The following is a 54,997-nucleotide window of genomic DNA, read 5'->3' as shown; positions in this document are numbered from 1 at the left end:
GACCGTTCTCGCGAAAGCTGGTCTTCAGCGTCGCGAGCTTTTCGCGACTCGTGTCGCGGCGGATCGTCTCGTCGCCACGCAGCCAGTCCAGCCCGCTCTGGGCTCCGCGTTCCTGTACGCTGGCCAGAGGTATCGGCACGATCTCCCGGTCGAAATAGCCGGCGTCCGCGGCCGATGCCGCTCGCCGATGGCTTTCGATCGCGAAGTCGTCGCAATCGTCGCGCGTGACGTCGTAAAGGTCGGCAACGCGTTCGGCAGCTTCGCCCTGGGAAACGAGATTATAAGCATCGGTGACCCTCCAGCCGAACGCTTCGCCATGCAGATCGCGGTTGCTGCCCATCGGGACGCGGGTCATCGATTCCGCTCCTCCGGCGACGACGACATCGGTCGCCCCCATCGCGATTGATCCTGCCGCGACATGCACCGCCGCTTCGGCGGACCCGCATTTCCGGTCGATCGTCATGCCCGGGATGCTGCTCGGCCACCCCGCGCCCAAAAGCGCGGTTCGCGCGATATTGGCGGACTGCTCGCCGATCTGGGTGACGCATCCGAAGACGACGTCGTCCACATTATCAGGCCGAATGCCGGCGCGTTTGACGAGTTCGTCGATCAGCAGGGCGCCCATATGATCCGCCCGGACATTCTTCAGGCTGCCGCGAAACCGACCGATCGGTGAACGCGCGGCTTCGACGATGACGATGTTGCTCACAACACGCCTGCCTTCAGCCCGGAACCAAGTATTTTATTGGCGCCTTCATATTCATAGACCCCTGCGCCCGTCTTACGACCATGTCGACCCGCGGCGACCATCTTGATAATTAGGGGGCAGGGGCGGAACTTCTCGCCCAGCGTCTGGTGCAGGTAGCGCAGCACCGACAGGCGCGTATCCCAGCCGGTGACGTCGCCGAGTTCGAGCGGACCGAGCGGATGGTTGAAGCCCATCCGGTGAGCGGTATCGATGTCCTCGGCGGTCGCCGTGCCCTCCATCAGCATGTACATCGCCTCGTTGCCGAGCAGAGCCGACATGCGGCTCGTCGTGAGCCCCGGCGCCTCGTTGACGACGATCGACGTCTTGCCGATCGCGTCGCAATAGGCGCGCGTCGCCTCCAGCGTCTTGGCGCTCGTCTGGAGCCCGCGAACCAGTTCGACGAGTTTCATCTTGTGGACGGGATTGAAGAAATGCATGCCGACGACCCGGGTCGGGTCGGCCGTGCCACGCGCGATCTCGGTCACGCTGAGCGCGGACGTGTTGGTCGCCAGGATGCCGCCGGGTGCGAGGACGGGTTCGGCCTCCCGGATCACTGCCAGCTTGACAGCCAGCTGCTCGGATACCGTCTCGACGAATAGCGCGGCACCGTCGGCTGCTTCCGCCACCGTCGTCGCGATGGTCAGGTTGGCCTTCGCCGCCGCTCCCGCCTCTGCCGTCAGCTTGCCGAGTGTCACGCCGCCGTCGACAATCGAGTCGATGGCGGCGCGCGCACGGTCCAGCGCGTCGCCGTCGATATCGGCCAATATCGTCGGGAAGCCCGCGGTGGCGAAAGCATGCGCAATACCAGTGCCCATGAGACCAGCACCGGCAACGGCGACCGTGTGGTTGCGATTCAACGTCATATTCCTGTCCTTCCTGTGGATATCGATCCACCTGAAGGACAAGTCGCCGCTTGCCCTTTGATTGTCAATTCTCTTTCTAGAATGACAGTCTTATAGAAGAATGATTAACCGAGGCGTCAGAGGAATATCGCGAGATTGGGCATCCCGAGCACGGCTTGGTCGAGGATCGACTCACGCGAGACGAGTTCGAACCGGTCGCCCAAATCGCGGACGATGTCGTGACGTTCGCCGCTCATCACCGCCAGCTTCGATTGTTCGAACCGGCTGCGCGTTAGCAGGAAATACCCGCGCACCTTGTATTCGTTTGCGGTCGGGGTGGTTTCGACGCGGATGTTCGTGACGAGCCGGCGCGTGCGCGAGGGTGGATCCTCGGCGAACGCGCTGTTGCCGTTCAGGCGCTTAACGCGCGCCTTGATCGTGTTGTAGCTCTCGTCGAAATGCATGACCGACCGGTCGATCGACTTGTCATGGTCGGCCAGTAGCCGGGTCAGACGTTGCGGCGCGGTATAGCGCAGGTCGGTCGCCAGCCAGTCGGTCCAGTCGGCGAAGCGCAACTCGTCGAGCATCTCCGCTTCCTGATAATAGGTTTCGAGCAGGCGATTATAGAGCGGCGAACCAATGGGAACGCGGCGCGTGGCGGGTACCTCGACGGGTTCCGGATCAACGACGGCGGACAATGGTGTCATGATGCTACCTTCAGAATGATGGATGGACCGTCGAATATCTCAAGCGGGCGTGCTCATCAGCTCGCGCCAGTACATCCACCAGTTCCACTGGGTGTCGTCCTTGGTGAAACCGTCATAGGCATAGGCTGGACCCCGCCAGTTGGCGGGCGGCGGCAGCTTGTTGATGGCTTGGTATTTCATCGTCATCTTACGGCCCTGAGCGCCGCGCGCGCTGATCGTCATGTGCGGCCAGGTGTCCGAATCGTCCTGTTCGACCAGGCCCGACGTACCCAGCATAAATACCGTGTTCTTCAGCATGATGGCCTTGTCTTCTTCCGACGTGCCTTTTTCAGCAAACACCCAGTTGACGAATTCCAGCTGGTCGGGCCCGCGGGGGATGTACGTGTGGAGCGCCATCGACCCGAGAATCCGGCCGTCGGGCTGCGGCGCATAGATGCACGCCAGGAGGACATTCGGGAACATTCCGCCGACCTGCGGTGGGTTGGTCATCAGCTGTTCCAGCTGCTCGGGCGTTAGCTGCTTTTGCACCTCGGCGAACATCTCGGGAGTGCAGCCCGGCGCGGGCAATATGTTCCAGCGCTCCTCTACCGATAGGGTGCCTAAATCGAAATCGCGCGCGCGTTCGAACTTCTTCGACAGCGACTGACACCGCAACGCGTGGCCGTGGTTCGATCCCACTTCGACGCCGTACATGGTGCTGCTGAGTTCGCTCCCGCCGTTGCCGAACATCTCCTCGAGCCAGCGGTGCAGCGTCAGGGTGTGATAGCCGTCGGCCGCGGACTGCTCGCCCGCCGCCTTCCAGTTCGCGTCGACGATGAAGCGCTGTGGCGGACCGATCACTTCCCAGCCGCCTGCCGTGCGCTGGAAGATCATGTCGTAATACCATTTCATGTCGCCGAGGAATTCGTCGAACGAAGGTCCGTCGATGTTCCACGTCGCGAAGATCAGCCCGGCATACAGATGTACCCGGGCCTTCTTTAGGCCGAGCTCGCTTTTGGGCAAAATTTCGCCGTGCATCTTCTCGTCAGCGATCGGCGCACCGATGAAGTCGCCGTTCGGTTTGAACGCCCATCCATGATAAATACATTTGTGTACCTGGGTATTGCCACGATCTGCTAGGCAGACGCGCATGCCGCGATGCGGGCAGACGTTGAGCGAAACGTGGACCTCGCCTTCCCGATCGCGCGTCACGATCACCGAGTCGCTGCCCATGTCGCGCATCATGTAGTCGCCGGAATTCGGAATCTCGCTCGCATGGCCCAGCAGCAGCCAGGTCTTGCCGGAGATTCGCTCCATTTCGAGCTCGTAGATTTCCTTGTCCGACAAAGCCCGGAGCTCGACTTCGCGGGTGTCGGGCCGGACGATATCCTCGATTCGAGTACCGTCGGAAAGCGTAGCGCTAGTGCGTGTCAGCATAATTGCATCCTCCGAAAGAACCGCTCGCTCGGCGGCTGGTAATTTCAATACAGATATGCCATCTCTGTTCAGAAGATGCAACAATGTGTCGAACGAGGCGTCGAGCGCCGCGGAGGATCATCTTCGTGCGCGCCGTCGGGCAAGGAGCGGATGAACCGATGAATTCTGGCGATGGGGCGAGCGTGGGAATGCGGGCAGTGGCGGATCGCGGCGCGTGCTGCGGCTATGGCGTCTGCGCCGAAATCTGTCCTGAGGTCTTCAAGCTCGACGAGGCGGGCATCGTCTATCTCGACGATGATATCGTCGCGGCCGATCTGGTCGACCGGGCCCGTGAAGCCGCCGAGGCTTGTCCGCAACTTGCATTGACCCTCGAGCCGATTGCGAGCTGACTACCTGTCGCGAGGGCGAAAACGTCCCCGACCAATATGAGGATGCCGCGTGACCGATAGCCAAGATCCTAACGCTTCGTTTCCCGAGCGCTCGGTGTCCGCCCTTGCCAAGGTCGCGATCGCGGGCGCGAGCATACCGATGGCGATGCTGACGCTGCCGCTGGTCGTCAACGTACCCGAGTTCTTCGGCAACGCACTAGGCCTCAATCTCGCGCTGGTCGGCGCGATCTTCATGACGGTGCGCGTGTTCGACATCGTGATCGATCCGGCGCTCGGCTTCCTGATGGACGCCACCGAAACGCGGTGGGGCAAGTTCCGGCCGTGGCTGGTCACGGGGCTCGTGCCGTTCATCATCGGTACGGTCCTGCTGTTCATGCCGCGCGCAGGGGCCGGTTCGGCCGATCTGGTCGTCGGACTGGCGCTTGCCTATCTCGGCTGGTCGATCCTGTCGCTGGCCCAGCTGTCGCTCGCGGCAGGTTTGGTTCGGGGGTATGCCGAGCGCGCGCGTATCTATGCGTGGATTCAAGCGGCGTTCCTAGGCGGTATTTGTCTTGTCATGCTGCTGCCGCTGCTGATGGGTGCACGGGCGAACGACGCCGCAACGGCGTTGCGCGGCATGGGCTGGCTGATCATCGGAGTCGCGGTACCCGCAACCTTGTTTGCGGCGTTCGCGGTGCCCGAACGCGCCGTGACGCGAGAGCGCCATGCGATCGGCCTTCGCGGCTATATCGCGCTCGTCGCTCGCCCCGCGGTCGCGCGCCTCGTGATCGCGGATCTGCTGTTCGGCATCGGGTTCGGCGTCGCGTCCTCGCTCCTTGTCTTCTTCTTCACCGCGGCCAAGGGCTTCGACCGCAGCGTTCTGGGTGTGTTGCTGATCGCCCAGATGGCGGCGGGTGTGCTGGCGGTACCGCTGATGGGTGCGCTCGCCGCGCGGATCGGCAAGCACGTCACGCTCGGCCTGTGCGGGCTTGGCACGCTGCTCATCTGCCCGGTGATGTTCCTGGTGCCGGCGCGCGCGCTGGTCCCGGCGGCGATTGTGATGGCGATCTGGGGCATATTTTATGGCGGCGTCACGTTCCTGCCGCGGGCGATGATGGCGGATGCGGGCGACGAGCTGCGGCTCTCGTCGGGTGCCGATCGCACCGGGGTGCTCTACGCCTTGCTCATCAGCAGCTGGAAGCTGGGCGGCGCGGTGTCTGTCGGGATCGGCTTTATCGCGCTCGACCTGATTGGCTACGATCCGAAGATCGGTGCGGCCAACGCGCCCGCGGCGCTGTCGGCGCTGCAATGGCTCTTCGCGGGAACGCCCGCGCTCACAGGACTGCTGGGCGCGTTGCTTTGTTGGCGATATCCGCTGACTGCAGCGCGCTGCGCCGACATCCGGGTTCAGCTCGACAAGCATGACCGCGCGGCCGCGGCGCGACCGCAGGATCCCGGCCGGCTGGGCATCGCCCAGCGCGGCAGGGAGGCATTCGAATGACGACCACCACGGGAAGGCTTGCGGGCAAGGTCGCCCTGATCACCGGCACGGGCGGCGGTCAGGGCCGCATCGCCGCGCTGCGGTTCGCCGCGGAAGGCGCGATCGTCATCGGTTGCGACGTCACGGCCGACGGCCAGGACGAAACGATCGCACTGGTGCAGCAGGCCGGCGGCGCGATGCACGGCACGCGCGGCGCGGTCGATCTGGCCACGTCGGCGACAGCCACGGCGTGGGTCCGCGACGCGGTCGCCGAACACGGCCGTATCGACATCCTTTATAACAACGCCTCGGCCGCGCGCTTCGCGCCGATCGCCGCGATGACCGACGACGACTGGCATTTCACGCTGCGCAACGAGCTTGATCTGGTGTTCTTCGTTTCGCGCGCCGCCTGGCCGCACCTGTCGCGGCCCGGCGGGGTGGTGATCAACGTCGGCTCGACCGCGGGCTGGGCGGGCTCGCCCGGCGCCGGGACGCTGGCGCACAACGCCACCAAGGGCGCGGTGATCGCGATGACCCGGCAGCTCGCCGTCGAAGGTGCGCCGGACGGCATTCGCGCGGTAAGCCTCAGCCCCGGTTTCGTACGCACGCCGGGGACGGCGGCGTTCCTCGAAAATCCGGACATCCGGGCGAAGCTGACCGCGCGGATCCCGCTCGGCCGGCCGGGGGAGCCCGAAGAGATCGTCGCGACCGCCTTGTTCCTCGCCTCCGACGAGGCGTCGTTTCTGACCGGTACGGACATTCTCGTCGATGGTGGAAGTCGTGCGGTTTAAATCTGCAAGCGCTATGGCGCTCGCCAACAGGAGATTACGACATGGATATCGTCGGTATCAGCTATCTTGGTTTCGAAAGCGCCACGATCGCGCAGTGGCGCGATTACGGGCCGGACGTGCTGGCGTTTTCGACGGCCGCATCACCCGAGGACGATACTGAATCGCTGTATTTCAAACTGGACGACCGACGGCACCGTCTTGCCTTCCATCCCGGCCCGATTGATCGGCTCGCCTATATCGGCTGGGAAGCGCGAGGGCGCATGGAGTACCTGGCGGCGATCGCCAAGTTCGAGGCCGAAGGCATCGCGGTCGAGCGCGGCGATGCGGCTCTGGCGGCGCGGCGCGGCGTGCGCGAACTCATCCGGTTCAAGGATCCGGTCGGGTTCCAGCACGAACTCTTCTACGGGCAGAAATACACGCCCGGCTCCTTCCTTCCCCCGCGACCCCACGCCGGATTCAACACGGCGGAGCGCGGCATCTGCCATCTGGTCGTGATCACCCCGGAATATACCGATGAGCTCGAGCATTTTCTCACCAAGATCATGGGGTTCTCGTGGTACGGCTCGGGCGCGGGCAAGGGCCGCACCGGCTTCTTCCGTGCCAAGCTCAACGACAAGACCAGCCACGACATCGCCTATGGCCACGGCCCCGGCATGCGCGGGATCCAGCATATCGGGCTATACGTGAACACCGTGAACGACGTCGGCAAGACCTATGACATCGTCAAGGAGCGCCAGATCCCGATGATGTTCACGCTGGGCCAGCATACCCAGGATCCGCATCTGTCCTTCTATCATTATTCCCCGTCGGGCTTCGCGGTCGAGACGATCTACGAGGTCGAACCCTGGCATCCCGAGATGTTCGAGCTCAATCCGGAGAAGCTGAGCAGCTGGGGGCATCAGCTGGTCGGCCCGGTGCTCGGGCCCAGCGTGAAAAAGCTCGCCGAGCTCGGCGAGGTCGGCTGAGGTGCATATCGCGCGGGTCGCCGGGCTGGCGGAGGATCTGGTCTGGGCGGTGATCGACCCGGACCAGCAGACTGCCCGGCGCATTCGGACGCCGTTCGAGGCCTGGGCGCCGCTCGTCGCGACCGATGGCGAGGATGTCCTGCGGGCGGACGTGGCGGTGCCGCTGTCGACGGTCCGTCTGCGGGCGCCGCGTCATCCCGGCAGCCGCGTCTTCGGCGTCGGGATGAATTATCTGGAGCACCTCACCCGGCTCGGACGCACGGAAGCGCCGCCGCATACGATCGGGTATATCAAGCCAGATTCGGCGATCGTCGATCCGGGCGGCACGATCGTCTACCCGGCCGTGACCGCGATGCTGGATTTCGAGATTGAGCTCGTCGCGGTGGTGGCGCGGCCGCTCGATGACGAGGTCCAGGCAAGCGCCTGCCTGCTGGGCTATACGATCGGCAACGATATCAGCGCGCGCGATGCGGGCAGGCAGCTAGGCTCGCTCGACTTGTTCACGCAGAAGGCGCTCGACGACACCGCGCCGCTGGGGCCCTGGATCACGACGCTGGATGCGATGGGCGGCCCGGGGCAGCCCGAGGTAGATCTGGAGATGCGGATCAACGGCGAACTGCGTCAGCGCGACAACAGCCGGAACATGATCTTCGCGATGGATGAAGTGCTGAACTTCGTCGACGCGCGCATCCGGCTGCGCCCGGGTGACATGATCTTCACGGGATCCACCTGCGGGGTCGGCCTGGAGGATGGCCGGTTCCTGCAAGCGGGCGACCGGCTGGAAGCGCGCATCGCCGGCATCGGCGTGCTGGAGAACGTTGTCGGTCCGCAGCGTCGGCTTGGCGCGAACCGCGCGGTCGGTCGGCTGGGGTTTCCGGTTGCGACGACGGCGTGAACACCCTCGTCGCAACCGGCCTTGGTCACGACGCGATGCTATCGATATCCACTGCTTCCTGCGACCGATCGTAACGCTCCTGCATGGCCTGGTTGAACTCGCGTTTTAACTTGGGATAATAGGTGATCTGGCCGCCAAGGCCGCCGGAGACGTTGATCTCGACACCGCTGATGAACGACGCCAGGTCGCTGGCTAGGAATAGCGCCACCCCGGCCACGTCCTCGGGCGTGCCGAATCGGCCGAGTGGCACCACCTTCAGGACCATTTCGTCGAATTCATCGCGCGAAACGCCCGGCGGCATCTCGCGGTAATGCCGGTCCCACTGGCCGGTGTTGATCCAGCCCATGTTCAGCGAATTGACCAGGATATTGTCGGGCGCGAGCGCCTGGCCGAGCAGCTTCGACAGCGCGATGCACGACGCGCGATTAATCACTGACGGGATGCCGTCGGGCGTGGGGATCGATCCGGCGACGGCGTTGATGTCGATGATCCGGCCCCAGCGCTGCTTGCGCATGTGCGGCACGACCGCCTGGGCCATCCGGAAATGCCCCATCTGCAGGATGTTCGCATGCGCCAGCAGCATCTCGGCGGTCAAGTTCTCCAGCGTGCCGCTCTGCCCCTGGCCCGCGTTGTTCACCAGCACGTCGACGCCTCCCCAACGCTCGGTCACCTCCGCCACGAAATCCGCGACCGACGCATCGTCGGCGACGTCGAGCCGACGGACAATCAGGTCGCCGGCGAAGGGGCGCAATTCGTCTGCGGTCGCCTGGATCGCGCTGTCCGTCCGAGCGCCGATCGCGAGCCGGCACCCTTCCTTGGCAAAGGCGGTGGCGATGCCCCGCCCGATGCCGCGCGACGCGCCGGTGACGATGACGCGTTTCGCGCTCAAGTCGATGTTCATGGCCTATCCTCTCATTGAGTTGTCAGGGTTGCAGCATGGGCTGCATCCGCTCCAGAAATCGATACGGAAAAATCTTCGGCAAAGCCGACACGCGGTTGAGGTCGGCCAGCAGATCGTCGGGAATCGTGAAATCCAGAGCGCCGAGCGTCTCCGAGATTTGTGCCGCCCGCGTCGCGCCTAGGATCACGGCGCCGACGCCTGGCCGGTTCGCCACCCAGTTGATCGCCACCTGCGCCATCGGCCGGTCGAGCGCGGTGGCGACGCGCTCCAGCTCGGCGACGATGGTCCAGTTGCGCTCGGTCAGCCGATCGAAGCGCCCCAATTCGGACACCGCCTTGACGCGCCCCGCCGCCAGCCCGCCGTCTTCGGGACGGCGATGCTTGCCCGCCAGCAGTCCGTTGCACAGCGGTGCCCATGCCAACATCCCCATGCCGACCGAGTCGCACAGGCTGGGAAACTCCAGTTCCAGCCCGCGCTCCAGCAGCGAATATTCCAGCTGTAGCGCGCAGACGGGGGCGTAGCCGCGCCATTCGGCCAGTGTCTGCGCGCGCGCCGCGTACCAGCCCGTCACGTCGGACAGCGCGACATAGCGGACCTTGCCCGCGCGCACCGCGTCGTCCAGCGCGCGCATCACCTCTTCGGCGGGCGTCACGCCGTCCCAGACGTGCAGCGTATAGAGGTCGATAAAGTCGGTCCCGAGCCGCTTCAGGCTCGCCTCAAGCGACGCCATCATCGTCTTGCGCCCGTTGCCCACGGCGTTGGGGCCGGTCTCGCCGGCGCCCAGGCTGAACTTGTCGGCGATCACCACCTTGTCGCGCGCGCCGCGCTTGGCCAGCATCGTGCCGAGCATCCGCTCGCTTTCGCCGCCGGCATAATGGTCCGCGGTGTCGATCAGATTGCCGCCCCAGTCGAGATAGCGGTCGAGGATCTCGGCCGCCGCGGCAGCGTCGCACCCCCAGGGCGCCTGGCCGAACGTCATCGTCCCCAGCGCCAGCCGGGAGACGCGCAGGCCCGAGCGGCCGAGCAAGCGGTAGCGCGCACTCTGGACGGTCTGGGAAGCCATGCATCGTCTCCTTTTCTTTTCGCTCTAGCAGTGGAATGCATTCGTTCAATATCGGAATTGCATTCTGATACCTAAACTGATCGGCGTTGACAGGAGGGGGGCTGTTCCCGCTAAAGATCCACGATCAAACGGGCGGCCAACGCCCTGCGGACAGGAGAGCGCGATGACGGGTAAGCTTGCCAGCAAAGTGGCGATCGTCACCGGGGGGGGGCAGGGACTGGGCCGCGAGACCGCGCGCACGCTGGCCCGCCACGGCGCGGCCGTCGCGATCGCGGAGCTCGACGCCACCCGCGCCGAGGATGCCGCCGCCGAGATCCGCGCCACCGGTGCCGAAGCAATCGGGATCGCCGTCGACGTCTCGGACGAGGTGCAGGTCCGGGACATGGTCGCGCGCGTCGTCGCGGCGTTCGGCGGTATCGACATCCTCCACAACAATGCCGCGATCCTGACGCCCGATCATCGCTCGAGCGACCGCGACGTCTGCAACGTGGATCACGCCACCTGGCTGCGCACGATGCAGGTCAATGCCGGGGGCGCGCTGCTCTGCTCGAAGCACGTCATTCCGCACATGATCGCACGCGGCGGCGGCTCGCTGATCCATTCCAGTTCGGGGTTCGGCGCGCAGGGCGACCTGACGCTGACCGCCTATGGCATGTCCAAGGCCGCGATTGCCCTGATGAGCAAGTCGATCGCCGCGCAATATGGCAAGCAGGGGGTCCGGTCGAACACGATCCAGATCGGCCTGGTCCTCGGCGAGAACGCGCAGCATTCGGTGCAGGGCGAGCTGCGCCAGATCATCCTCGACGCGCACCTTACCCCTGAACTCGGTCAGCCGCGCAATATCGCCGATGTCGTCGCGTTCCTCGCCTCCGACGAGGCCGCGTTCGTCACCGGAACGACGATCCCGGTCGATGGCGGCTTTTCCAGCCATGTGCCGACCGTTGCGCCGATCCGCGACTATTTCGCTCGGATCGGTGCGAACAGCTTCTGAAAGGATGGGTATGATACTCGACGGCAAGGTGGCGGTCGTGACGGGGGCGTCAGCCGGTATCGGCGAAGCGATCGCGCGTGCGCTGGCGGAAGGCGGCGCGCGGGTCCTGCTGGTCGCGCGCCGCGGCGACGTGCTCAACGGGCTGTGCGCCGCTATCGGCGAGCGGGCGTCCGGGCTGTCGTTGGACGTCGCGCATCCGGACGCGGCGGAGGCCATGCTCGATGCGGTGATCGAGCGCTTCGGCCGGGCGGACATCCTGGTCAACAACGCCGGCGTCTTCCGCGTGGGCGGGCTAGACACCTTCGAGCTGGCGACGCTCGGGCCGATGATCGCGCTGAATTACGAGGCACCGGTGCGCGCCAGCTACGTCTTCGCGCGTGCCATGAAGGCGCAGGGGCAGGGCCATATCGTCAACGTGTCGAGCATCGGGGCGAACCTGAGCTCAGCCACCGCCGGCGTGTATGGGGGGCTGAAGCGCGCGCTCGAAATCGCCAGCGATGCGCTGCGGATAGAACTCGCGGGCAGCGGCGTCCGGGTCGGGATCATCGCGCCGGGCAGCACCGATACGGGGATCTTCGACCATCTGCCCGCCGATCGCCGTGCCGCCGCCACTGCCGGACTCACTCCCCTGGCCCCGGCCGACGTGGCCGCCGCCGTCCGCTTCATGGTCGATCAGCCGCTCCATGCCAATGTGCCGCACCTGCGCCTCTACGCCAGCGGTCAGCAGCATTGATGCGCGACGTCCCCTCTTTCGAACGTCATAAGGTGGCGCAATGAGCGATTCTCTTCAGGCCCGCGTGGTCATCATCGGTGCCGGCCATGGCGGCGGGAACGCCGCCGCGGCGTTGCGCCAAGCGGGGCATCTCGGGCCGATCGACCTGATCGGGGACGAGCCGATCGTGCCCTATCACCGGCCGCCCTTGTCCAAGGCGTATCTGAAGGGCACGGCGGCGATGGAGACACTGAAGCTCCGTCCCGAAAGATGGTACGCGAACAACGGCATTGCATTGCATTTGGGGCGCGAGGCTCGGACGCTGGATCCGGTGACGCGCACCGTAACGCTCGCTGACGGGACGCCACTTTCCTATGACGTACTGATCCTGGCCACCGGATCGCGCGCGCGCCGGCTGACGATCCCGGGCGCGGACCTGGACGGCATCCATTATCTCCGCGACCTACGCGACGCGGACATGATCCGCGACGCGGTCGGGCCGGGGCGGCGTCTCGTGATCGTCGGTGGCGGCTATATCGGGCTGGAGGCGGCGGCATCGGCGCTGGCGCTCGGGACCGAGGTCGTCCTGCTCGAACGCGAGGCGCGTATCCTGTCGCGCGTCGCGTGCGAACCGCTCGCCATGTTTTTCGACGCCTATCACCGCGGCAACGGGCTGCGAATCGTCACCGGCGCGCAGGTCGAGGGTTTCGAAGGGACGGAGGACCGCGTCTCTGGGGTGCGGCTGGGCGATGGCGATGTCATCGCCTGCGACGCCGCGCTGGTCGGCGTCGGCGCGACCATCTGCGACCAATTGGCGCGCGACGCGGGTCTCACCTGCGAGGCGGGGGGAGTCGTGGTCGACGACGATGCCAGGACCTCGGTTCCCGGCATCTATGCGGTCGGTGACATGACCTGGCGGCCGATGCCGCTCTATGGCGGACGCATGTTCCGGCTGGAAAGCGTACCCAACGCGGTAGAGCAGGGCAGGCGGGCTGCGACCAACATCGTCGGCAAGGCGCCGCCGCCGCATGACGTCCCGTGGTTCTGGTCGGAGCAATATGACCTGAAACTTCAGATCGTCGGCGTGCCCTTCGATTCGCACCGGCTGGTCGTTCGCGGATCGATTCCCGACGCGAAGTTCGCCATCTTTCACCTATCGGACACCGGGCGGGTGCTCGCGGTCGAAGCGGTCAACATGCCGCAGGAGTTCATGGCTGGCCGGACGCTGGTCGGCGAGAAGCGGGTGGTGGACGCGGACCTGCTGGCGGATACCGGCGTGCCGATCAAGCAGATCGTCCAGGGTCCGCCACCCGCGCCGTGATCAGGGTATCGCGGCCGGCGCCCATGCCACTCCAGGCCAGTGCCAGTCCGATTAGGCCGAACAGCACGCCGGTCGCGGCGAAGCCGCCCGTCCAGGCGTGCAGCAAGCCTATCAACAGCGGCGCGAGCGCGGCGGGGACATAGCCGACGCACTGCGCCATGCTCGACAGGTGCGCCGCGACATGCTCGTTAGGCGAGCGGAGCAGCACCATCGTCAGCGCCAACGAGAACAGCCCGCCTTGAGCCAGTCCCTGCACCAGCGCCCAGACCCAGACCCCGCTGAGCGGCGCGAACATCAGGCCGAGCAGGCCGAAGACCCCGCCGGCTACCAGGATCGTTGCAAGCGCGCGCTGGTTGCGACTCCGCATCGCGATCGACGGGACCGTAAGGCAGGTGGCCAGCTGCACGACGATCAGCATCGACAGGACCAAGCCCGCGTCAACCGGTCGCAGTCCGCGCTCGCGTAGCATCGGCGCCAGCCAGTTCAGCACCGAGAAGGCGAGCGCCGACTGAAGGCCCATGAACATCGACACCTGCCACGCCAGCGGGTCGCGCCACAGCCCGACGACCGCGCGGACGGGATCGATCGATCCACCACGTCGTATCAGCTGCGGCACCCATAAGGCCGCCGCCACCGTCCCCGGCACTGCCCAGATCGCCAGGCCGAACTGCCAGCCTGCGTCAAGGGTATCGACCAACGGTACGGTCGCCGCGGCGGCGAACGCGGCGCCGCCCGAAATCGCCATGACGTATAATCCTGTCAGCAGCGAAGACCGGTCGGCGAAATCCCGCTTGACCAGACTCGGCAACAGGACGTTGGCGGTGGCGGTTGCCCCGCAGGCGAGGATCGAAAACACGAAGATCGTCCAGAACGCCCCGGTGGCGCGTAGCGCCGTACCGGCGGCGAATAACACCATCGCGCCGAACAGTGTGCGCTCGGTGCCACACCGGCGGGCGATGACTGGCCCTAGCGGCGCACACAGTCCGAGACATAGCACGGGAAGGGTAGTGAGCAACGCGACCTGGCTTACCGACAGCGACAAGGCCTGAATGATCTCGGGCAGCTGTACCGACAGGCTCGTAAAGATCATTCGCAGGGAGAACGCCGTACACACGATGCCTGAAACAAGCAGGGCGCGCGGACGCGGCACCACTTCTGCTGAAGCCATTTTTTAGTCCTTTTCTGGATAGGCTGCCGACCTCGATCAATACGCACTTGCGGAAGTCTATTCGAATATGAGAATATGGTTCTAACAATAATATAAATGAGGATGCATATGCTGATCGACGTGCACGCCCACCTGCTCTCGCCGGGCATGCTGAACCGCCACGCGTTCTGGGGGCCCTTCATGAAGATGCAGGGGCTGACCGTCGGGCATTTCTCGCTCGGCACCAAGCAGCCTACCAAGGCGGCCAGCGATGCCGAGGCCGAGTCGAACCTGCTGGCGCGCATGACGCATGCGGCGCGGATCAAGCTTATGGACGCGCGCGGTGTCGACAAGCTGGTGCTGTCGGTTCCCTCGCACGCGTTCATGTATTGGGCGGGCGATTTCGGCAACGACTATGCCCGTATCTGTAACGACGAACTGTCCGCCTTCTGTCGGGTGATGCCCGACCGTTTCGATTTCTGGGCGCATGCTAATCTCGCGGATCCTGCGGCCGCGGTCCTAGAGATCGATCGTGCGGTTCGCGTCCTCGGCGCCAAGGGCCTGTGCGTCGGTGGCACCAATTTCGACGGTATCCAGACCTACGACGAACGGCTGTTCCCGGTATGGGAGAAGCTTGCTGAGCTCGACGTTCCGATCATGGTCCACGGCTTCAACCAGTCGATCTACCTGGGCGACCGACACCACGAGGATCGGTTCGAAACGACGTCGATCGTCGGCGACTGCGTTGATGAGACCCTGTTCTTCTGGTATCTGATCTGCGGGGGCGCGCTCGATGCATTTCCGACGTTAAAATCCTATATTACCCATGCCGGCGGCATGGCAGTGTTCCAGCTGGGGCGCCTGTCCGAACTCAATGGTGCAATGGCGCCCGATGCGCGCAACCAACGACCGTTGCTCGAATACATGCCGAATTTCTACTTCGACCTCGACGTCCATCATCCGGCCCTGCGGCGCGGCGTCGTCGAGGTCGTGGGCACCGACCGGCTGGTCTACGGCACGAATTTCGGCGGGGCCTATGATTACGGCGACCTCACCGCAGGCATCGGCCTGTCGGACTCCGACCGCGAAAAGATACGCAGCACGAACGCGATCGAGCTGTTGAAGCTCGACGTGCGCGGCGAACAGGCCGTGGCAGCGTGAACCAGAACTCCAGGAGAGATTCGATGGCTACCGCAATGGACCCACAGGACGCGCGTGCGATGGCGAAGAGCTTCCAGTCCGTGAGCGACAATTTCGGCGGGACGCTCGAGGATCCGTTGCCCTTCTATCGCGAACGCATGCGAGAGACGCCAGTGATGAAGGGCGATATCCTCGAGGAGCTGGGCGTTCCGTCGATCTTCGGCAACGCGAAGGGGCGGCCGGTCTACACGCTGTTCCGCCACGCCGATATCGGTGCGGTGCTGCGCGACCAGGATTCCTTCACGAGCAGCCTGATTGGCGAGGGGCTCGGCAGTTTCATGGGCACGTTCATGCTGACCGCGATGGACGGCGCCTATCACCGCCGTATGCGCGCGCTGCTGCAGCCGTGCTTCATGCCTCCGGTCCTCAAGGAATGGCGCGAATCGTTGATCGAGCCGGTCATCCGTAACGAATTTATCGGGCCGCTGGTGCCGCACGGCAAGGCGGATCTGATCAAGGACGTCGGCCTCGGATTTCCGGTGCGCGTGATCTACGCCATTCTCGGCTTTCCCGACGATCCCGCAGGCATGGAGGTGTTCGCCACGATGGCGCTCAAGATACTGTCCGGCCCGAAGCGCGACCCCGAGGACGCGATGCGCGCCCGTACCGAGGCGCTCGCGGCATCGCAGGCGCTCCACGACCATGTGAAGCCGCTGGTAGAGAAGCGCCGCGGCGAGGGTTCAGGGGGTAACGACCTCATCGGACGTCTGCTGCGCACCGAGTATGAAGGGACGACCCTGTCCGACGAGCAAGTGACGGATTTCGTGCGCATGCTGCTGCCCGCGGCGGCAGAAACCACGACGCGGACGTTCGGCAGCCTGATGATCCTGCTGCTGGAACGTCCCGAGCTGCTCGCCCGCGTCCGTGCGGATCGCAAATTGATCGGCAAGGCGATCGACGAAGCAGTCCGGTTCGAACCGGTCGCGACCTTCAAGGCGCGCGAAGCCGCGCGCGACGTCGAGATTGGCGGAGTCGCAATCCCCAAGGGCTCGATCGTGTCGATGGTGATCCAGACCGCCAATCGCGATCCGGACGTCTTCGACAATCCCGACACGTTCGACATCGATCGCCGGCCCAAGCCCAGCTTCGGCTTTGGCTACGGCGTGCACATGTGCATCGGGCTCTTCGTCGCGAAGGCGGAGATCGAAGCCGCGGTCAATGCAGTGTTCGACCTGCTGCCGAACGTCCGGTTCGATCCCGACATGCCCGCGCCTCGGGTCAAGGGCGTCGGCCTGCGCGGGCCAGATTCGGTTCATGTCGTCTGGGATGTTGCATGAAACAGACGATCGCCATCGTTGGAGCCGGGCCCATGCTTGGCCTATCGGTCGCGCGCGCATTCGGCGCGCGGGGCTATGCGGTGGCGCTGATCGCCCGGCGACAGACCGCGCTCGACGCGTTGATCAACGAACTGGCGGTCGACGGCATTGACGCTGCCGGCTTCGTCGCGGATCTCACCGACGAGGCGCAGCTCGCGGCTGCATTCGTGGCGATCAAAACGCGATTCGGGCGGGTCAACGTGCTCGAATTTAGCCCGCTCGCAATGGCGTTCGTGTCACCGTCGCAGGTGACGGCAGAGGTTGCGCGATTGGCGTTCGAATTTCTCACCATCGGCGCCATCAACGCCGTGCGGCAGGTGCTACCCGACATGCAGTTGCGCGGCGAGGGGGCCCTGCTGTTCGCGAACGGCCGGTCCTCGCTGCTGCCGATGAAGCTGCTTGGCTCGATGGGCCTCGGATCGGCGGCGCTGCGCAACTATGTCTACGGCCTCGGCGAAGAGCTGAAGGACAGCGGCATCTATGTCGGCACCGTCCCCGTCCTCGCGCGCATGGACCGCGCGGCCGCGGATGCCGTCGCGGGGCTGTACCTCACCATGATCGCCGAACGCGACCGGATCGAATGCGTCTACGGCGACGACGACTCGAGCGACGCGGGGCGCGAGATCTCCGCGATCACGCAGCGCGCCGCGCCGTTTCACAAGCCCGGCGGCTGACGACGCTCCGCTATATCAGCCCCGCATAGGCGCCGCCGTCGATCTGCACATTCTGCCCGGTGATATAGCCCGCCTGCGCGGAACAAAGATAGGCACAGGCGTCGCCGAACTCTTCGGGCGTGCCGAACCGGCCTGCGGGTACGGGCCGCAGCATGTCGGCGCGGGCTTCGTTCTTGCTGATCTTTTCGTGTCGCGCGACACGAGCGATCATGCCTTGCAGCCTGGCGGTCTCGATCCGCTCGGGCAGCAGGTTGTTGATCGTTACGTTGTCGCACGCCACCTCGCGCGACAGCGCCTTCGAAAAGGCGGTCAGGCCCGCCCGTGGCGCGGTCGACAGTCCCATGGGCAGGTGCGGTGACTTCACCATCGCCGACGTAATGTTGACGATCCGCCCGAACTGGCGCGCGCGCATGCCCGGGATGACCTGAGTGATCAACAGGATGGCGCTGAGCATGTTGGCCTTCAGCGCGGCGATCCAGGCGTCTTCGTCCCACTGGTCGTACCGCCCCGGCCTTGGCCCGCCATTGTTCGTCACTAGAATATCAATCTCAGGGGCAGCGGCCAGCAGTGCTGCGCGGCCCCCGGCGCTGCCGACGTCCGCAATCACAGGTGTTACTTTCCCACCATGGAGAGCTATAATAGCGCTTGCCTCGCGCAAAGCGACCGGATCGCGCCCGTTGATGAGTACATGGCATCCCTCACGCGCAAACGCGCTTGCACAGGCGAACCCTAGCCCACGCGACGAAGCGCATATGAGTGCCGTCCGCCCGGACAGTCCAAGGTTCATTGCCGTCATCCTACACAAATAATCGGCAGCCTTAAAGCTACCGGTAGCCAGGGCGCAAAGTCCGTTTTGTGCAAATCAGTCTCTGAATTTCGGTCAATTCCACGCGGCGATTGGTGCTAACGAAGAGAGATTGGCCGAGACCTTTTTGAGCTTGGAGATTCCGACCGAAAGGATCGGTTGCGATACATTGCAGGCTGCCACCGCTCTGGAGAAGTTACCGGTTTCCAGCACCCAGAGGAAATAGCGTAGATGGTGACGGTCTATCATAGACGATTTCTATGCTTTCCCCCCGTTTCTTTCAATTTTGTCGTCGGCTGATGACCGCGTAAATGCGTTGCAACGACGGCAGGAGACGGCGATGGCGGAGATGAATTCCGGATTGGGCGAGATGGCGGAAGCCATTCGGGACACCACGCGCCGGTTTGCGCTCGATCATATCGAACCCTGGCCTTTCTCGATCGAAAGAGAAACTGATGAACAAGCTATTTTCTGACGCAGCCTCCGCGCTTCAAGGGCTGTTGACCGAAGGAATGATGATTTGCGCCGGAGGCTTCGGGCTCTGCGGTATTCCGGAACGGCTGATTGACGCAATCGAGGCGTCGGGGGTTAATAACCTGACGATAGCCAGCAACAATGCCGGCATCGACGGCGAGGGGCTCGGCAAGTTGCTGCGGACGCGCCAGGTCAAAAAGATGATCAGCTCCTACGTTGGCGAGAACAAGGAATTCGAACGGCAATATCTAAGCGGCGAACTCGAGGTAGAGTTCTGCCCACAAGGCACGCTCGCCGAGCGCTGCCGGGCGGGCGGCGCCGGTATCCCCGGCTTCTACACTAAAACCGGCGTCGGCACCCTGGTAGCTAACGGCAAAGAGGTGAAGAGCTTTGACGGCGAGGACTACATCCTCGAGCGCGGGATCCGCGCCGATCTTGCCATCATCAAGGGCTGGAAGGCCGATGAGATGGGTAACCTCATTTTTCGCAAGACGGCACGCAACTTCAATCAGCCGATGGCAACCGCGGGGAGGGTGTGTGTCGCTGAAGTGGAGGAGATCGTACCGGTCGGCAGCCTTGATCCGGATTCGATACATTTGCCCGGCATCTATGTGCAGCGGCTTATCCTGGGTGCGCCGTATGACAAGAAAGTCGAATTTCGCACTGTTCGCGACAGGGAGGGCGCATAATGGCTTGGGACCGCAATCAAATGGCCGCGCGCGCCGCGCGCGAATTAAAGGACGGCTTCTACGTCAACCTCGGGATCGGTATCCCGACTCTGGTCGCTAATAATATCCCAGTGGGCGTCACAGTGACGCTGCAGTCGGAAAACGGGATGCTGGGTATCGGCCCATTTCCGTATGACGACGAGGTCGATCCCGACCTGATCAACGCCGGCAAGCAAACGATCTCCGAACTGCCAAGCTCCTCCTATTTCGGATCGTCGGACAGTTTTGCGATGATCCGCGGCGGCCATATAGACCTGACAGTGCTCGGTGCGATGGAGGTCAGCGAAGGCGGCGACATCGCCAACTGGATGATCCCCGGCAAGATGATCAAGGGCATGGGTGGCGCGATGGATCTCGTCGCAGGCGTGAAAAAGATCATCGTGGTCATGGACCATACCGCTAAGGACGGCAGTCCGAAGTTCATACGCAAATGCACGTTGCCGTTGACTGGCAGGAACGTAGTCGACATGATCGTGACAGATCTCGCGGTGTTCAAGCGATCGGATCACCGATCTCCCTTCGAACTTCTGGAATGTGCGCCAGGCGTCACGGTCGAGCATGTCGCGCGCTTCACGACAGCGCATTTCATCTGCCGCCAATGATATAGGACCGCATCATGATCGGTATCGTCATCACCGATGCAAAGCGCACGCCAGTCGGAAGCTTCCTTGGCGTGTTCGCAACCACTACGGCACACGAGCTTGGCCGCACTGCGAACAAGGCTGCGCTCGAACAGGCGTGCGTTTCGGGGAGGGCGTTTCGTAAGTCATTCTGGGGCAGGTGCTGACTGCAGCGCAGGGCCAGAACCCTGCCCGCCAAGCGGCGATGGCAGCGGGCGTTCCAAGGAAATCCCTGCGTGAGTCGTTAATCAGGTTTGCGGGTCAGGCCTGCGTGTAGTTGCTCTTGCCGCCCGGCAATCGCGACAGGCGATGCAACTGTTGTTGTCGCGGGCGGCCAAGAGTCCATGTCGATGTCCGTCCATGCCCAACAGATCCGCAGCGGTTAGAAAATGGGCGACCTTAGCCTTATTGACACGATGGTGAAGGATGGGCTGACCGACGCCTTCAACGGCTACCAGATGGGCATCACGGCTGAGAATCTGGCCGAGCGATATCAGGTGACGCGCGCAGATCAGAACGCTTTTTCCATTCGCTAGCAAAATCTGGCGGAGGCCGCCCGGGCTGCAGGTCGGTTCAAGGCCGAAATTGCACCCGTCACCGTCGAGGGCCGCAAGGGTGATACGATCATTGCCGACGACGAATATACGTAGCGGCGTGACAATCGATAGCATCTTTGGGATTCGGCCTGCCTTCAAGAAAGGTGGCACCGTCACCGCCGCCAATGCCAGCGGCCTGAATGACGGCGCCGAATTGCTAGTGATGATGAGCCGGGAGGAGGCCGATCGCTGCAAATCGCCGATCTTGGCGACTATCAGGAGCTGGGCCTCAGTTGGCGTAGACCCCGTCGATCATGGGCATTGGTAGTCTGCTATAAGTGGTGCTTATTAGTCCAGTCCTTTTTACGCCGTTCAGACAGGTATAAAGTACCGACTATTGGTAGGTCTGCGAAAGGCATACCTAAAAAAGACTGTCGCGCCGCAAAAAAACAAAAGCCCGGCTATTGGAGTGGGAGCCATAACCACTAGGATGCTGAAGCAATTAATTGAATCGGGACGACGGGTGACGGCAACAACACAAGGGGAAGCCAGCGGGCTGACCGACTACTCGCGCTTTAGACCCTGGTCGTTGCTCATACCTCCAGCACTTATCGCAGGCTTGTTCAGCCTCTTGCCAAATATCTATAGCTCACTAACATCTCCAGACGCAAAGCTCACGTACTATATTGTGACGGGTCCTGCTTTACCGTCTGGCAATGTAGAAGATCGCATCTACTACGTTACCGTTACGAATGCTGGCGATACTAAGATCTCAGGTATCAAGGCAATCGGGCACATCAAGGGCGGGACATTCCAGCAAGTCGTTAGCTCGTCGCCGGAACGTGACGATCTTGCAGTTAGTAAGGTGGGTGGTTCGGTTAAGATGACAGTGCCAACTCTCCTCAGAGGGGAAAGTGCTGCTATGACGATGCTGGTCCGAACTCCGGCGAGCGGCAGCAGTCCGGTTTTCAACGTCAGAAGCGACGACACAAGGGGCGTGCTAGAATACCCTAGCAGCATCGCAAATAGACAAACTAAAGACCTATTTACAGCATTGGCCGCGCTCCTTTCTGGGCTAGGTGCTGTGTTGGGGGCGTTATCTAGCAGGATCATACTACGTCGAAATTTTAAAACACCAGATCGAGCTGAAATAATTTGGTTCGTCGTTCATTCACTGCGGTTGGACCGAATGCTACCCCTTATGCCGGTTAACTGGACCGAGATGCGCTATTCAGCGGTCTCGGACCTTCTCGAAAGATGCTTTGAGGAGGGCGATGAACGTGAAAAGAAACTAGTAATAGCAGGTTTTAAGTCCTTGTTTCTTGCGCCCATGATCGTGCCTACCTCTCGAAATATAATAATTGATGACCTGAAAAGGCTGGATCCCTCCTTTGACGAAGGCGAGGAAATGGCTCTTAAAGATCTTAGGGCAAAATCTAGGACTCAGCAAGGATATCGGGAGAACGTAAGGACACTTGTTTCCCGCGCGCGGAGTGGAGCCTAGTGGTCGCAAGCCCGTTAAATTTCGGTCAGTATCCTTCGCCAATCAGGCACGTAACAGGTGTCTTCGAATAAGAAGGAAATTCAATGTTATCGAGTGAAGCGGAAACGCTTCTGGTGCTTCTGCGGGCAGCTGGCGCGATGGACGGCCAAGATATCGAGGTGCAAACGGGCTTTGATGAAGAAGCTATCAAAAACGCGGCGGTGGAATTGCGGGAAGAGGGGCTCGTGAAACTCAGCGGAGCGCCGGATGCTAATGAAGAAAGCGGCATGGCGATTGATTGACTGACTATTTCGACGTGCCGCAAAACACCATGTCCGCGCACCTCGGCATTCTCGCCCGTGCAGGACTGGTCCAGTCCGAACGCCATAGCCGCTCGATCATCTACCGCGCCGATCTGGACGGCCTGCGCGCGCTGACGCTGTTCCTCGTCAAGGACTGCTTCGCAGGCAACGCGGAACTGCCCGCGCCGCTCATCGCCGAACTCGCTCCCTGCTGCTGAAAGGACGCCCCGTGGCCGTCGATATCGTCATCTATCACAACCCCGAGTGCGGCACGTCGCGCAACGCCCTCGCCATGATCCGCAATGCCGGCATTGAGCCGCATGTGGTCGAGTATCTGAAGACCCCGCCCGCACGCGCGCTACTGGTCGAGCTGATCGACCGCGCCGGCATGACAGCCCGCGAGAAGGGCACACCCTATGCGGAGCTGGGTCTGGGCGACACGTCCCTGTCCGACGACGCACTGCTCGATGCGATGATGGCGCACCCGGTTCTCATCAACCGGCCGCTGGTCGTCTCGCCACTCGGCGTGAAGCTGTGATACCGGCAATGTGTGAGGGAGTTTTCGCATTATTCGTCCGATAAATATTTTGCGCAATTGGCGCGATACCTGGCGCACCCGAAATTCGGATAGCGTTTATCGATCCGAATTTATTGATGCTGTGCGTTTCACGCGCAGCCTGGGCTTCGCCGTCCCCCCGATTGTTTGTGCCCGACCGGTCGAACTTCATAGCGAAGAACTCATACGGCGCAGCCTTGGCGCAGCAGGGTTGTCGGATGCGCGTGGGTCAGCCGGTCAGTGCCTGAAGTGGTCACATTTTCTTGCGCCCTACGTTTCCGAAGTTGCCGGCTGTCCGGCTTGGGTAACGCTCGGCCAGCTCTGGAAAGGCGAGGCGGCAGTATTCGACCCCGCGGCGGAGGATGTGATGCGATGGGTAGCGCACGGTATCCGCATGGCTGATCTGAAATCGGGGGAGGGGCTAAACGTACATGCTTGGATCACCTTGGCGACGGGGGAAATCGTCGAGCCGACTTTGATGACCACGATTGCCTCATGCCACGATCATTACCGCGACTTCGACGGTGCAGTGATGATGGCTGAAGCCGATAAATTTACGCCTCATCGATATGTCCCGCTGGCGGTAGGCCGCGATATTGTGGAGGGGATCGCCCGCCGATCCAGCATCCCGCTGCTGGCGGAAGATGTAGCCGAGCTAACGATGGTAGGCGTGATTCTGGGCGGGCCAGACCTCGCATAAACGGTCCGATCGTCCTGGATTCTCAGTAGCGGCGATGCGCGCGCAGAATTATCCCCGTCACCTTTCCCGCTGCATCCAAACCGATGACGGCGTTGATGTTCGGCAGCTTCAGCAATTCGATCGCGTCGCCGAAGGGTTCGCTTTGGTTCATCGAAACCCAGGCCTTGCTGACGTTAGTCACCGCCAGCAGGTCGGCCACGGATCGTTCGCCTGGTGCGGTCAGTCCGGCGTTCGCTTTTGCGTCATCGGCGAGATAGCGCAGAAGCTCAAAAGCACCGAATACCGCGATCGGTCTGTTGGCCGCATCAAAGCAGATTGCGGCCTGCGCCTTGCGATCGAGTTGACCGAGGACGCTGTCGAGCATGGTTGCCTCGGTGACGGCAATGAAGTCGGGTGCAAGCCTCGTCCCGAGCGCGACGAAGCCGGCTACGGGGCCGCGTGGACGCGTGCGTAGCACCGCGCTCACCGTCGAATGATGTTTGACCCACGCCGCGGTTTCGGCGCAGCGGTAGCCGATCATCTCGACGATCGTCGCGAGCATCGCGTTTATGTCGAGGTGCAAAATAGGCTCGTGATGTGCGATACGGTTGCGGAAGTGGTTGATCTTACGCACCAAGTTCTGGACGTCTTGGCGAGACATACCGGGCGATGCAACGGTCTTACGCGGCAGGTTCGGCAACATTAGGTTGAGGTCAGTGCGCCAGAGATCATGATATTCCGGTCGGAAGAGGTTCGACCAGAAATCGAACGTCATTTCGGCTATGACTTGGCCGCGTGAGGCACCAATGCCCGCGCGATTGATCGCCTTCTGCAGGGTCGATTGTCCCTCAGGCATCAGCACAGCGTCAACGAAAGCCCTATCGACGTGCCACATAGGGCCGTGTCGAGCCACTAACAGCTCGTCGATAGCGTTACGAAGCGTTACCTCTATCACCCCAAGGGGGTATATAAACGATCTGGCGAGGCGCGCATTGTAGAGATACAGCGCCAAGGCATATCCCTCGTTGCCGCCCCCCAAGCCGAGATATTTGCTAAAGCGTGGTTCCGACAACGACGCTCGGATGGCTGCGACCTGCTGAGGCAGATTGGGGTAGGGTACTTGACTTTCGGCCATGTCTACGCCTATCTAACTATAGCAGTCGAAGCGACCCCACTGGCGCAAGCTATGCGTCCTCGACACAGAATTATAGGGCACCAGGTCAGGCTCCGCCTCACCTGGTGTTTCTGTTTTTGGGCCTATGTGCGCGGACAGGCACATGGTGCCGCCGTTCATGACGGGCGAACGCCCTCATAGCAAAGCCCGAAATCTAACCGAACCGTTGTGCAAGTGCCTCCCTGCCGAACTCGCATCGTCGTGGTGTCGGAACGAAAGGCCAACGAGACAGGTGGGGCCGCCTCGTTTGCAATCCATGTGAGGGAACCGGACGAGGTCGACCCCGAAGCGATTGGGCTCAGCCGGCGCCCGGGCGCCTAATCGTCGCATCCGCAAGCGCACCTCAGATGGTACGCGTCGTTCGTCCCTGGCGCGAAATGCCGTGGGATAGCCTGAGTGTGTTGAGAAGGATCGGAAACTGCGTGTGGCCGGGGTTCTCGCCGTGCGCGATCGCGCAGGCGCAAGCGCAAGCGAGGTGATCGAGCGCGGATCGCAGGTTATGCAGGGCATCGCCGATGAAGAGCGCCAACCGCCGATCCGGGAAGGTAAACCTTTCGTAGAGATAAAATCCGGGCTTGCCTGTGTCGGTGTGCTGAGTCTGGATAGCCTCGTATGGCCGCTTGGCGAAGTAGCGATCCGCCTCCTGCGCGAACGCGGCGATGTGCCGATTGGCGTGGTCGACCTTGGCCACCGCACCCGCGAAATCGGGGAGGACGGGCGGGGTGGGGATGTTCATGCGGTTAGCTCCAGCGGCGTTCATCCAGCACCGTGACGATGGGAGCGCACAAGCGGAGTTGGACAAGGATTTCACCCTCCGACGGTCGTTGGGCGTCACGGGACTTCCGGCCTATCTCATTGAGTATGGCGACAAAAGGCTGCTTGCAGGTGGCGTCCTTAACCTACGCCGACTTCATCACAACGTTTGAGACGCTAACCGACGGTGAGCTGGTGGCAGTCCCTCCCATTGCGACCACGGATAGTGTGCGTGAACTGATAGACCCCCACCCGCTAATTTCGCCGATTGAGGTCAGGGAAGCGTTCGGTTTGAGCGATCTCACCGACGTAGAGGCGCTGATCCAGCCATTGGTTGATGCAGGAAAGGTCCGCATCAAAGATGTGTGCCGTGGGTGGTTTATAGAAAGGGTGACGAGCTAGTCCGGGTTTTGAGAAGCCTCGACCTGTCTCATTGAACCATCCCTCGCGAGAATTCCGGATCGGGCAAGAACGCCCAAAGTCGGTCATTCGAGCTACTGATTGCGTACCTACAACCGGACGCGCATTGGAATGGGGGGGTGGGCATTACTGTGCGCGTCGGTATGGATGTGCTTATGAGCAACAAAGTCATGATAGCTGCCACCCTAACGCCAGAGGATCGGGCAGCTATTCTCGCACCTCTCGCGGATTTCAACCAACGGTTTGCGCCGCCCAGTAAGTCGGAGGAAATGGTCCTCGCTTTGGCCGGCAATGACGGAGCGCTGTCCGGCGGCCTTATAGGGCGTTCCGCTCACAACTGGCTTTTCGTGGAATACCTTTCTGTTCCCGAGAATATACGAGGCACGGGCGCAGGGCGCAGACTACTGGAGGAAGCTGAGACGCTTGCGATCTCGCGCGGGTGCATAGGGGTATGGCTCGATACGTTTTCTTGGCAGGCGCGCGGCTTCTATGAAAAGTGCGGTTACTCGGTGTTTGGTACGCTGGAAGATCACCCGGTTGGCCACGCTCGTTTCTTTCTAAAAAAGCAATTAATCAAGCAACCGCCTGCTGGCTGAGTTTTCTTACGCCGCTGGAGCGCTCAAAAGCCGCCAGTCCGCTTTCCTTCCAACTCGGACATTCCCGAAATCCGATCCAGACCGTGCGAGAACTCGCCGTCACATGGGCACAGACGTCTTTTGTTAAACCGTGGAGCTGGGCGCAAATATTTTTGAGTTACTGCCGTGGTGGCGCTCTGGTGGCGCTCTGGTGGCGCTCTGGTGGCGCTGTGGTGGCTTCAAGGGGAGGCCATTGAGCGCTGCGCAGCAGATTTGGCGAGCTTGATCAGCCCTGTACGGCCCTGATCAACCCCGGCACGCCGATGAGGGTAATGGCTCTTCTTAGATTGTAGGCGAGCGCGGTCAGACTGAACTCGGCGCGAACCTTCTCCAGCCCGCGCATCAGGAATGCGCCCTGGTTCATCCATTGCTTGATCGAGCCGAACGGGTGTTCGACCGTCTCGCGGCGAACGGCAAGAATATCAGGGCGCGCAACCAAGCGCCCCGCCATGCGGTCCAGCACCGCCTCGTTTTCCCAACGGTTGATGCGCCGCCAGCGACTGCTGGTACAGTTCACCTTGATTGCGCAGTCCGAACAGGCGGCGGGGTTGGAATATTGGATGTTGGCGTGGCCGCGCGTCACTGCGCGATAGCTGATGTCGAGGGTCCGGCCACCCGGGCAGTGGTACGCGTCCGCCTCGGCATCGTAGCAAAAGAGATCCTTAGAGAAACGGCCATTGGCGATGGCGCTGCCCCGTCTCGGCCGGGCGACGAAGGGTGTGATACCATTCGCCTCGCATGCTTCGATGTCCTCGCCTTTGTAATAGCCCATGTCGGCGACCACATCGATCTGCTCGACGCCTAGCGCGTCTTTCGCCGCCCCAGCAGTGGGTGCCAGCAGACCCATGTCGGTGCCGGCGTTGGTAACGTGCTGCTCGACGATCAGCTTGTGTTTCGCATCCACCGCTACCTGCGCGTTGTAGCCCACCGTGGTCTTTCGACCCGTGACCATCGCGCGCGCATCGGGGTCGGTTAGCGATATCTGGCTCTCGCCGCTGGCGTTCAGCTCGTGCAGCATCGCCTCCTGGGCCTGACGCCGCTCGCGCACCCTGGCGATCTTTGCGGCCAGCGCCCCGCTGCGGCCAGGCCCATGGCCATCCTCGCCGCGGTCGATGGCGTCCATCTCGGCAAGATACCCCTCAAGCCGCTCGTCGGCCGCGGCAATATACCTGGCCAGCTTGTCACGGGAGAAGTTGCGTGCCGGGTTGTTCACCGCCTTCAGCCGCGTGCCGTCCACCGCCAGCAGCTCGCGCCCGAACAGGTCGAGCTTGCGGCATAGGACGACGAAGGCGCGGAACACTGCCTTGAAGGCGCTCCGGTTGTCGCGACGAAAGTCAGCGATGGTCTTGTAGTCTGGCCGAAGCCCACGCAGCAGCCAGATCAGCTCGAGGTTGCGTGCCGCCTCGGCTTCCAGCCGTCGGCTCGACCGCACCCGGTTGAGATAGCCGTACAGGTACAGCTTGAGCATGTCGCCCGGGTCATAGCCTGGCCGCCCCGTCGCCTTCGGCCGCGACCGATGAAAACCGGCCTCGCCCAGATCGAGGTCATCAACGAACGCGTCGATGAACCGAACCGGACTATCCGCTGCCACATAATCCTCTACCGATGCCGGCAGCAGCAGCGCCTGGTCGCGCGCATGACCCTGGATGTATGCCATGGCCACAGCATACGCCCGTCAGCAACCTTGTGGAATCACCCAGCGAGTTTTCGCACGGTCTGGATACTATTTCGAGAATTGCACGGTCAAGGAGCACGCTTTGCTACCTCTGATCGTCGCGGCAGGATGCCGCGGTGATTTCTGCCATTCCGACAATGATGAAGAACGCTGTATGTTAAGGATTAGAATGGGTTGGGTTGCTGACTGATATGAACGAAATGCTAATGGTTGAATGTTATCAAGAGGACAATGTTACGCCATTTTCGCCAGCTCATCCGGTCGGATGAACCGTTACCTACGACAAAGGCGGCCCGGTCGATTCGGCTTGTGGACGCGTTTGAAGCAGAAGAAGCGGGATGGTTTTGGGAGACGGATTCCAACGGGAATATCACTTATATTTCCAGTCATATACGCCAGAAGCTATGCAGCCAGTCCTTAGACGCTGGTGCTGCCACTTTGCCCCAAATTCTTGAGATTGACCAGAGCTTCATTCGCGGTGCGATTGTAGCAGGCAACCGCAACGCAGCCATCATCCGCGCGATCGTCACGCTGGCAGATGCGCTGGGGATGGAGACCACGGCGGAGGGCGTGGAGCAGCAGGACGAGATTGCGTTCATACGAGAACTCGGTTGCAGTCACATCCAGGGCTATGTCTTTGGACGGCCGGCGAAGATCGAACACGTGATGGCCTGTTTATCGGACTATGGTGGTCCTGCAGAAGCAATCGGCTATAAGGTCAGCCGCGCACCTTGCGAGAAGGTGCTCCGCAAGGCGCAGCTTCTGCATAATGGCAGCCGCACTCAGATTATCGTACGCAACGTTTCGCCGAACGGAGTCATGATTGAAGGCTCTGCCCTTAACAACGCCAACTTAGGCGCGGCTGTATCGATTGAGCTGGGTCATGGACATATACTATCCGGGAACGTTCGATGGGTTGTCGATGGCAGAGTCGGCATCGAATTTGTAAGGACTATTGACCAAAAGCTCGTTATTTAAGTTAGTATTGCTAGGTATATTCTCCAATACGTCAGTTTAGCCGCCTTCTCTATCCAGAAATTGTAGCTCGGAGATAGAAAAATGGGAATCATCATTCTGGACGAATGGCCGTTATCGGGAGCCCGGGTGAGGCCGATTTCTACCAATCCGATCTTGCCATCTCCAATGATAGAGAAATTGTGAGTTTGGCATCACGAACGGCCAAAACGTCGTGGAAATCGGACAGATAGGCGTCGGTAGCGGCCAATATCGCGCGCTAGATCGCGTGCGCCCTCATAAATGAACCTAGTTACCTTCCGTGCCGGCGTGTTGGGTGTGCAACGTTGCCGCAGGTCGCAGTCCTTTCCTGGTGGCCGGCCCGATATCGGATGAAGCCTTCCTAGCCAACATTGCCGCGTGCTTGCGTGAAGTTTCGGCTGCGGGGACGCCTGCGGTTGCCGGCAGGGCAGACATAGATCTTGTCGCCTAGGTCATAGCCGAAGTCTGCCGGCTCAAAGCTGCCGTCGCGGCAGACCTACTTGTCGAACACTAAGACGTGCGGGTGGATGTCGCGTCCGTGGACAACCCACGCCAGCATCTCGGCCGAGCTATAACCGGTGTCCGCTGCCAGCCGTTCAGGCCAGACGCCAAACCGGTCCTCCGCGCGCTCGATCATTGCCTGCGCTTCATGCCGCAGCGTCCACACGTTAAAGTTTATCAATCGGGATCACGTCGATCGCTGAAGCTAGCAACGCTCCGACAACCGTGAGGCCGAGCTGATCCGCGAGTTCGAGTGCCACCTCCAAATCGTGCTTCAAATCTTGGGGTGTTGACGGAACATCACGGCTCATCACGTCGGCATATCTGTCATAACCCAGCGGCGTCGATGGTATAAATGCGTGAGGGCGGCTGCCATTTCTACCGTGCCCTTGAGCGCGCTGAACGGATGGCTGTTATCGGGAGCTCGGATCGCCAGCGTGAACGACCGGGTCTGGACGATACCAGCCGCGCGGGCCTTCCTACAAACGAACCACACAAGAGACTCTGACACCTAGCTGGGCTTCTATTGTCCTGCGTCTGAGCCATTTTCTCGAAATCTGTTCCCAAATCGATTTTCCCGAAATTACCCAACGATGATGGAATTTCGGGAATGCGCGAGTGGCTAGAATGGCTCGGACTTAGGTGAGCCAGGTGCCCGCTCCCCTACTCAGCGCGGGTATCTACAGAGTCGATTGATCGGCTTGCCCCGATGGGTTGTTGGGCGTGGAAGCCTCGCATTTTCTCGCCAAAGGGACGCTGCCACTTAGCCCCGATCCACGGGCTTTCGCGACGGGGACATTCCTCCCCTTGAATTAAGAGGTGCCGTCGAACGCCTAGGCGTGCCCGAAAGCACGAGCAGACTGGTGGCTATACTGCGATGGTACAGGGCGCCGGCGCTAATTCGCCCTCAATCGGTACAACGTAGCGCGATGAAATCAGGTAGATGCCTGCTGTGTACAAGCTGCACGCGATCCAACGCCGCTTAGGCGAACCCCTCGCCCGCGTGGTTCCGGAAAGCCTCCTGATCGCGCACATATTCGCTGAGCATCTCCAGCGACTTGTGTCGGCTATGCTCCTTCATCTTGAACAGATTGGCGCCCTGCCGCCCCGCCTCGGTCAGGAACCCGGCGCGCAGGCTGTGGCCGGCAAAGAGGGTTGGATCATAGCCGGCCGCAGCGGCGCGTGCCTTGACGACAAGGGCCACAGTCTGTGGACTGATCGCATGCGCCGTCACGCGACCGTGCGGCGTCAGCCGTCGAAAGACCGGGCCGGCAGTAATCTGCGCCACCGCGAGCCAATCACGATAATGCCGTACCGGCTCCATGCGCCGACCATCGAGAATGGCGACGGATTGCCCCCTGCCCTCCTGGTCGCCTTTGGATACGGGAATATGGATGATCAGACCGCGCGGATCCTCAGAAATATGCGCGACTTCGATCGCCACCAGCTCTGAGCGCCGAAACGCGCCCATCATGCCGAGGCTGAGCAGCGCGCGGTCGCGGTAGTCCTGCAGGGTCGTGCCGGTGATCGTCCGCATCATATCGCGCAGCACATCACCGTCGGCAGGCCGCTTCTTGGCGGGGCGCTCACCACGCTTGGTATTACGGATCCCGCGCATGACCTTTTCGAGCGCTGCGGCGCCGGCCTGTGTGGTGGGCGGTTCAAGCTCTGCGGCGCGGTGGGCAAAGACGATCGCCGCCAGGCGCCGGCCGATTGAGGCCTTTGACAGGGCGCGTCCGTTGGAAAAGGCGCTGCCGGTCGTCGCGAGTTCGCTCAGGAACGCCGCGACAATGGCAGGTGTTGCGGGCAGCGCGCGGTAGCCGCGCGTGTCGCACCATGTACAAAAGAGCTGCCAGTCGGACCGGTAGGCGCGCAAGGTTGCGGTGGCCGAGGCGCGGGTGATGAAGTCATCGACGCGCGACTGATCCTCATGGGTAAGATCGGGAAGCCAGGGCTGCAGTGCGTGGTCGTCGGACAGCCGCACGATCGCCTGCCCGTCTGGCCGATCGCGACCATCATCGTCCATCATGCCACTGCCACCGGTGACGCCGATAGGGCGGTCATTGCCGCGCCGGACCGCCACGGCGTCGGGCTGATCGCCGATCGTCGCGCTGAGCCGTCCCGGCCCGCTTCGCTGTGCGCTTCCCGCATTTTTCCACCCGCTTTTGTCGTTTTGACCGACCGGCCGTAGCAGCCAAAGTTGCTAATGGGAATCAGGCTTATCGCTAGTAACTATTGTGGCAAATAGCGTAGATTGGCCACGGACAGAGCTCCTCCCCCTTCGACGTGTTTTAAGGTATAGAGACTTAACAATGCCACTACCGCCAGATATCGCTCCATGACCATCTAGGTACACATCATGTCCTGTGGCAGCATGGACCACCATTTTGGCATTCGCAAACGTCTATGGCTTGAAGGCGGCGGAGCGGTGCTTGTTGAGGAAACGCCTGATGGCGTTATTCTGCGTACGGAAGATCAGGCCGTGGCAAAGGCGCAGGCGATCGCCAAGCAGTATGCTCAGCATCCCGATGCCTCGGTCGATGCCTCCTTGCAGCGCGACGCGCGGAGAGCGGCGAACGACCCATATCGTGCTCGATGGCTCGGCGATCCTCGCACTGCCCAAAGGCGAGCGCGGCGCCAGCAAGGTTGCCAGCGTCGTCGCGGACGCGTCCGTCTGCGCGGTCAATTAAGCTGAGGTAGTCAGTCCCTTCGCGCACCTGCACAATGTGCTTTACCGCGGCCTCGCCGCCCTTTCGCAGCTGTTACGAGGTCGCTAGGTTTTTGTCGTTTTCGATCACCGCGCAATCGACAATGCGAAGAAGTCGATGTTGGCGGCGAGATACTGCATGACCCATCGGCATGACCTCCTGAAACAGGTCGATCTCGGCTTGGTCGATGCTGATGGGAACAGTTTGCTCGACCCACCCGACCGCGCGTAGGCTACCGCATGGAAAACATCGCATCGCCGCTCGACCTTTTCACCCTGCTCGAAGTCGCTCTCGAAGAGCGTAACGAAGCGGCGGACGCGTTCGACGTCTTCAAGCAAGACGCCGTGATGGCCCACGCCCCGGCACTTGGCGAGGAATCAGCCGTGACTAGCGAGGACGCTGCTCAGGCTGCGGCTGAGGAAGTTGACGAGTTCAGCGCCGAAGTGCGCGACCTCCTGCGCAATGCCTCGGATGCCGACCTCGAGAAGGCGTATCAGCAATCCGGCGGCGACGTCGGCAATGCCGTAGCCGAAGCGCTCCTGGGCGAGAACAAGCGCCGCAATCTCGGCAACTGAGCGATGTGCAACCGCGCGCGCAACCTCGGCGAGCCCGAAACACTGATCGAACGCTTCGGTGGAGGATGGCTAACCGACAAGCCGATGGACAACAGGTTCAACCCGGTCGAACTGTTCCCGCGCGGTCGGGCCTATGTGATCCGGCGCGACGGCAAGGCTAACGGCCTCGACGTTATGAGCTGGGATCTCCTCGGCCAAGGCGCAGCCTATCCGATCACGAACGTTCGCGACCTGAAGCGCTGGCGACCACGGTTAGAAAAACCAGAAGGCCGATGCCTGATTCCGCTGGCCGAGTTCTGCCAGTGGACGCCAGAAAGCTTCAAGGTGGGTGAAGGGCGGCCGATCAAGGGCGAGATGTGGTTCGATGTCATTGACCAGGACGTGTTTGCAGTAGCCGGCGTCTGGCAGCAACTGGGGGCAAAGCGCTGGTTCGCGATGCTGACGTGCGACCCGAACGAACTCGTCGCACCGATACACCCGAAAGCCATGATCACGATCCTGCATCCCGACGATCACGAGCGATGGCTGACGGGCAGCTATGACGACGTGCTGGCGTTGCAGAAGCCGTACCCGGCCGACCAGATGACTGTGCGGGGACCGGTGTTTCCTACCCGCAAAGGCGACTCTAATGCCTGAGCAGCCAATGATGGCGGAGCGCGAGGTGTGGGAGAAAGCCGCATTGATCGTCGCGCAGTTTGGCAACGACAAGGTTGAGCATTTCGCCGCACGGCTCGTCGATACTCTTCGCGACATCGCCGATCCGCAGGACTGGCGCCGGGTTGCGGCCGCAGTAGATGTGATTGCCGCGGCGTCCAAGCAGTAGCGCCTGTTCGTCGCTGAACACTTGGCTCCCGAACGTTATTCGTGCGTTTGAAGCACAACAGAGGAGACGACCATGGCTGACAGAGAGAAGATCACTGACGGCGCGAACGAGCGGGCCATCGACGAGCCGATCGCGGGTACCGCACCCGGCATCCCGGATGATGCGCTGATGCCGGGCGAGGAACTGCTGGAGGAGCCAAGTGACAAGGAAGTCGCGCGTATCGCGGCCAAGCTCGGTGCGCCAGTCCCCGACAAGCCACAGTAGGAACCTAAGCCGACGTGCTGCCGAGCCTGAGTCCGCCACGGCGCGAGCGAAGCGCTCCGAGCGGGACGACCATTCTCTAGCTCGTCCCATTGTTCCGCCGAAGACCAGTTGGTCGGGATCGCACGCTTGGTATCCTCGTGCCGAGTATCAATCCAATAATGGCTGCCGGAGGCCGTCAGTCATTTGCGGGCTTGATGATGCGCTTTGCAGCGGCATTGCGCCGAGCGGCGATACGACCGAGGGCGAACTGAATTGGAATCACGTCCAAGTCGGCGGGATCATATTCGTCGAGCCAATCGCTGATTGCGGCGTGATCGGCGTGATCGGCGTCGGCGCGCGCTTCCAGCATATCGCGGAACCCGGCGAGGCCGCCGCAGTCCTCCGGCGGGCAGTCGCGTGCGCCGTCGATGAAGCGGGGATAGGCGGTAGCGGGATCACCGGCGCGCACGTCGCTGATGATGAGCCGGTGCTCCCAGTTATCACCAAAGTCGTAGATGTAGTCGATGCTCGTGGTGCCGGGCGTGATGACGTCACGCAGGCGGGTGCGGTCGGCTATCTTGCGCGGTGCCGTTCCCCAATCCTGCTCCGTTGGCAAGCCATAGGACGTGCCGGCGATGCGGAACTCCCAGAGATGGTAATCCAGCCAGCCCATGGTGACCTGAACGATATTGTGTAGGACTTTGAGGGTGACAGAGGTCGGGACCTCGACCAGGCGCCAAATTGGCGGATCACTATCCTTCAGATCGATACGCAACGTGGCGATCTCAGTGAAGCTGTCGATGGCCCGCTTGGCAGTCATGCGGCTTGAGATAGCAGGACTCGCGGCTTGCGCCAGTCCAAGGTAGCAGTTCGCCAAGGTAATCTGCCAGATGATCGGCGATGCGGGCGTGCGCGGTAGATCCTCTCGATTCATATTCCCGCGACATGGTGCATCAAGTCAATCAACCCGTTAATCGGAGCCGCGCCACATCCCGTACAAGATCAGGCGCACCATCGATCGGGTGAACGTCTGGTGCCGTAGCCATGGTTAGAGCATTAGCCTTCGCCCGGAACTCTCGCCACTCGCCCGCGGTGATATCCTATTTCGAAAGGCGCTCCCGGAGGAGCGACCATCGACGCGGCTGTCGTCGTTTGACGGCGATCGCGAGCGCTTTGCGCGATCCCACTAGGACCAGAAGCTTACGTGCGCGCGTCACGGCGGTGTAGATGAGCTCGCGCCCCAGCATGGTGTAGGCTTGCATCGTGAGCGGCAGGACTACAACCGGGTACTCCGACCCTTGCGACTTGTGGATCGTCGTTGCGTAGGCAAGCTGGAGAGCGTCTAGCTCGCCAAAGTCAAAGGTCGCTTCGGTTTGCCCGAACGTGGCCGTCAGCTCGGCTTCTGCGTGATCGACCCGGGTCACGACGCCGAGATCGCCGTTGTAGATGTCGCGCTCCCGATCGTTGACGATGTGCATCACCTTGTCTCCCGGTCCATACCGGTGACCAAACCGCTCCACGAACTGGTCGGTAGGCGGGTTGATGCGCTGCTGCAGCAGCGTGTTGAGCGCTCGTGCGCCCGCTCCTCCTCGCTGCATCGGTCCGAGGACCTGGATGTCGCGCGCGGGATCAAAGCCAAAGCGACGCGGAATATGTCGGGAGACAAGATCTACGACCTTCTCCGCGACATCGCCTGGTTCCTCAGCCTCGACGTAGAAGAAGTCGCCCTCGCCGCGGGCGGACAGGTCCGGCATTTCGCCGGCGTTGATCCTGTGTGCGTTGATGATGATACGGCTGGTGGCTGCCTGCCGGAACACTTCGGTCAACCGCACGATCGGCACGGCGCCGCTTCCGATTATGTCTTTCAGCACTTGGCCCGCGCCGACCGAAGGTAATTGGTCCACATCACCGACCAGGAGCAGCGCCGCGCTTGGCGGCAGCGCTTTTAGCGTCGCATGCATGAGCATCACGTCGATCATACTAGCCTCGTCGATGACGAGCAGTTGGCAGTCGAGTGGGTTATGTTCATTGCGCTTGAAGCCACCCTCTGCCGGGTCTGTCTCCAGCAGTCGGTGCAATGTCATCGCTTCCATCCCGCTGGACTCGGCCAGCCGTTTGGCAGCACGCCCGGTCGGAGCTGCAAGCGCCATGACCACCCGCTTTGCGGCAAGCGTTTTCAGGATCGAGTTGACCAGCGTGGTCTTGCCGACACCGGGCCCGCCGGTGATGACGCAGGTCTTCGACACGAGCGCCAGGCGCATTGCCTCTCGCTGGCTAGGTGACAAATCCAGGCCCGTCTTGCTCTCAACCCAGGGGATTGCCAGCTCAGCCTCAATGGGGGGCCAAGGCAGACAGCCTTCGCGCAACCTGAGCAGCCGATCAGCGATCGACTGCTCAGCGCGGTAGAGCCCGGCCAGGAACATGACCTCACGCCCTTCCGTGACCCCGGCGAGAACCTCGCCTGAGGCAAGTTCGCCCTCCAGCGCGCGCTGGATCAGCGGCTCGGCGACTTCCAGAAGCTTTGCGCCCGATCGAAGCAGGTCATCCCGGGGAAGGCCGCAATGGCCGTCATCCATAGCGCTGGTCAGCGCATAGCTGACGCCAGCCCGAACCCGTCGCGGGTCTTCCTTGCCATAGCCGATACTCGCCGCGATCGCGTCTGCAGTTTTGAACCCGATGCCGGTGATGTCGTGTGCGAGCTGGTACGGATCAGCCTTGATCGTCGCGATTGCCTGGTCACCGTAGGTCTTGAATATCCTCACCGCGCGCGCTGAGCTCACGCCGTGCCCGTACAGCCAGACGATGATCTCGCGGATCACGCGCTGGTCGCTCCAGCTTCTGATGATCTTAGCCTCGCGGACGGGACCGATCCCGGTCACCTCGCGAAGCCGTCTTGGGTCGTTTTCGATGATCTCGAACACGTCGTGCTGGAACGCTGCAACGAGCTTGGCCGCGTAGACCGGACCGATGCCTTTGATCATGCCCGAGCCGAGATACTTCTCCAGGCCCTTGAGCGTCGTCGGCACCGTTGCCTCGACCTGATCCGCCTTGAACTGCAGCCCATGATTGCGATCGTTAAGCCAGACGCCCGTCGCCTCGACATACTCACCGGCGCCGATTGCCGCTGCGTGGCCGGTGAGGGTTACGAGATCTCGCTGACCTTTCACCTTCAACCGCAGAACGCAGAAGCCCGTGTCCGCGTTGTGGAAGGTCACGCGCTCTACCGAACCTGCGATTTGGTCGCGAGCTGGCCGTGACGCAGTCGGACCAGATCGAACTGCAGGTTCCAAAGCCATCACCGGCATATAGGTGCGTCGGATAACTCGGCACAATCTGCCCTTTAGACGTCAGGCAAAGGCGAAAGAGTTTGGCTGCCCATCGTGGTCGTGGTGAGTTCGCGCTCCCGGCGACCCTTTGCCAAACTCCCCGCCCTCTCGGGCCGACCCAGAAGCAGACACGAAGGCTCCCTCGCCCCCCGAAACAGAGACCGGTTTTTGGCTTGCTCGAAGTCCTCGCCCGTAAGTTCGGGCTCCTCACCGTCGATATGGTGAAAAGAGTTTCAGCAGCATGACTACAAAGCCCGCATCCTTCAGGCGCGGTCACCGGTATTGACTATAGGCGGAGCGGAGCGCCCCTCCCGATCGCCCCGCTCCCTCCCGGCGCGCTGCCATGGCCAGCATCCCTCGATCTCGGTCTCGAGCGAGAAGCTGAGAAAGGTCCGGATCACGATGATGCCGCCTAGAAGCGCGACGCTCTGGAACGTGAGCGGTGCAGTGATCGTCGAGATGATATCCGCTCCGACCAGCAACTCGAGCCCGAGCAGGATACCGCGACCGAGGTTTGATCGGCATGCCTGATACGCGGCCTGCCATCCGCCACCTCGGAACCCTGATCGCACAAAGAGGATGGCGGCCAGCCCGACACCGCCGATGATGATCCCTACGCCAACAAGCTCGAGAAGCTTGGCCAGTTGATCGACGAAGGCGTGGGCTCCCTCGGTATCCATCGCATTTCTCCTGTGCAGAGCGCAGCCCGCTTACGTCCATGAGCCTTGCAGGCAGACTAGCGCTCCGGGCCGAACAGCGCACCTAACGGGCAAAGGCTATGGTCGACCGGAGTAGATCGCGAAGGCTGACTCTGCTCGGCGGGCTAGGCCGAAGAGCTCGCTCCGGCGGGGCGCGTCTTTCGTTGCCGCACTTGTTGCCCGTCCAAAGACCCGTGTTTGCACGCGAGCACTACCATCAACGCCGCCACGCTTCCCCAGCCGAGCCGGTACCAGCCCACGTCGCGAGCGCCGCTCAGGCTCGGCGGCAGTGGTGCGCCAGGGTAGCCGCCATACCTGTAATGCGGGTCGTCCCAGCCGAGCTTGCTCAGGGCGAGCGACCCGATCAGGTAGAAGATCATGTACCCCCAGCCAGCGAGCTTGTTCGGTGCGAGTGACTGAAGGAAAAGCGCAAGCGCGCCAAGCAGCAGCCATTCGTAGGCTTTGGGAAAGACGTACCATGTCAGGTATGCAGCCAGCGCGGGCGGCTGCCCCTTGGCGAGTTCGGTAACGGCCCCGGCTCCCGCGCTCGTCACTGCCAGCAACAGGAAAACTAGTGCCAGCGCGAGGAGCTTTGGGATCACCAGCACAGCCCTGCCTGCCGGGGTTGCCGCTATCAAAGGCGCGATATGGTGCTCGCGCTCAGCCCAGAACAATTCACCCGCGAAGAACAAGGCGATGACCGTTGGCACAAGTTGGAACGAGCTTGCCAGCGCGGTCACGGCGGCCGGCGTTCCGATCACTCGCGCCGCCGCTGCTGCGGCTGCCGCTAGTCCCATCAGCAGCAGCACGGCAAAGGCAGGCGTCACGACCACGCGCCGAGCCTCAAACACGGTGCGCACGCAGATCTGCGTTGCGACGATGCTCCACCCCGAGCGCGGGTGCAGCGAAGACCGCGTCCGCCGTGCGTCGGCGGGCAGAGCGGCTGCATGCGGCGGGTCAGCGCCGTCGCCCACGCCGACCAGCAGTGAGCCACGCACGCCGCGTCGAGGCGTGCGTGGCTGGGCAAGCCATGTCCCGAGCCCGACAAGCGCAGCGGCCACCGCAAGCCACACCAAGCGATTGGCCAGCAACGCGCCGCCAAGAGCGGGCAACATCACCTCGCGCTGAGCAGGGCCCCACCCCCGGATGGCGTCCGCTACCGCAGCAATGCCGAACGGCTCTATGACGCTCAGCCCGGTACTGCCGTTGTCGCTTGCCAGCCCGTACAGCGTCAGCAGTCCCGCCGCGCCGAGCAGGCACCCTGTCATCGACCGGGTGACCGACGTTAGCGCGAAGAACAAGGCCGAGGCGAGGAACAAGTTGGGGACCGCCAGCGCGAAAAACGCGAACAGATGGGCTTCCACTGGCCCAGTGCCGAGCCCCAGCACTGTGCCGGCCACCGCCATCGCGGCGGGGACCGATACAAAGCAAAGCAGCACTGCCCCAAATGCGCCCAGAAACCGTCCGAGTGCATAGCTCCGTGGGTTCACGGTCGTCGCGCGGACCAACTCCGCAAATCCGCTCACCTCGTCCCTAACCCCCGCCTCGCCCACGAACGCTGCCGCGGTGAACAGGAAGAACAAAGTCCAGACGAGGTGCATTCGCACGATGGCTGCGGCCCCGGTGCGCGTGCCCTCGTCCGCCAGCCCAACGCGCAACTCCTCGATTACCATCGAGCCGGAAACCATCAGCATGGATACCACGAACACGATCCAAAAGACGCGCCCGCCGAGTTGGTGACGAAACTCGTGCCAGGCGAGGCGAACGATCACCGCCGCAACTCCTGTTCGTACCCGAAAGCGGCGAAATACGCGTCCTCCAGCGTTGCCGGGATGGGCTCGAAGTCCGGTCCCGGGCGCTCGTCGGCCAGTACCCGCGCGGAAAGCCGCCCACCCGAGAGCCGCCGCGAAAGCAACGTCGCGGTGCCGGCGTCAGACTCCGCGGGCCCACGCCACACCCTCCCATCGAGCGCGCCAGCAAGCGCACCCGGTGAATCATAGGCCAGCACTCGGCCGCCAGCCAGCACGGCCACTCGCCCGCATAGATCTGCAACGTCGTCGACGATGTGGGTCGATACAATCACGACCGCAGTCTCACCAAGGCCGAACAGCAGTTCGTGAAAGCGATTGCGCTCAGCGGGATCGAGCCCTGCAGTCGGCTCGTCCAGAATGAGCAAGTCCGGCTCCCCGATCAGCGCCTGCGCCACACCCCAACGCTGGCGCATCCCGCCGGAAAATGTGGATACCGCCCGCCCACGTGCATCCCACAGGTTCACCAGCCGAAGCAGCCGCTCGGCGGTGTCGCGCCGCTCACCCCGCCCCGTTAGGCCTTTAAGTACCGCGATCTGATCGAACAGCGCCTCCGCCGACACGCCTGGATAGACGCCAAAATCCTGCGGCAGGTAGCCCAGCCGACGCCGCAGCGTCCGAGGCTCCGCAAGCATGTCTATCCCGTCGAAGTGCAACCGCCCCCTCGATGGAGATTGCAGAGTGGCCGCGACCCGCATCAGTGACGACTTACCCGCCCCATTGGGCCCAAGCAGCCCGAACAGCCCGCGGCCGATGGACAACGTCACCCCATCAAGTGCGGGGGTCCCGTCCGGATAGGTATGCGATACCTCCTCGATCTCCAGCATGTGCTTCAGCCTGTGACGTGGTTAGTCGCCGACGCGGGCGGCGCGCTGGGTGAGCACGATGCGCATCGGCCCCTTGGATGTCGTTCCGGTCACCATTGCCCGACCCACGAAGCCCGTCTTGTCATAGGTGCCGGACCGAGTGACGTGCACGGGCTCGCCACGCTTCTGCGGACAGGTAAGCACCTGATCGTATTTGCCATCAGCAACGTGCTGGACGTCGACATGGCACCGCGCCTTCGGATCGGGCGCGATAAGCGCCTCCACGCCCTGGCCCGCCGACAGGCGTTTGTGCTCCGTCTTCGACTTACCCTGCATCATGCGCGCTATGAAGCCCGGCAACCCGGGCACGGACATCTCCACCGTATTGGACGTGACGTCCCATCTGCCAGGCGCAAGCGCCAGGTCGGCAGCGAGGGCCGCGGAAGGAAGCATGATGAAGGCGGCGGCAAGAGTTCTGAACATAGCCCATATGTACCGCGTGGGCATTTGCGCAACCAGCCTCTGCGCACTGCCCGCCGCTCCCTTTTATCAGTTCCGGCAGGTTTCAGCTTCCGCAGGTTCAGCACGGGTGTACCTGAAGGAAACCAACTGGTTTCGACCCGCTTTTGGCGTTTTCCTGTCGGTTCGCGATTGACGACATTCATCGGCCGCTAAGGGCAATCACATTAGCCACCCGACTGCTGAAAGATTGTGCTTTCGAGCCAGCCCAGGCCGCATGCCCGCCACCTCGTGCTGGTGGCGCCTGTTCATCCGAAGGCCATGCCGGTCCTCTTTCGACGCCATAGGAGAACCAGAAGGAGCTCGTTGCTCCCTATCCGTCGCAGCTCATGCGCGTTAGCAGTCAAGCCAAGCAAGAGGGCAAAATGCCGCGGCCGTGTGTTGGTGTCCGGGGTTCGGCGGGCCGTTTGCCATTTTCCAAGTACTGCCCGAGATAGCAGGTGATCAATGCGCCGCTGCCTTGCCGATGCCGATCGACGATGCACCCAGAGAGTTTACCCCGACCTGGATCGGGCAAGAGGTTCGACCACCGTGACGAACGCATGTCAGTAAAGGAAGCATTCACCAAGTGATGGTGTAAGGCAAATGCCTCTTTCTGACAGGATCCCACCTTGGCTGACTCACTGTTTTCCCGTCGCGATCTTGTTAGCGGTGGAGCAGCCGCGCTCGTGATGGCCGCACTTTCGGAACGCGTTTCGGCGCGCACTCCTGAGCGGCGCCTGGCACTGACTAACCCGCACAGTGGCGAGCGATACGACGCGTGCTACTTTGCCAACGGGCGCTATCGTGCCGATGGACTCGCCGAACTCAACCACGCCATGCGGGATTGGCGCACCGGTGCTACCCGGCACATGGATCCTGCGCTCCTGGACCTGCTAGTGCGTGTCCGTGACCGACTTGATGTGTCGCCGCAGAACCACGTTCGACTGGTGTCAGGTTACCGAAGCCCGAAGACGAACGGGGCTCTCCACGCTCGTTCGCACGGGGTCGCGAGCAACAGCCAGCATATGCTCGGCAAGGCGACTGATATTGCAATCCCCGGCGTGCCGCTGAACCGCCTCCGAGATGCAGCGCTTTCAATGCGCGGTGGAGGAGTCGGCTATTATCCACATGATGGATTCGTACACATCGATACCGGCGCCGTTCGTCATTGGAGCTGAAGCTGCTCACCGGGGAGCAAGGTTTGGCGATGCAACCGACCAACCTGGAACCCGTGGCCGGATGTTCGCAACCCCTCCCCGAATCCCTGGCCGCCCCTCCGCGCAGCTGTCGGCATACGCGCTACACCCATGTGATGGAACCAATGGCGCGCCGTCGGCGCCTTGGATATAGCCGTGGCTATGAGCTCTTTCCCACGGGTCTTGCACCGTCTCGTTATTGCCGTCGTCCTGCCGTTGCTGGCGGCACCGTTACCCGTCAGCGGGGCGACGGTCCGTAAGGCGAGGCCGCGCGCCGCGCTGCCTGCGCCGGTTAAGGCCAGCAATACCATCATTGCACTCCCTTTGACCCCCATAGTACCAACGGGGCAGCGACTGTGTTCGGCACGGACGCCTTCCGGGCTGGGATATACAATGCTGCGCCCTGGATCTGGCGCGAAGCCCACCCAAGGCGATGTCTCGCTAGTGAACTACATCGGCTATCTGGCAACGACTGGGGCGGTGTTCGATCAGGGGATGCGGTCGCCGTTGCCTGTCAACGGAGTGATCCAGGGCTTTTCTCAAGGATTGCAGATGTTAGCCAAATCGGGCGTCGCGCGGTTCTGTATCCCCGCGACCATGGGCTATGGGTCGCAAGCGTCAGGCCCGATCCCTGCCAACTCTGATCTCGTGTTTCAAGTCGAGCTGGTAGACTTCAAGACGGCCGCTGAGGTGGAGGGCATGAACAGGGCGCAAGAAGCCGAACCGCCTGCACAGAAGGATGCCGCCCCACAGCCTTAGAAGGACAGCTTGTCTGAGATCGATATGTTTAGCGCCGTTGCGTTCGGACCTTCGCTAAGCGGAGATTTGTCTATCAGACAGCAGTAGGTGAAATCTTCGGCCGGCTACCGCGGCGAGAGGAAGAATGATGGCAACCCAAACTTCAGGTGGCTTGATCGTCGCCTGCCCGGTCTGCGCCACCCTGAACCGCGTACCGCGTGACAAGCTGGGCGCTGGCGGGATCTGTGGCAACTGCAAGAACGCCCTGTTCTCGGCCAGGCCGATCACCATCACGGCGGCCAACTTCGATGCGCACGCATCACGATCTGACCTCCCGCTGCTCGTCGACTTCTGGGCTTCCTGGTGCGGCCCTGCCGCCAGATGGCGCCGGCGTTCGAAGCTGCCGCTAAACAGCTCGAGCCATGGATCCGCCTGGGCAAGCTCGACACCGAGGCGGAGCAGGCGATTGCCGGACGCTATAATATCCGATCGATCCCGACGATGATCCTGTTCCGCAAGGGCCGCGAGATTGCGCGGCAGGCGGGTGCCATGCCGGAGCGCACGATCGTCGATTGGGCGCGCGGCGCAGCGCGTTGATCTCGCGCCGTAGGCCATCCGGTGACACTCGATGGCCGCTATTTCGTGGTTCGCGGTCGCCTGTGGCGGATGGCGAACCCGGCGCTGGTGCTGCAAGATCGCTATTGTCTGGGGGCGCGATTTGATGCGCCCGCGCCGCACCGTGGGTGACGCAATTAGCAGAACATGAGAAGCGCGCTCGCGAGCACGCAGCATCAGGCAGCTGTGTTCGGAAAGCCGATCCAAGCAGACTGATCGAGATAGCTGATCGCCCTGCCAATCTCGTGTCGACCCTGCTATCGCTCGGCTATGCTCAAATCACGGATCAAGCGGCGTGCTGCCGTAGGCGGGCGTGCTGTCGATCGGCTCGCTGAGATCGAAGCAGCGGATGCTGCACTCAAGGACGAGGACCTCCTCGATCTGGCGGATATCTTCTCGGGCGACACGGTGACGCCCTTGAAGGATATGGCGTCCAGCGAAATGGCAAAACGGAACATCAGCCTGTGACCGTACGCCGCCAGGCGGAGCCGGCCAGCTATCGTGTAAGGCTTACCCTTGCCGATGGTTATCGATGCAGACGACCAGCCAGTGCCGAATTCACACGTCGTCGAAATCAATTTTCCTGGCGACACCATTGAAACGGCACTCGGCAAGATCAACACCATCGTCGGCCCGGGGGTAGCCAAAATCATTGTCGATGACACGACCTTCCGTGGCGTGGCGCTATGCTAATTGCCAGTGCCCGCTATGAAGCAGCCCGGTAAACAGAGAGCGTAGATATGGATTTGGGGAGCCTGCCGGAGTGGATTTCGGCGCTTGCAACTTTGGGAGCGGTTGTAACGGCGCTGGCGCTGCTGAGCCGCCTCGACGCTCGTGCCCGGGGAGCGGAGGCAACTCTAGCAACGGCTGCAGTCGAGCGTCGTCGTGTAATCACTAAACATTTCCTCGAGATCCTGGATCATGCCCGTAACGCGACGGACAAGGCGCTGAGCGCGTTCAACATCGAGCAAGCCGATTCTATCTATTACGAACACTATGCGCGGTTCCAGACGGCGGTACGCGCGTCAGAACGCCGTATCGAGCGACTGCAATCGTTCTCGGGTCTGCCGATTGAGATTTACCTCCTATCCGACAGAACTGGCGCGGTCCTTACCTCGCCGCGGATATCGGCATCACTCGACGAGACAACGATTGCAGCACTGAACGAACTTCAACATCAACTACGATCTATACGTGAAGACGTTGTCCTTGCCGGTTGAGCCCAGAACAAGAGACGTCGATGATCTGCGGTGGCGTCGTCGAAAGCACGAAGCAGTACGAGCATAGGCATCGTCTTCCCCACGGGAGAGCCCGTGCACTCGGCTCATAATTCAAGGCCAAGCCAGCTCATCCCATGAAAGCACGCCGAGATCCTTGCCAGCGTGCGTCTTCATCCGCACGAAGCGCTGGTTGTCGAGCTTGACCCAATTTGGCGTACGCGAGCATCGAGACGGAGATAAGTGACACTCTTTTGGGGAACAGCGATCACGCTGCGAGCCAAACGGTGTGCCGTGAGAATCTGTACCACCCACTGCCGCAGACGCTGGCGATTGCGCGAGCTACCGGTCGCCAAACGTCGCCTAGCGCTATTCAAGGCCCAATATCGATCGCCTGAGCCTCGGCGCGCTTCGCCGATGCCTTGGCAAACCCGAGTTGTTCGGCGATCGGATCGTTCCAGCCGTAAGGGTCGGTGCGAAAAGCCACCTTGCCATCATCACTGACGTCGACGTTGTGGTATAGCAACCGGACAGGGATGCGGCGCGGCAGGGGCACAAAACTCATCTCGCCCGAGTCCTGAGCGGTCTGCCACGCGTCGGCGACGCCCTCGTGCTGGGCGAGCATCTGCGCGAACCCCAGTGCATCTTCGACCCGCACGCAGCCGTGGCTCAGATGACGCTGGCTGCGATCGAACAACGCAGGCGCCGATGTATCGTGCAGGTAGATCGCCTGGTCATTCGCCATGTCGAATTTGACGAGACCCAGCGCATTGCTCGGTCCTGACTGCTGAACGATCCAGCCGTCCCGGAGGACCATGTCGTGCGCCTGCAGATAGTCTTCGCCAACGTTGGCCATCTCCCCGTTTTGGATCGACTTTGGCACAGTCCAGGTCGGGTTCGCGACAAGGCGATAGATCGGCGAGGATAGAGCAGGCGTTTCGCGGCCGGGTTCGCCAACGATCACCTTGCGCTGATCGACAAGCGTCCCGTCGCGGTAATAGCGGAGTTGGGCGGCTGCCGTGTTGACGTCGATCCGAGTTGCCGGTGGCGTTCTGGACAACCAGCGTCGCCGCTCGAGCCCTACTGCAAGTGCGCGAGCTCTATCGGCGTCGTTGAGGTTTAGGACCTTTAGGGTCTCCGGCCCGACCACGCCGTCTGCGGCGATGCCGTAGTCGGTCTGAAGCCCCTTCAATGCATCGGCGATCGCTTGGGTATAAAGCGTTGGAACAGCCGCTTGCGGGGCGGTGGCCGCTGCCGACGGCGTATCGGCCCCAGAAAGCAGATACCCGTTTTCAACGAGTTGCTCGACGATCGTCGAGACCCGCGCATCGCGGTCACCGATGTGGATCAGGCCTGATGGAATAGCCTGCCCGGGTGTCGTGATCGACGCCTTTGCATTGAACGCGAGGTAGGCAGCAGAGAGAAGCTTGTACTCGGAGTCCTGCGGCGGCAGGCTATCGAACCAGGCAATGAGGTCTCCCTTGGCGAGTGCGCGTGTGAGCCCTGCAGCGAGGTCGGCCTTTGGCCGGGGCAGCGTATATACGCCGTGGAGCGATGCAGGATCGACGTGGCCATGCGAGAGCGCAGCGGCATAATCGAGCGCAGCCTTGGTACGTTCAGCGTCCTCGACCGCACCCGTCGCGCCTGTCGCCGGGGCTGGAAAGAATACGACGCGGTCCAGGCCGTGCCGGGCGCGATCGGCGAGTATCTGGTCGAAAGCCTCGACATTCGAGGCGGACCAGACCTTATGAGACCCAGCCTTCACGTGACCGGCTTGGACGATCGGATCTGCCACAGCGTGTTTTTTGATCCCGATGTGTTTGGTGCGGACACCGGCTTTCGGGTCGCCGCTTGTCTGGATGATTGTGCCATGAGCCTGAGCGAAACCGCCGAGGCCCACGATCAGGAACGGCATCGCGCCAACGGCAAGTCGGGCTCGTAATATCTTCAATGTCATGCAGCACTAACGCGCGAACCTCCCCGTAGGCGCTGCCGCTCCTATCTGTCATTCGGCCGGTTCGGCGTGGGTGTACCCTAAGAGGACCAAGCGTCTTCCAGTCAATTCCGGCCCAAACCGCGGCAGTTGCCCATTGACAACGTCGGCTTGCCGTTATGTCGCGGTTTAACGACGACCGGCTTGTGCACCTAATATCCTAAAGTTCGTGCTTTCGCCGACACCCGTTTCGGACTATTGAGCGGCGATCTGGATGAGACAGTAGCGGCGATCAGGATGAGACTCTGCGGCCGTGACGGGAGCGAGATTGTCGCGGCGCGACAGGCAATGCAAGGCCAACTTTGGTCTTGATCGCCGCTCCGCGACAGACGGTGTCTCAGCTTGATTGTCGCTGGAGGGCTGCGCGGCGTCGGTAGCTCTCGACGTTCATCTCGAAGATGGTGGAATGATGAACGAGGCGATCGACAGCGGCGAGCGTCATGGCGGGGTCAGGGAATACGCGCGACCAGTCGCCGAATGGCTGGTTGGCGGTAATGAGGGTTGATCGGCGTTCGTAGCGGGCGCTAATCAGTTCGAAGAGGACGGAGGTTTCGGCCTGGTCCTTGGTGACGTAGGCGAGATCGTCGAGCACGAGCAGGTGATATTTGTCGAGCTTGGCGATCGCACTTTCGAGGGCGAGCTCACGGCGCGCGATCTGCAGTTTCTGGACGAGATCCGAGGTACGGGTGAACAGGACGCGCCAGCCCGCCTCGATGAGTGCCATGCCGATTGCAGCGGCGAGATGGCTCTTCCCGCCGCCCGGTCCGCCAATCATGATGAGGTTGGCCCCCTTCTCGAGCCAGCTGTCGCCGGCGCAGAGCGCCATGATGTGAGCCTTCGAGATCATCGGCACGTTGGTGAAGTCGAAGGTGTCGAGGGTCTTGCCTGGTGGCAGGCGTGCTTCTGCCAGGTGCCGCTCGATGCGTCGCCGGTCGCGTTCGGCGATCTCATGCTCGGCGAGCGCGGCGAGGAAGCGGGTGGCCGGCCACGCCTCCTTGTCGGCGCGTTCAGCGAACTGGAGCCAGGCCTGCTTGATGGCAGGCAGACGCAGTTCGTTGAGGATGAATGCGAGGCGCTGGGTGTCGACAGCGGGGTTCATGCGGCCGCTCCCGTCAGCAGAGTGTCGTAGACGGCAAGCGAGGGCAATTGCACCGAGACGACCGGCAAGCTGGCCGGGTCTGGTGAGAAGCGTGCTCGTAGCTGCGTGAGGTCTGGCAGGCGCCTGGCGTCCAGATCCGCTGCCAGAACATCTGCCAGCTCTGCTTCGCAACCCCGCTCATGCGCGAGCGAGAGCAACTCGACCATGATCTTGCAGGCGACGCGCTCGGGCAGTTGTTCGATAAGACGGTCGAATGTCCGGCGATACGCTTCGCGCGGAAAGATCTGGTCGCGGTAGACGAGGTTCATCAGCGCCATAGGTTTGCGCCGCAGGCTGTGAATGACGTGCCGGTAGTCGACGACGTGTCCGTGCTTGCCGTCGCTGGGCGTTCGTCCGCGACGGAGCGTCATGAGACGCGTCGCGCCGAGGAAGATATCGAGGCGGTCGTCATACAGGCGGACCCTCAGCCTGTGGCCGATGAGGCGCGACGGGACCGTGTAGAAGACCTTCTTCAGCGTGAAGCTGCTGGTCGAGGTGACGGGGACAATGCTCTCCTCATAGTCGCCGGTGCGAAGCTGCGGGAGCGGCTGCAGCGTTGCGCGCTCGGCATCGATACGAGCCGCGTTGCGTCGGTTCTTGCGCGCGACGATCTCGTCGATGAAGGCGCGATAGGCGGTCAAATCGTCGAAGTCGCCGGATCCGCGCATCAACAGTGCGTCGTTTACGGCATATTTGAGATGGCCGTGGGGGCTTTCGATAGCGCCGTTCTCATGGGCGACACCGCGATTGTTGCGCGTCGGCTCCATCGCATAATGCTCGCAAAGCGCATCATATCGCCGCGTCAGGTCAACTCTGGCGTCAGCGTCGAGATTGCGGAATGCGGCCGACAGGCTGTCACTGCGGTGTAGGCGTGGCGCGCCGCCTACCGCCCACAGGGCGTTCTGCAGTCCCTCGGCCAAGGCGACATAGCTCTCGCCGCCGAGGATGACATGGGCGTGCTCGAAACCCGACCAGACCAACCGGAAGTGATAGAGGAGATGCTTGAGCGGCTCGCCGGCGACCGTGACGGGCACATCGAGGTCGCCCATATCGGTGAAGTCCGACAGGCCCATGTGGCCGGGCTCGTGGGTCTGACGGAAAATGACTTCCTGGTCCTGACCATGCCGCGCACGCCATGTCCGGATGCGCCGCTCCAGGGTCCTCCGGATACCGGGCGACAGATCCGAATGCCGGCGAAGCATCTCCTCAAATATGGCAACGGCCCGCAGGCCGGGAGCCGCCTGGAGAAGTGGGACAATCTCGGTGTCGAAGATCTCTGCCAGCGGGTCTGGTCGGCGCCGACCTCGCGGCTCCGCCTTCTGGGACGGGAGTTTGCCGCCCTTGAGCAGTCGATAGGCGGTCGCCCGGCTGATACCGGCCTTGGCCGCTGCCACGGGCACCGGGTCGCTTTGACGATGTTTCATAAAGAGCCTCGTTTGATGATCGTTGACGTGTCGACCGCTCACCTGCGCTCTTCCCCCAAGGAAAAGCCCAGATGTAGGCCGGTCACGACCACCAAAGCCCTTCGAAAGGGCTTCCGTTTGGGGCTGTCGGCTCCGGGCTACGCCCTACGCCGACAGCCCCAAACGGAGTCTCATCTTGATTGACGCTGCTGTCTCACCTTCATCGCCGCGCAGCATCGGACGCCCCGCCCAAGTCTTGCTGGCCCCTTACCCATCATTCAAGGCGCGTTTTCCAATCCCCAACTTCGGTCGCTCGTTTCAGAATTTTTTGGGCAGCTACAGCGACCGACTGAGCTTAGCGGAGCGTCACCGCTTTCTTGGCAAACACCGCTTCGAGAAATGCCCTTCGGCAGTGACCCTGGCCAGATCCGTGCCGGCCTTTCCAATGCTTTACCGCCAGATGTTGCCAGAAGGGTCGCGAAGACCCTTCTTCATTCGGACGAACTCGTGCGTTGACAATGATACGGCCGGAGCATGAACTCGCGCGATGGGGATAATAACAAACATCAAGTCGCTGCAGGGAATGGGGATCTACGCCGACCGAAGCGCGCGTTCGCCCGCTCTCCAGTTCCGCCGCTACAACCTCATCTATGGGTTCAACGGGTCGGGGAAGAGCACGCTTTCGCGTCTCTTCGCAAGCCTCGAAGCCGGCGGACCGCACCCCAAACTCCCCGCCGGCGGTAGGTTCGAAGTTTCGCTGGACGACCACTCGACGTTCGGATGCCCGACTAATCCAATGGGTCTCGAGCAGCGGCTGCTGGTGTTCAATTCGGACTACATCGAACAAAATCTGCAATGGGCCGCAGGGCGCGCGAACCCAGTATTCTACATAGGCGCGGACCAAGCGGAAGCCGCGAGCGAGCTGACGAAGGTCGAAGGCGACATCATCCAGGCAGATGCGAAGAGGGAGGCTGCGTTCGCGACCGAAAAGGCCGCGGAAAAGACGTTCGCCAACTACAAGAGGGAGCGCGCCAAGTCGGTCGCTTCCCGCCTCCATCTCGGCGGTCGCAAGTACGAGGCGCTGGCTCTCGCCAAGGACTACAGCACCTGGAAGGACGACGATCGACCCGCGCTCACGGACGACGAGCTGAGGGCGGCCGAAGACACGCGCCGGCTTGAGGAGGCGATGCCGCGCCTAGAAACGATTTCGTTTGATAAGGCGATTATCGAGACTGCCTACCGCTTCATCGCCGACGTTTGCGGCCAGTCGATGATGGCCGTGGCACTCGACGAAGTGGAACAGTACCCCGACATGCTGCTTTGGCTCAAGCACGGGCATGAGTACCACGAAGCCCATGGGATCGCTGACTGCCTCCTCTGCGGCAACGCGATATCGGACGAGCGCCGAGCGCTCCTCACCGCCGCACTCGACGACCGGGTCGACCAATTCGTCGGCCGTCTAAACAAGACTGCCGAGCGACTGAGCGGCCTGATCGAGTCATCGACCCAAATTGGCGCTCAGATGCCCACCGCGGAAGATTTGGCGACGGAATTGCGGGCCGGTCTCAAAGACGTCCGGGAGAATGTATCGGAGGACGTGCGCCTGCTTGCGAAGCAACTCGGCACACTGCGAACCGTCCTTTCCGCCAAGCTGGCGCGTCCGGCGACGCCAGCCGACATGAAGGACGTCGCCAGCGAGACGGATGTCCTCGCCACCGCACAGCGGCTTGCCGCTGGCGTCGCGACCGTCAACGAGGCCATCGCGGCCCACAACCAAGCGGTCACCGATTTCGGGAAGCATAAAGAAGCCGCCGAGATCTCGATACGGCGGCACTTCATCGTCGATTGCTGCGACGACTACACTAAGACGGCGAAGGAACTCGACGACGCGACGAACAAGTTGAAGGTCGAGACCGACGGTGCTGCGATACTGCGGGAGAAGGCGCGGGAATTGCGCCAGAAGATCAGGACACACGGACCCGCCGCCGGGGTAATCAACAAGCTAATCGCGGCTTATCTCGGGCACGGCGAGCTTACGATTAGCCCGGTCAACGAGGGTTACGAGCTACAGCGGCACGGCACGCCGATCACCGGCGTCCCAAGCGAGGGCGAGAAGACCGCGATCGCGATATCCTACTTCCTGTCGTCCATCGAGGCAGACAACCGAAAGCTGAAGGACGTCATCGTGGTCGTCGACGACCCTGTGTCGAGCCTGGACACAAAGGCATTGAACTTCGCGTGCTCCCTCGTGAGGACCCGTCTCGAAAAAGCAGCGCAGGTGTTCATCCTTACCCACAACCTGCAGTGCATGAACGAGTTCAGAAAGGCCTGGAAAGGCAGAGCCCGCCCTCCTGCCGGCAAGGACCCGGCGGCGACGTTCCTATTCATCGACGTGACGATCCCGGAGGGGCAGCCCCGTCGTTCCTCGACGATCATCGAGATGTCGAAACTGCTCCGCGAATACGACTCCGAGTACCACTTCCTGTTCAGCCACGTGCTCAGGTTCGTGGAGCAACCCAACGCCTATGATGACCATGGCTACATGATCCCCAACGTAATCCGAAGAGTGCTGGACGTGTTCCTGGCCTTCAAGAGTCCAGGCGGCGGTGGCCTGCCCGGACAGCTCGACAAGCTGTGCACCGACTACCCCGAGTTGGACAGGGAGCAGCTGGCGGCCCTCGAGCGGCTCGCCCAAGTTGAATCCCATTCGGACAACCTCGACGATTTGCTGTCGTTCTCAACAATGACGCTGGAGGAGACCCGCGGCGCGGCCGCCGCGCTGTTCGCCATGATGGAGCACGTCGATGGCAACCACCTGAAACGCCTCAAGGGCCTCTGTCCCTGATGGATTTGTACCGGTGAATGCTTTCGAGCGCATTGTGCCCGTGCCTTTGGCACCCCGGAATAGGAGTTCTGGGACGTCGATCGTTTGGTAGCTCACCCTTCGGACCGACGAGGTTCACGCACTCGGCACGAACCTCGTCAAACCCAGTAGCCGACATTCTTAACGGCTTGAGGACTTCTCAAAACCGGCCGTTGGTTCAGGTGGTGAGCGACGACTGTTTCAAAACCTGACGCAGCTAGCGCCGAAGGCAACGCATGCTCTTGTGAAACCAACTGCGACGGGCGCTAAGTTGACCTGAACTGTTGGTTTAGTGTGATTGAAGGGGACCAACGTCGATTACCGACTGTCGACACACCCGGGGGCGCTCGTCCGTTTCGACCGCTTTGCACGGGCCTAGCGCGCCTGCGGCTTCCGCCGCCGCGCGCTATACCTGCAATTAGTCGTCTTTAGTGGGAAGCCGCACGTCTTTTCTCCTCAGTGGGATCTCTCACAGAATGCCTACTTTCGTGTAAACGTCTGTGCAATCGCTTTCGTCCCGTTGCCCTCATGCGCGAGAAGCCAACCTTGCCTAAACGCGTCACGAGACACTTAGTCCCTTCGTCGTCGGTGGCCCTCGACCTTCGAGCGTTGATTTGGCCTCAAGGACAGAGCGACGGATATAGGGATCGTTCGCGCCTTCGCCATATCCGGTCAGCTCCAGCAGCTTCTCAGCTGCGAGGCGGGCCTTCTCGCCGTCACCAAGGTGGAGGTAGGCCCGTCGGGCGGTATCGGCGAACTGGTGGTCGTTCATCGTGCTTGGATCGTCGGCTCGCATCTCTTTGAGGTACTGTCGAACTTCCGCCTCTCCCATCCCCTCCGGCGCTGCACCGCCGCCTTCGACGACCTCGAGAAAGTAGTAGAGCAGGTTGTTCGAGGCCTTGGCCCTCTCGGTGGACGAGCTTAAGTCTTCGGGATCTTCCTTAACCTTAGTCTCGCGAGCGTCGCGAGTTACGGAGAACGCCTCGTTCAGGAGCTCGATCGCCTTTGGCCCGGCGGTGCCCCTCTCAGCTCCATACCCGCCACGCAGTGCCTCAGCCTCTTCCCACAACAGGACACCGAGCACGCGCGGTGCAGCCGACCGTATCCAATGCTGCTTGGGGATAGGCTCGCCCTTCGCGCCAAGCGCGATCACGAGGGCGCGCAGCTTGTCGATCGCCTCACCCCGGTGGCCGAGCGCATCGAGGGTCCTGGCGATACGGTAGACGATGACGAGCCGCTTTGGGAACTTCGCCTCCATTTCCCGGTAGAGCTGCAGGGCGCGCTGGATTTCAGGCTCCCCCTCCGCGATGAGGTTTCCAAGCTGGAAGTGGACGAGGGCCCGCTGCATCGTCAGGACGTACGACACCTCCTTACGCGTACGGGGCTGGAATCCCGCCGCCGCATCGACCTCATCGTCCAGAGCTTGGAGCCGGGTCGCGAGCTCGCTCAGTGATCCGATTCGCTCCCTGGGCTTGCCGCTGCTCTTCTCTAGCACCGGCTGCGCGGCCTTGATCGCGACCTCAATCCTGTTGCGTAGATCCTCGGGAAGGTCCTTTAGCGTCCGGAGCCGGACGTTGGGCTCTTCGGCGGAGCGCGATGATCCATAGCGCAGACCGGTCTCGATCTCGTCTATCTGGAGTTTAATCTGGTCGGCGTACTGGCCGACTCCGTCGATTAGCGTCTTGAGCACGCCAAGGTGGCTCAGGCTCGTCTCCAGTTGCTGCTCGTCACGCACATTCTCGACCCGCCGGCGCTTATACTTCAGGCCATGTTCGATCTGCCCCCAAAAGTCTTCCAGGGCGGTACGGACCTGAATTTCGATCGGCAGCGCGCAATACCCGTCGCGGTATCGCCCACGTCCCTTCACGACGATGTGGATCGAGGTATAGTTCGACGGACGCTCCACGATCTCGGCAGCGATCCCACGCCCCTCGAACAGCGCTTTGACCCTTTTCGGCAGCTCCTGCGCATCGCCGTTCGGGTTCGTGCTGTAGATCAACGCCTCGGCGATGCTACCGCTGATGAAGACATCGTCGTCCAACGTGTCGCGCGCGATCGTGTCCAGCAGCGCTTCGAGCACCTGGACTATGTCCATTCGGTAAAGCGTGATGACGCGCAAGCCCACGAGGTCGCTCACGTCGGCCACGCCGTAGGATGGCCGGTCGGCGCGCTTAGCTTTGACCTTCTCAACGATTTTGTAGTCTTCCTTCACGCGCGTGGTCACGGCGTAGGCTAGGTCGGCGACCGCCGGGGTCCCCGTCTGGAGCCTGGTGGTCAGCCTCTCCCGCAGGCTGTCCGCCCCCCTTAAAGCATGGTAGACCTCTAATAGCAGGCGCTCGTCGCTGGTGACTGGTGATTGGTCCGGGCTGGGCATCGAATCTCCGTGTTCGGGTATTAGGTCAGTTGGGCGGATCCGGCCCAAGCCACCTTGTGGATGCGTAGGCCGAGGACAAAGGGCCACGCACTAGTCCC

Annotated in this window: 58 protein-coding genes and 5 pseudogenes (1 of these 63 cut by a window edge); 38 read left to right on the top strand and 25 right to left on the bottom strand. The window is 62.1% G+C overall.

Annotation, left to right across the window (positions count from 1 at the left end; genetic code table 11):
* The 4 genes from AC1MLZ_RS24330 to AC1MLZ_RS24315 form a co-directional block, all read right to left on the bottom strand.
* On the bottom strand, positions 1–709 hold the 5' portion of the coding sequence (locus tag AC1MLZ_RS24330; RefSeq protein ID WP_480962397.1) for a thiolase family protein. The gene continues 464 nt to the left of window position 1, outside the view; the window shows 709 of its 1,173 coding nt (coding positions 1–709); it begins with the start codon at positions 707–709; the stop codon falls past the left edge of the window.
* On the bottom strand, positions 706–1,611 hold the full coding sequence (locus tag AC1MLZ_RS24325) for a 3-hydroxyacyl-CoA dehydrogenase (RefSeq protein ID WP_480962396.1): 906 nt from the start codon (positions 1,609–1,611) through the stop codon (positions 706–708). Before AC1MLZ_RS24325 ends, AC1MLZ_RS24330 begins: the two co-directional genes overlap by 4 nt.
* A gap of 116 nt (positions 1,612–1,727) precedes the next feature.
* Positions 1,728–2,297 (bottom strand): aromatic-ring-hydroxylating dioxygenase subunit beta, encoded by a 570-nt coding sequence (locus tag AC1MLZ_RS24320; RefSeq protein WP_480962395.1) that lies wholly within the window; start codon positions 2,295–2,297, stop codon positions 1,728–1,730.
* A 39-nt stretch (positions 2,298–2,336) separates the two neighbouring features.
* Positions 2,337–3,713: an aromatic ring-hydroxylating dioxygenase subunit alpha gene (locus AC1MLZ_RS24315; protein ID WP_480962468.1), complete on the bottom strand. Its 1,377-nt coding sequence runs from the start codon at positions 3,711–3,713 to the stop codon at positions 2,337–2,339.
* Positions 3,714–3,838: 125 nt separating this feature from the next.
* On the opposite strand from AC1MLZ_RS24315, the gene AC1MLZ_RS24310 reads away from it, so the two are divergent.
* Genes AC1MLZ_RS24310 through AC1MLZ_RS24290 form a run of 5 tightly spaced genes read left to right on the top strand, consistent with a single transcriptional unit; the run spans position 3,839 to position 8,212 of the window.
* A complete protein-coding gene (locus AC1MLZ_RS24310) occupies positions 3,839–4,102 on the top strand; it encodes a ferredoxin (protein WP_480962394.1) in 264 nt (87 codons plus the stop codon).
* A gap of 49 nt (positions 4,103–4,151) precedes the next feature.
* Positions 4,152–5,582 carry an MFS transporter gene (locus tag AC1MLZ_RS24305; RefSeq protein WP_480962393.1) on the top strand — a complete coding sequence of 477 codons (1,431 nt, stop codon included), beginning with the start codon at positions 4,152–4,154 and terminating at the stop codon, positions 5,580–5,582.
* Positions 5,579–6,352 (top strand): SDR family NAD(P)-dependent oxidoreductase, encoded by a 774-nt coding sequence (locus tag AC1MLZ_RS24300; RefSeq protein ID WP_480962392.1) that lies wholly within the window; start codon positions 5,579–5,581, stop codon positions 6,350–6,352. Before AC1MLZ_RS24305 ends, AC1MLZ_RS24300 begins: the two co-directional genes overlap by 4 nt.
* 41 nt (positions 6,353–6,393) lie before the next feature.
* Complete coding sequence (locus AC1MLZ_RS24295) at positions 6,394–7,317, top strand: VOC family protein (protein WP_480962391.1); 924 nt, start codon at positions 6,394–6,396, stop codon at positions 7,315–7,317.
* Position 7,318: 1 nt separating this feature from the next.
* The gene (locus AC1MLZ_RS24290) at positions 7,319–8,212 is read left to right on the top strand and encodes a fumarylacetoacetate hydrolase family protein (protein ID WP_480962390.1); all 894 of its coding nucleotides are present in this window, start codon (positions 7,319–7,321) and stop codon (positions 8,210–8,212) included.
* Between the two features lie 25 nt (positions 8,213–8,237).
* Here the strand turns inward: AC1MLZ_RS24290 and AC1MLZ_RS24285 are convergent, their stop codons facing one another.
* Together AC1MLZ_RS24285 and AC1MLZ_RS24280 are read right to left on the bottom strand one after the other, a co-directional pair.
* The gene (locus AC1MLZ_RS24285) at positions 8,238–9,113 is read right to left on the bottom strand and encodes an SDR family oxidoreductase (RefSeq protein ID WP_480962389.1); all 876 of its coding nucleotides are present in this window, start codon (positions 9,111–9,113) and stop codon (positions 8,238–8,240) included.
* Positions 9,114–9,135: 22 nt separating this feature from the next.
* Positions 9,136–10,176, bottom strand: a complete 1,041-nt coding sequence (locus AC1MLZ_RS24280; RefSeq protein WP_480962388.1) for an aldo/keto reductase — start codon at positions 10,174–10,176, stop codon at positions 9,136–9,138.
* A gap of 163 nt (positions 10,177–10,339) precedes the next feature.
* Between AC1MLZ_RS24280 and AC1MLZ_RS24275 the strand changes: the two genes are divergently transcribed.
* From AC1MLZ_RS24275 to AC1MLZ_RS24265, 3 genes are read left to right on the top strand one after another with little or no spacing between them, the layout of a single operon-like run.
* Positions 10,340–11,167, top strand: coding sequence for an SDR family NAD(P)-dependent oxidoreductase (locus AC1MLZ_RS24275; protein WP_480962387.1), 828 nt, complete (start codon positions 10,340–10,342; stop codon positions 11,165–11,167).
* Positions 11,168–11,171: 4 nt separating this feature from the next.
* Positions 11,172–11,900, top strand: a complete 729-nt coding sequence (locus tag AC1MLZ_RS24270; RefSeq protein WP_480962386.1) for an SDR family oxidoreductase — start codon at positions 11,172–11,174, stop codon at positions 11,898–11,900.
* A 40-nt stretch (positions 11,901–11,940) separates the two neighbouring features.
* Entirely contained in the window at positions 11,941–13,200 is a 1,260-nt protein-coding gene (locus tag AC1MLZ_RS24265) for an NAD(P)/FAD-dependent oxidoreductase (RefSeq protein ID WP_480962385.1), read from the top strand.
* Here AC1MLZ_RS24265 and AC1MLZ_RS24260 read toward each other — a convergent pair.
* Entirely contained in the window at positions 13,163–14,368 is a 1,206-nt protein-coding gene (locus AC1MLZ_RS24260; protein WP_480962384.1) for a CynX/NimT family MFS transporter, read from the bottom strand. The genes AC1MLZ_RS24265 and AC1MLZ_RS24260 overlap by 38 nt on opposite strands.
* A gap of 108 nt (positions 14,369–14,476) precedes the next feature.
* On the opposite strand from AC1MLZ_RS24260, the gene AC1MLZ_RS24255 reads away from it, so the two are divergent.
* The 3 genes from AC1MLZ_RS24255 to AC1MLZ_RS24245 are packed head-to-tail and all read left to right on the top strand — an operon-like array spanning position 14,477 to position 17,537.
* A complete protein-coding gene (locus tag AC1MLZ_RS24255; protein WP_480962467.1) occupies positions 14,477–15,508 on the top strand; it encodes an amidohydrolase family protein in 1,032 nt (343 codons plus the stop codon).
* Between the two features lie 23 nt (positions 15,509–15,531).
* On the top strand, positions 15,532–16,824 hold the full coding sequence (locus tag AC1MLZ_RS24250) for a cytochrome P450 (protein ID WP_480962383.1): 1,293 nt from the start codon (positions 15,532–15,534) through the stop codon (positions 16,822–16,824).
* Positions 16,821–17,537: an SDR family NAD(P)-dependent oxidoreductase gene (locus AC1MLZ_RS24245; RefSeq protein WP_480962382.1), complete on the top strand. Its 717-nt coding sequence runs from the start codon at positions 16,821–16,823 to the stop codon at positions 17,535–17,537. The genes AC1MLZ_RS24250 and AC1MLZ_RS24245 overlap by 4 nt, the downstream gene beginning before the upstream one ends.
* A gap of 10 nt (positions 17,538–17,547) precedes the next feature.
* On the opposite strand, the gene AC1MLZ_RS24240 is transcribed toward AC1MLZ_RS24245, so the two are convergent.
* Entirely contained in the window at positions 17,548–18,324 is a 777-nt protein-coding gene (locus AC1MLZ_RS24240) for an SDR family oxidoreductase (RefSeq protein WP_480962381.1), read from the bottom strand.
* 91 nt (positions 18,325–18,415) lie between these two features.
* A pseudogene (locus AC1MLZ_RS24235) lies at positions 18,416–18,591 on the bottom strand (helix-turn-helix domain-containing protein); the annotation flags it as partial.
* 91 nt (positions 18,592–18,682) lie between these two features.
* On the opposite strand from AC1MLZ_RS24235, the gene AC1MLZ_RS24230 reads away from it, so the two are divergent.
* The 9 genes and pseudogenes from AC1MLZ_RS24230 (at position 18,683) to AC1MLZ_RS24190 (ending at position 23,741) form a co-directional block, all read left to right on the top strand.
* Positions 18,683–18,817 (top strand): hypothetical protein, encoded by a 135-nt coding sequence (locus AC1MLZ_RS24230; RefSeq protein ID WP_480962380.1) that lies wholly within the window; start codon positions 18,683–18,685, stop codon positions 18,815–18,817.
* Positions 18,798–19,505, top strand: a complete 708-nt coding sequence (locus tag AC1MLZ_RS24225) for a CoA transferase subunit A (protein ID WP_480962379.1) — start codon at positions 18,798–18,800, stop codon at positions 19,503–19,505. Before AC1MLZ_RS24230 ends, AC1MLZ_RS24225 begins: the two co-directional genes overlap by 20 nt.
* Positions 19,505–20,146 (top strand): 3-oxoacid CoA-transferase subunit B, encoded by a 642-nt coding sequence (locus AC1MLZ_RS24220; RefSeq protein ID WP_480962378.1) that lies wholly within the window; start codon positions 19,505–19,507, stop codon positions 20,144–20,146. Before AC1MLZ_RS24225 ends, AC1MLZ_RS24220 begins: the two co-directional genes overlap by 1 nt.
* Positions 20,147–20,160: 14 nt before the next feature.
* Positions 20,161–21,026 (top strand): annotated as a pseudogene (locus AC1MLZ_RS24215) (acetyl-CoA C-acyltransferase); the annotation flags it as partial.
* A gap of 197 nt (positions 21,027–21,223) precedes the next feature.
* On the top strand, positions 21,224–22,204 hold the full coding sequence (locus AC1MLZ_RS24210; protein WP_480962377.1) for a hypothetical protein: 981 nt from the start codon (positions 21,224–21,226) through the stop codon (positions 22,202–22,204).
* Between the two features lie 83 nt (positions 22,205–22,287).
* Positions 22,288–22,485: a hypothetical protein gene (locus AC1MLZ_RS24205; protein WP_480962376.1), complete on the top strand. Its 198-nt coding sequence runs from the start codon at positions 22,288–22,290 to the stop codon at positions 22,483–22,485.
* On the top strand, positions 22,482–22,703 hold the full coding sequence (locus AC1MLZ_RS24200; RefSeq protein ID WP_480962375.1) for an ArsR/SmtB family transcription factor: 222 nt from the start codon (positions 22,482–22,484) through the stop codon (positions 22,701–22,703). The genes AC1MLZ_RS24205 and AC1MLZ_RS24200 overlap by 4 nt, the downstream gene beginning before the upstream one ends.
* An 11-nt stretch (positions 22,704–22,714) precedes the next feature.
* Positions 22,715–23,020: pseudogene (arsC, locus tag AC1MLZ_RS24195) on the top strand (arsenate reductase (glutaredoxin)); the annotation flags it as partial.
* 124 nt (positions 23,021–23,144) lie between these two features.
* Positions 23,145–23,741, top strand: coding sequence for a hypothetical protein (locus AC1MLZ_RS24190; protein ID WP_480962374.1), 597 nt, complete (start codon positions 23,145–23,147; stop codon positions 23,739–23,741).
* A 22-nt stretch (positions 23,742–23,763) separates the two neighbouring features.
* On the opposite strand, the gene AC1MLZ_RS24185 is transcribed toward AC1MLZ_RS24190, so the two are convergent.
* On the bottom strand, positions 23,764–24,855 hold the full coding sequence (locus AC1MLZ_RS24185; RefSeq protein WP_480962373.1) for an Abi family protein: 1,092 nt from the start codon (positions 24,853–24,855) through the stop codon (positions 23,764–23,766).
* 382 nt (positions 24,856–25,237) lie between these two features.
* Positions 25,238–25,630, bottom strand: coding sequence for a hypothetical protein (locus tag AC1MLZ_RS24180; RefSeq protein WP_480962372.1), 393 nt, complete (start codon positions 25,628–25,630; stop codon positions 25,238–25,240).
* Between the two features lie 125 nt (positions 25,631–25,755).
* Between AC1MLZ_RS24180 and AC1MLZ_RS24175 the strand changes: the two genes are divergently transcribed.
* Together AC1MLZ_RS24175 and AC1MLZ_RS24170 are read left to right on the top strand one after the other, a co-directional pair.
* Complete coding sequence (locus AC1MLZ_RS24175; RefSeq protein ID WP_480962371.1) at positions 25,756–26,049, top strand: hypothetical protein; 294 nt, start codon at positions 25,756–25,758, stop codon at positions 26,047–26,049.
* 173 nt (positions 26,050–26,222) lie between these two features.
* A complete protein-coding gene (locus tag AC1MLZ_RS24170; RefSeq protein ID WP_480962370.1) occupies positions 26,223–26,663 on the top strand; it encodes a GNAT family N-acetyltransferase in 441 nt (146 codons plus the stop codon).
* 265 nt (positions 26,664–26,928) lie between these two features.
* On the opposite strand, the gene AC1MLZ_RS24165 is transcribed toward AC1MLZ_RS24170, so the two are convergent.
* The gene (locus tag AC1MLZ_RS24165; RefSeq protein ID WP_480958275.1) at positions 26,929–28,359 is read right to left on the bottom strand and encodes an IS1182 family transposase; all 1,431 of its coding nucleotides are present in this window, start codon (positions 28,357–28,359) and stop codon (positions 26,929–26,931) included.
* 249 nt (positions 28,360–28,608) lie between these two features.
* On the opposite strand from AC1MLZ_RS24165, the gene AC1MLZ_RS24160 reads away from it, so the two are divergent.
* Positions 28,609–29,355, top strand: a complete 747-nt coding sequence (locus AC1MLZ_RS24160; protein WP_480962369.1) for an EAL domain-containing protein — start codon at positions 28,609–28,611, stop codon at positions 29,353–29,355.
* Positions 29,356–29,869: 514 nt separating this feature from the next.
* Here the strand turns inward: AC1MLZ_RS24160 and AC1MLZ_RS24155 are convergent.
* The 3 genes from AC1MLZ_RS24155 to AC1MLZ_RS24145 form a co-directional block, all read right to left on the bottom strand.
* Entirely contained in the window at positions 29,870–30,055 is a 186-nt protein-coding gene (locus AC1MLZ_RS24155; RefSeq protein ID WP_480962368.1) for a hypothetical protein, read from the bottom strand.
* Entirely contained in the window at positions 30,042–30,185 is a 144-nt protein-coding gene (locus tag AC1MLZ_RS24150; RefSeq protein WP_480962367.1) for a hypothetical protein, read from the bottom strand. Before AC1MLZ_RS24150 ends, AC1MLZ_RS24155 begins: the two co-directional genes overlap by 14 nt.
* Before the next feature lie 671 nt (positions 30,186–30,856).
* On the bottom strand, positions 30,857–31,903 hold the full coding sequence (locus tag AC1MLZ_RS24145; RefSeq protein ID WP_480962366.1) for a site-specific integrase: 1,047 nt from the start codon (positions 31,901–31,903) through the stop codon (positions 30,857–30,859).
* Between the two features lie 330 nt (positions 31,904–32,233).
* Here AC1MLZ_RS24145 and AC1MLZ_RS24140 point away from each other — a divergent pair.
* The 5 genes and pseudogenes from AC1MLZ_RS24140 to AC1MLZ_RS24120 form a co-directional block, all read left to right on the top strand.
* A pseudogene (locus AC1MLZ_RS24140) lies at positions 32,234–32,451 on the top strand (AbrB family transcriptional regulator); the annotation flags it as partial.
* A 370-nt stretch (positions 32,452–32,821) separates the two neighbouring features.
* Complete coding sequence (locus tag AC1MLZ_RS24135; protein WP_480962365.1) at positions 32,822–33,157, top strand: hypothetical protein; 336 nt, start codon at positions 32,822–32,824, stop codon at positions 33,155–33,157.
* A 3-nt stretch (positions 33,158–33,160) separates the two neighbouring features.
* On the top strand, positions 33,161–33,793 hold the full coding sequence (locus tag AC1MLZ_RS24130; RefSeq protein WP_480962364.1) for an SOS response-associated peptidase family protein: 633 nt from the start codon (positions 33,161–33,163) through the stop codon (positions 33,791–33,793).
* Positions 33,786–33,980 (top strand): hypothetical protein, encoded by a 195-nt coding sequence (locus tag AC1MLZ_RS24125; RefSeq protein ID WP_480962363.1) that lies wholly within the window; start codon positions 33,786–33,788, stop codon positions 33,978–33,980. The genes AC1MLZ_RS24130 and AC1MLZ_RS24125 overlap by 8 nt, the downstream gene beginning before the upstream one ends.
* 72 nt (positions 33,981–34,052) lie before the next feature.
* Complete coding sequence (locus AC1MLZ_RS24120; protein WP_480962362.1) at positions 34,053–34,244, top strand: hypothetical protein; 192 nt, start codon at positions 34,053–34,055, stop codon at positions 34,242–34,244.
* 175 nt (positions 34,245–34,419) lie between these two features.
* Here AC1MLZ_RS24120 and AC1MLZ_RS24115 read toward each other — a convergent pair whose 3' ends face one another.
* From AC1MLZ_RS24115 to AC1MLZ_RS24090, 6 genes are all read right to left on the bottom strand, one after another.
* Positions 34,420–35,043, bottom strand: coding sequence for a plasmid pRiA4b ORF-3 family protein (locus tag AC1MLZ_RS24115; RefSeq protein WP_480962361.1), 624 nt, complete (start codon positions 35,041–35,043; stop codon positions 34,420–34,422).
* A gap of 280 nt (positions 35,044–35,323) precedes the next feature.
* A complete protein-coding gene (recD2, locus tag AC1MLZ_RS24110) occupies positions 35,324–37,519 on the bottom strand; it encodes an SF1B family DNA helicase RecD2 (RefSeq protein WP_480962466.1) in 2,196 nt (731 codons plus the stop codon).
* Positions 37,520–37,812: 293 nt separating this feature from the next.
* Entirely contained in the window at positions 37,813–38,229 is a 417-nt protein-coding gene (locus AC1MLZ_RS24105; RefSeq protein WP_480962360.1) for a DUF1622 domain-containing protein, read from the bottom strand.
* A gap of 143 nt (positions 38,230–38,372) precedes the next feature.
* Positions 38,373–40,019, bottom strand: a complete 1,647-nt coding sequence (locus AC1MLZ_RS24100; RefSeq protein WP_480962359.1) for an ABC transporter permease — start codon at positions 40,017–40,019, stop codon at positions 38,373–38,375.
* Positions 40,016–40,882 carry an ABC transporter ATP-binding protein gene (locus AC1MLZ_RS24095; RefSeq protein ID WP_480962358.1) on the bottom strand — a complete coding sequence of 289 codons (867 nt, stop codon included), beginning with the start codon at positions 40,880–40,882 and terminating at the stop codon, positions 40,016–40,018. The genes AC1MLZ_RS24100 and AC1MLZ_RS24095 overlap by 4 nt, the downstream gene beginning before the upstream one ends.
* A gap of 21 nt (positions 40,883–40,903) precedes the next feature.
* Entirely contained in the window at positions 40,904–41,314 is a 411-nt protein-coding gene (locus tag AC1MLZ_RS24090) for a DUF3617 domain-containing protein (protein ID WP_480962357.1), read from the bottom strand.
* Between the two features lies 1 nt (position 41,315).
* Here AC1MLZ_RS24090 and AC1MLZ_RS24085 point away from each other — a divergent pair, with 1 nt between their 5' ends.
* The 8 genes and pseudogenes from AC1MLZ_RS24085 (at position 41,316) to AC1MLZ_RS24050 (ending at position 45,131) form a co-directional block, all read left to right on the top strand.
* Positions 41,316–41,516, top strand: a complete 201-nt coding sequence (locus AC1MLZ_RS24085; RefSeq protein WP_480962356.1) for a hypothetical protein — start codon at positions 41,316–41,318, stop codon at positions 41,514–41,516.
* Between the two features lie 475 nt (positions 41,517–41,991).
* Entirely contained in the window at positions 41,992–42,540 is a 549-nt protein-coding gene (mepK, locus tag AC1MLZ_RS24080) for a peptidoglycan L,D-endopeptidase MepK (protein ID WP_480962355.1), read from the top strand.
* 411 nt (positions 42,541–42,951) lie between these two features.
* A complete protein-coding gene (locus tag AC1MLZ_RS24075) occupies positions 42,952–43,317 on the top strand; it encodes an FKBP-type peptidyl-prolyl cis-trans isomerase (RefSeq protein WP_480962354.1) in 366 nt (121 codons plus the stop codon).
* Between the two features lie 127 nt (positions 43,318–43,444).
* Positions 43,445–43,893: pseudogene (trxC, locus tag AC1MLZ_RS24070) on the top strand (thioredoxin TrxC).
* Between the two features lie 21 nt (positions 43,894–43,914).
* Positions 43,915–44,043, top strand: coding sequence for a hypothetical protein (locus AC1MLZ_RS24065; RefSeq protein WP_480962353.1), 129 nt, complete (start codon positions 43,915–43,917; stop codon positions 44,041–44,043).
* A gap of 138 nt (positions 44,044–44,181) precedes the next feature.
* Positions 44,182–44,379, top strand: a complete 198-nt coding sequence (locus AC1MLZ_RS24060; protein WP_480962352.1) for a hypothetical protein — start codon at positions 44,182–44,184, stop codon at positions 44,377–44,379.
* A gap of 48 nt (positions 44,380–44,427) precedes the next feature.
* A complete protein-coding gene (locus AC1MLZ_RS24055) occupies positions 44,428–44,604 on the top strand; it encodes a hypothetical protein (RefSeq protein ID WP_480962473.1) in 177 nt (58 codons plus the stop codon).
* A gap of 47 nt (positions 44,605–44,651) precedes the next feature.
* Positions 44,652–45,131, top strand: a complete 480-nt coding sequence (locus tag AC1MLZ_RS24050; RefSeq protein ID WP_480962351.1) for a hypothetical protein — start codon at positions 44,652–44,654, stop codon at positions 45,129–45,131.
* A gap of 370 nt (positions 45,132–45,501) precedes the next feature.
* Here the strand turns inward: AC1MLZ_RS24050 and AC1MLZ_RS24045 are convergent, their stop codons facing one another.
* Entirely contained in the window at positions 45,502–46,893 is a 1,392-nt protein-coding gene (locus AC1MLZ_RS24045; RefSeq protein ID WP_480962350.1) for a L,D-transpeptidase family protein, read from the bottom strand.
* 9 nt (positions 46,894–46,902) lie between these two features.
* Between AC1MLZ_RS24045 and AC1MLZ_RS24040 the strand changes: the two genes are divergently transcribed.
* Entirely contained in the window at positions 46,903–47,070 is a 168-nt protein-coding gene (locus AC1MLZ_RS24040; RefSeq protein ID WP_480962349.1) for a hypothetical protein, read from the top strand.
* Between the two features lie 388 nt (positions 47,071–47,458).
* On the opposite strand, the gene istB is transcribed toward AC1MLZ_RS24040, so the two are convergent.
* Positions 47,459–48,220, bottom strand: a complete 762-nt coding sequence (istB, locus tag AC1MLZ_RS24035) for an IS21-like element helper ATPase IstB (RefSeq protein ID WP_159513485.1) — start codon at positions 48,218–48,220, stop codon at positions 47,459–47,461.
* Positions 48,217–49,725: an IS21 family transposase gene (gene istA / locus AC1MLZ_RS24030; protein WP_151989758.1), complete on the bottom strand. Its 1,509-nt coding sequence runs from the start codon at positions 49,723–49,725 to the stop codon at positions 48,217–48,219. Before istA ends, istB begins: the two co-directional genes overlap by 4 nt.
* A gap of 484 nt (positions 49,726–50,209) precedes the next feature.
* Between istA and AC1MLZ_RS24025 the strand changes: the two genes are divergently transcribed.
* Positions 50,210–52,507, top strand: coding sequence for an AAA family ATPase (locus AC1MLZ_RS24025; protein WP_480962348.1), 2,298 nt, complete (start codon positions 50,210–50,212; stop codon positions 52,505–52,507).
* Between the two features lie 577 nt (positions 52,508–53,084).
* On the opposite strand, the gene AC1MLZ_RS24020 is transcribed toward AC1MLZ_RS24025, so the two are convergent.
* Complete coding sequence (locus AC1MLZ_RS24020) at positions 53,085–54,899, bottom strand: hypothetical protein (RefSeq protein ID WP_480962347.1); 1,815 nt, start codon at positions 54,897–54,899, stop codon at positions 53,085–53,087.
* Positions 54,900–54,997: the final 98 nt, after the last annotated feature.

The organism is Sphingomonas sp. PEI4, from assembly GCF_056679955.1.
The sequence above is the reverse complement of the archived record's forward strand: the minus strand, read 5'-3'. Positions and strand labels throughout refer to the sequence as shown.

What these genes read in the sequence shown, in the direction of transcription:
- AC1MLZ_RS24145 (WP_480962366.1), bottom strand. Translation starts at nt 31,903, where the DNA reads ATGATGGACGATGATGGTCGCGATCGGCCAGACGGGCAGGCGATCGTG.
- AC1MLZ_RS24050 (WP_480962351.1), top strand. Translation starts at nt 44,652, where the DNA reads ATGGATTTGGGGAGCCTGCCGGAGTGGATTTCGGCGCTTGCAACTTTG.
- AC1MLZ_RS24230 (WP_480962380.1), top strand. Translation starts at nt 18,683, where the DNA reads ATGGCGGAGATGAATTCCGGATTGGGCGAGATGGCGGAAGCCATTCGG.
- AC1MLZ_RS24275 (WP_480962387.1), top strand. Translation starts at nt 10,340, where the DNA reads ATGACGGGTAAGCTTGCCAGCAAAGTGGCGATCGTCACCGGGGGGGGG.
- AC1MLZ_RS24325 (WP_480962396.1), bottom strand. Translation starts at nt 1,611, where the DNA reads ATGACGTTGAATCGCAACCACACGGTCGCCGTTGCCGGTGCTGGTCTC.
- AC1MLZ_RS24220 (WP_480962378.1), top strand. Translation starts at nt 19,505, where the DNA reads ATGGCTTGGGACCGCAATCAAATGGCCGCGCGCGCCGCGCGCGAATTA.
- AC1MLZ_RS24060 (WP_480962352.1), top strand. Translation starts at nt 44,182, where the DNA reads ATGCTCAAATCACGGATCAAGCGGCGTGCTGCCGTAGGCGGGCGTGCT.
- AC1MLZ_RS24170 (WP_480962370.1), top strand. Translation starts at nt 26,223, where the DNA reads ATGAGCAACAAAGTCATGATAGCTGCCACCCTAACGCCAGAGGATCGG.
- istB (WP_159513485.1), bottom strand. Translation starts at nt 48,220, where the DNA reads ATGAACCCCGCTGTCGACACCCAGCGCCTCGCATTCATCCTCAACGAA.
- AC1MLZ_RS24315 (WP_480962468.1), bottom strand. Translation starts at nt 3,713, where the DNA reads ATGCTGACACGCACTAGCGCTACGCTTTCCGACGGTACTCGAATCGAG.
- AC1MLZ_RS24300 (WP_480962392.1), top strand. Translation starts at nt 5,579, where the DNA reads ATGACGACCACCACGGGAAGGCTTGCGGGCAAGGTCGCCCTGATCACC.
- AC1MLZ_RS24135 (WP_480962365.1), top strand. Translation starts at nt 32,822, where the DNA reads ATGGAAAACATCGCATCGCCGCTCGACCTTTTCACCCTGCTCGAAGTC.
- AC1MLZ_RS24115 (WP_480962361.1), bottom strand. Translation starts at nt 35,043, where the DNA reads ATGACTGCCAAGCGGGCCATCGACAGCTTCACTGAGATCGCCACGTTG.
- AC1MLZ_RS24025 (WP_480962348.1), top strand. Translation starts at nt 50,210, where the DNA reads ATGGGGATAATAACAAACATCAAGTCGCTGCAGGGAATGGGGATCTAC.
- AC1MLZ_RS24225 (WP_480962379.1), top strand. Translation starts at nt 18,798, where the DNA reads ATGAACAAGCTATTTTCTGACGCAGCCTCCGCGCTTCAAGGGCTGTTG.
- AC1MLZ_RS24185 (WP_480962373.1), bottom strand. Translation starts at nt 24,855, where the DNA reads ATGGCCGAAAGTCAAGTACCCTACCCCAATCTGCCTCAGCAGGTCGCA.
- AC1MLZ_RS24260 (WP_480962384.1), bottom strand. Translation starts at nt 14,368, where the DNA reads ATGGCTTCAGCAGAAGTGGTGCCGCGTCCGCGCGCCCTGCTTGTTTCA.
- AC1MLZ_RS24105 (WP_480962360.1), bottom strand. Translation starts at nt 38,229, where the DNA reads ATGGATACCGAGGGAGCCCACGCCTTCGTCGATCAACTGGCCAAGCTT.
- AC1MLZ_RS24160 (WP_480962369.1), top strand. Translation starts at nt 28,609, where the DNA reads ATGTTACGCCATTTTCGCCAGCTCATCCGGTCGGATGAACCGTTACCT.
- AC1MLZ_RS24075 (WP_480962354.1), top strand. Translation starts at nt 42,952, where the DNA reads ATGCTGCGCCCTGGATCTGGCGCGAAGCCCACCCAAGGCGATGTCTCG.
- AC1MLZ_RS24245 (WP_480962382.1), top strand. Translation starts at nt 16,821, where the DNA reads ATGAAACAGACGATCGCCATCGTTGGAGCCGGGCCCATGCTTGGCCTA.
- AC1MLZ_RS24085 (WP_480962356.1), top strand. Translation starts at nt 41,316, where the DNA reads ATGAAGGCGGCGGCAAGAGTTCTGAACATAGCCCATATGTACCGCGTG.
- AC1MLZ_RS24270 (WP_480962386.1), top strand. Translation starts at nt 11,172, where the DNA reads ATGGGTATGATACTCGACGGCAAGGTGGCGGTCGTGACGGGGGCGTCA.
- AC1MLZ_RS24125 (WP_480962363.1), top strand. Translation starts at nt 33,786, where the DNA reads ATGCCTGAGCAGCCAATGATGGCGGAGCGCGAGGTGTGGGAGAAAGCC.
- AC1MLZ_RS24120 (WP_480962362.1), top strand. Translation starts at nt 34,053, where the DNA reads ATGGCTGACAGAGAGAAGATCACTGACGGCGCGAACGAGCGGGCCATC.
- AC1MLZ_RS24255 (WP_480962467.1), top strand. Translation starts at nt 14,477, where the DNA reads ATGCTGATCGACGTGCACGCCCACCTGCTCTCGCCGGGCATGCTGAAC.
- AC1MLZ_RS24240 (WP_480962381.1), bottom strand. Translation starts at nt 18,324, where the DNA reads ATGAACCTTGGACTGTCCGGGCGGACGGCACTCATATGCGCTTCGTCG.
- recD2 (WP_480962466.1), bottom strand. Translation starts at nt 37,519, where the DNA reads ATGGCTTTGGAACCTGCAGTTCGATCTGGTCCGACTGCGTCACGGCCA.
- AC1MLZ_RS24095 (WP_480962358.1), bottom strand. Translation starts at nt 40,882, where the DNA reads ATGCTGGAGATCGAGGAGGTATCGCATACCTATCCGGACGGGACCCCC.
- AC1MLZ_RS24090 (WP_480962357.1), bottom strand. Translation starts at nt 41,314, where the DNA reads ATGCTTCCTTCCGCGGCCCTCGCTGCCGACCTGGCGCTTGCGCCTGGC.
- AC1MLZ_RS24130 (WP_480962364.1), top strand. Translation starts at nt 33,161, where the DNA reads ATGTGCAACCGCGCGCGCAACCTCGGCGAGCCCGAAACACTGATCGAA.
- AC1MLZ_RS24020 (WP_480962347.1), bottom strand. Translation starts at nt 54,899, where the DNA reads ATGCCCAGCCCGGACCAATCACCAGTCACCAGCGACGAGCGCCTGCTA.
- AC1MLZ_RS24250 (WP_480962383.1), top strand. Translation starts at nt 15,532, where the DNA reads ATGGCTACCGCAATGGACCCACAGGACGCGCGTGCGATGGCGAAGAGC.
- AC1MLZ_RS24165 (WP_480958275.1), bottom strand. Translation starts at nt 28,359, where the DNA reads ATGGCATACATCCAGGGTCATGCGCGCGACCAGGCGCTGCTGCTGCCG.
- AC1MLZ_RS24280 (WP_480962388.1), bottom strand. Translation starts at nt 10,176, where the DNA reads ATGGCTTCCCAGACCGTCCAGAGTGCGCGCTACCGCTTGCTCGGCCGC.
- AC1MLZ_RS24175 (WP_480962371.1), top strand. Translation starts at nt 25,756, where the DNA reads ATGGCGACAAAAGGCTGCTTGCAGGTGGCGTCCTTAACCTACGCCGAC.
- AC1MLZ_RS24205 (WP_480962376.1), top strand. Translation starts at nt 22,288, where the DNA reads ATGTTATCGAGTGAAGCGGAAACGCTTCTGGTGCTTCTGCGGGCAGCT.
- AC1MLZ_RS24320 (WP_480962395.1), bottom strand. Translation starts at nt 2,297, where the DNA reads ATGACACCATTGTCCGCCGTCGTTGATCCGGAACCCGTCGAGGTACCC.
- AC1MLZ_RS24285 (WP_480962389.1), bottom strand. Translation starts at nt 9,113, where the DNA reads ATGAACATCGACTTGAGCGCGAAACGCGTCATCGTCACCGGCGCGTCG.
- AC1MLZ_RS24150 (WP_480962367.1), bottom strand. Translation starts at nt 30,185, where the DNA reads ATGAGCCGTGATGTTCCGTCAACACCCCAAGATTTGAAGCACGATTTG.
- AC1MLZ_RS24180 (WP_480962372.1), bottom strand. Translation starts at nt 25,630, where the DNA reads ATGAACATCCCCACCCCGCCCGTCCTCCCCGATTTCGCGGGTGCGGTG.
- AC1MLZ_RS24295 (WP_480962391.1), top strand. Translation starts at nt 6,394, where the DNA reads ATGGATATCGTCGGTATCAGCTATCTTGGTTTCGAAAGCGCCACGATC.
- AC1MLZ_RS24265 (WP_480962385.1), top strand. Translation starts at nt 11,941, where the DNA reads ATGAGCGATTCTCTTCAGGCCCGCGTGGTCATCATCGGTGCCGGCCAT.